Origin of the sequence: Psychrobacter sp. MES7-P7E (assembly GCF_002863645.1) — a bacterium.
GTDB lineage: Bacteria > Pseudomonadota > Gammaproteobacteria > Pseudomonadales > Moraxellaceae > Psychrobacter.
On sequence record NZ_PJBU01000111.1, the window covers coordinates 115,343 to 164,142 of the forward strand.

General features: G+C 43.0%; 33 protein-coding genes. 25 read left to right on the plus strand and 8 right to left on the minus strand.

Annotation, left to right across the window (positions count from 1 at the left end; genetic code table 11):
* Nucleotides 1-20: 20 nt before the first annotated feature.
* The 6 genes from cydB to CXF62_RS11225 form a co-directional block, all read right to left on the minus strand.
* On the minus strand, nt 21-1,037 hold the full coding sequence (cydB, locus tag CXF62_RS11200) for a cytochrome d ubiquinol oxidase subunit II (protein WP_057759155.1): 1,017 nt from the start codon (nt 1,035-1,037) through the stop codon (nt 21-23).
* Complete coding sequence (locus CXF62_RS11205) at nt 1,037-2,533, minus strand: cytochrome ubiquinol oxidase subunit I (RefSeq protein ID WP_101206159.1); 1,497 nt, start codon at nt 2,531-2,533, stop codon at nt 1,037-1,039. The genes cydB and CXF62_RS11205 overlap by 1 nt, the downstream gene beginning before the upstream one ends.
* Nucleotides 2,534-2,984: 451 nt before the next feature.
* Nucleotides 2,985-5,462 carry an esterase/lipase family protein gene (locus CXF62_RS11210; protein ID WP_228153225.1) on the minus strand — a complete coding sequence of 826 codons (2,478 nt, stop codon included), beginning with the start codon at nt 5,460-5,462 and terminating at the stop codon, nt 2,985-2,987.
* A 309-nt stretch (nt 5,463-5,771) separates the two neighbouring features.
* On the minus strand, nt 5,772-6,896 hold the full coding sequence (locus CXF62_RS11215; protein WP_102094418.1) for a tetratricopeptide repeat protein: 1,125 nt from the start codon (nt 6,894-6,896) through the stop codon (nt 5,772-5,774).
* A gap of 243 nt (nt 6,897-7,139) precedes the next feature.
* Nucleotides 7,140-7,784 carry a 2-polyprenyl-3-methyl-6-methoxy-1,4-benzoquinone monooxygenase gene (coq7, locus tag CXF62_RS11220; RefSeq protein WP_102094419.1) on the minus strand — a complete coding sequence of 215 codons (645 nt, stop codon included), beginning with the start codon at nt 7,782-7,784 and terminating at the stop codon, nt 7,140-7,142.
* Between the two features lie 228 nt (nt 7,785-8,012).
* On the minus strand, nt 8,013-9,344 hold the full coding sequence (locus CXF62_RS11225) for an MFS transporter (protein WP_102094420.1): 1,332 nt from the start codon (nt 9,342-9,344) through the stop codon (nt 8,013-8,015).
* A gap of 483 nt (nt 9,345-9,827) precedes the next feature.
* On the opposite strand from CXF62_RS11225, the gene CXF62_RS11230 reads away from it, so the two are divergent.
* Complete coding sequence (locus CXF62_RS11230) at nt 9,828-13,388, plus strand: BamA/TamA family outer membrane protein (RefSeq protein ID WP_102094421.1); 3,561 nt, start codon at nt 9,828-9,830, stop codon at nt 13,386-13,388.
* Nucleotides 13,389-13,490: 102 nt separating this feature from the next.
* Complete coding sequence (locus tag CXF62_RS11235; protein WP_102094422.1) at nt 13,491-18,485, plus strand: translocation/assembly module TamB domain-containing protein; 4,995 nt, start codon at nt 13,491-13,493, stop codon at nt 18,483-18,485.
* Between the two features lie 151 nt (nt 18,486-18,636).
* Here CXF62_RS11235 and hemP read toward each other — a convergent pair whose 3' ends face one another.
* A complete protein-coding gene (gene hemP / locus CXF62_RS11240) occupies nt 18,637-18,795 on the minus strand; it encodes a hemin uptake protein HemP (protein ID WP_227672156.1) in 159 nt (52 codons plus the stop codon).
* Between the two features lie 299 nt (nt 18,796-19,094).
* Between hemP and CXF62_RS11245 the strand changes: the two genes are divergently transcribed.
* The 19 genes from CXF62_RS11245 to CXF62_RS11335 all read left to right on the plus strand — a co-directional run bounded on the left by CXF62_RS11245 (nt 19,095) and on the right by CXF62_RS11335 (nt 41,940).
* Complete coding sequence (locus tag CXF62_RS11245) at nt 19,095-20,231, plus strand: NUDIX domain-containing protein (protein ID WP_102094423.1); 1,137 nt, start codon at nt 19,095-19,097, stop codon at nt 20,229-20,231.
* 449 nt (nt 20,232-20,680) lie between these two features.
* Nucleotides 20,681-21,913 (plus strand): lipocalin family protein, encoded by a 1,233-nt coding sequence (locus CXF62_RS11250; protein ID WP_102094424.1) that lies wholly within the window; start codon nt 20,681-20,683, stop codon nt 21,911-21,913.
* 357 nt (nt 21,914-22,270) lie between these two features.
* On the plus strand, nt 22,271-23,713 hold the full coding sequence (locus tag CXF62_RS11255; RefSeq protein WP_102094425.1) for a glyceraldehyde-3-phosphate dehydrogenase: 1,443 nt from the start codon (nt 22,271-22,273) through the stop codon (nt 23,711-23,713).
* Between the two features lie 290 nt (nt 23,714-24,003).
* Entirely contained in the window at nt 24,004-25,206 is a 1,203-nt protein-coding gene (gene cgtA, locus CXF62_RS11260) for an Obg family GTPase CgtA (protein ID WP_102094426.1), read from the plus strand.
* Nucleotides 25,207-25,284: 78 nt separating this feature from the next.
* A complete protein-coding gene (gene proB, locus CXF62_RS11265) occupies nt 25,285-26,457 on the plus strand; it encodes a glutamate 5-kinase (protein WP_102094427.1) in 1,173 nt (390 codons plus the stop codon).
* Between the two features lie 92 nt (nt 26,458-26,549).
* Entirely contained in the window at nt 26,550-27,686 is a 1,137-nt protein-coding gene (gene hemE / locus CXF62_RS11270) for a uroporphyrinogen decarboxylase (RefSeq protein WP_102094428.1), read from the plus strand.
* Between the two features lie 136 nt (nt 27,687-27,822).
* Nucleotides 27,823-28,890 carry an N-acetyl-gamma-glutamyl-phosphate reductase gene (argC, locus tag CXF62_RS11275; RefSeq protein WP_102094429.1) on the plus strand — a complete coding sequence of 356 codons (1,068 nt, stop codon included), beginning with the start codon at nt 27,823-27,825 and terminating at the stop codon, nt 28,888-28,890.
* A gap of 103 nt (nt 28,891-28,993) precedes the next feature.
* The gene (locus CXF62_RS11280; RefSeq protein ID WP_102094430.1) at nt 28,994-29,860 is read left to right on the plus strand and encodes a hypothetical protein; all 867 of its coding nucleotides are present in this window, start codon (nt 28,994-28,996) and stop codon (nt 29,858-29,860) included.
* A gap of 166 nt (nt 29,861-30,026) precedes the next feature.
* On the plus strand, nt 30,027-30,422 hold the full coding sequence (locus CXF62_RS11285; RefSeq protein ID WP_101206289.1) for an ATP-dependent Clp protease adaptor ClpS: 396 nt from the start codon (nt 30,027-30,029) through the stop codon (nt 30,420-30,422).
* A 636-nt stretch (nt 30,423-31,058) separates the two neighbouring features.
* Nucleotides 31,059-33,599, plus strand: coding sequence for an AAA family ATPase (locus tag CXF62_RS11290; RefSeq protein ID WP_102094431.1), 2,541 nt, complete (start codon nt 31,059-31,061; stop codon nt 33,597-33,599).
* Nucleotides 33,600-33,779: 180 nt separating this feature from the next.
* Nucleotides 33,780-34,517 carry a uracil-DNA glycosylase gene (locus CXF62_RS11295; protein ID WP_102094432.1) on the plus strand — a complete coding sequence of 246 codons (738 nt, stop codon included), beginning with the start codon at nt 33,780-33,782 and terminating at the stop codon, nt 34,515-34,517.
* Between the two features lie 27 nt (nt 34,518-34,544).
* On the plus strand, nt 34,545-35,069 hold the full coding sequence (tadA, locus tag CXF62_RS11300) for a tRNA adenosine(34) deaminase TadA (RefSeq protein ID WP_228153226.1): 525 nt from the start codon (nt 34,545-34,547) through the stop codon (nt 35,067-35,069).
* 189 nt (nt 35,070-35,258) lie between these two features.
* Nucleotides 35,259-36,026 (plus strand): (d)CMP kinase, encoded by a 768-nt coding sequence (gene cmk / locus CXF62_RS11305; RefSeq protein ID WP_102094434.1) that lies wholly within the window; start codon nt 35,259-35,261, stop codon nt 36,024-36,026.
* Between the two features lie 307 nt (nt 36,027-36,333).
* Nucleotides 36,334-38,022, plus strand: a complete 1,689-nt coding sequence (gene rpsA / locus CXF62_RS11310; RefSeq protein WP_057759193.1) for a 30S ribosomal protein S1 — start codon at nt 36,334-36,336, stop codon at nt 38,020-38,022.
* Between the two features lie 323 nt (nt 38,023-38,345).
* Nucleotides 38,346-38,651 carry an integration host factor subunit beta gene (locus CXF62_RS11315; protein WP_057759195.1) on the plus strand — a complete coding sequence of 102 codons (306 nt, stop codon included), beginning with the start codon at nt 38,346-38,348 and terminating at the stop codon, nt 38,649-38,651.
* Nucleotides 38,652-38,713: 62 nt separating this feature from the next.
* Nucleotides 38,714-39,121, plus strand: a complete 408-nt coding sequence (locus CXF62_RS11320) for a lipopolysaccharide assembly protein LapA domain-containing protein (RefSeq protein ID WP_102094435.1) — start codon at nt 38,714-38,716, stop codon at nt 39,119-39,121.
* 104 nt (nt 39,122-39,225) lie between these two features.
* Nucleotides 39,226-39,924 (plus strand): orotidine-5'-phosphate decarboxylase, encoded by a 699-nt coding sequence (pyrF, locus tag CXF62_RS11325; RefSeq protein WP_102094436.1) that lies wholly within the window; start codon nt 39,226-39,228, stop codon nt 39,922-39,924.
* A gap of 209 nt (nt 39,925-40,133) precedes the next feature.
* Nucleotides 40,134-40,946, plus strand: coding sequence for a metallophosphoesterase (locus CXF62_RS11330; protein ID WP_102094437.1), 813 nt, complete (start codon nt 40,134-40,136; stop codon nt 40,944-40,946).
* 157 nt (nt 40,947-41,103) lie between these two features.
* The gene (locus tag CXF62_RS11335; protein ID WP_057759202.1) at nt 41,104-41,940 is read left to right on the plus strand and encodes a histidine phosphatase family protein; all 837 of its coding nucleotides are present in this window, start codon (nt 41,104-41,106) and stop codon (nt 41,938-41,940) included.
* A gap of 155 nt (nt 41,941-42,095) precedes the next feature.
* On the opposite strand, the gene rpsT is transcribed toward CXF62_RS11335, so the two are convergent.
* Nucleotides 42,096-42,362 carry a 30S ribosomal protein S20 gene (gene rpsT / locus CXF62_RS11340; RefSeq protein WP_010200097.1) on the minus strand — a complete coding sequence of 89 codons (267 nt, stop codon included), beginning with the start codon at nt 42,360-42,362 and terminating at the stop codon, nt 42,096-42,098.
* Nucleotides 42,363-42,826: 464 nt separating this feature from the next.
* Between rpsT and CXF62_RS11345 the strand changes: the two genes are divergently transcribed.
* The 4 genes from CXF62_RS11345 to CXF62_RS11360 all read left to right on the plus strand — a co-directional run bounded on the left by CXF62_RS11345 (nt 42,827) and on the right by CXF62_RS11360 (nt 48,783).
* On the plus strand, nt 42,827-43,528 hold the full coding sequence (locus CXF62_RS11345; RefSeq protein WP_102094438.1) for an NAD-dependent epimerase/dehydratase family protein: 702 nt from the start codon (nt 42,827-42,829) through the stop codon (nt 43,526-43,528).
* A gap of 197 nt (nt 43,529-43,725) precedes the next feature.
* Nucleotides 43,726-44,262: a ribonuclease E activity regulator RraA gene (gene rraA / locus CXF62_RS11350; protein ID WP_102094439.1), complete on the plus strand. Its 537-nt coding sequence runs from the start codon at nt 43,726-43,728 to the stop codon at nt 44,260-44,262.
* Between the two features lie 217 nt (nt 44,263-44,479).
* On the plus strand, nt 44,480-48,202 hold the full coding sequence (gene mfd / locus CXF62_RS11355; protein WP_102094440.1) for a transcription-repair coupling factor: 3,723 nt from the start codon (nt 44,480-44,482) through the stop codon (nt 48,200-48,202).
* A gap of 149 nt (nt 48,203-48,351) precedes the next feature.
* Complete coding sequence (locus CXF62_RS11360) at nt 48,352-48,783, plus strand: HIT domain-containing protein (protein WP_057759208.1); 432 nt, start codon at nt 48,352-48,354, stop codon at nt 48,781-48,783.
* The last annotated feature ends 17 nt before the right edge of the window (nt 48,784-48,800 follow it).

The following is a 48,800-nucleotide window of genomic DNA, read 5'->3' on the forward strand; positions in this document are numbered from 1 at the left end:
TTGTCCGTCGCGATTAGCGACTAGTACATTGGATTGTGATCAGACTTACCTTTAAAGGTATAGTAAGCAAATGCTGTATAGCTCAAGATAATCGGTAACATGATACAGGCGCCAATCAGCATAAATGATAACGAGGTATCGGCAGCAGCAGCTTCATAAATCGTCATTTGATACGGTACGATATAAGGGAATAGGGCGAAACAAACCCCAATATAACCCATTAAAAATAAGGCAACCGTTAGTAAGAATGGACGATACTCACGCTCTGTTTTTAAGTCTTTACGCATGATAAAGAATAAGAGCATGACAATGATAGGCATAGGAGCGAGGTATAATAAATCTGGGAAACTAAACCATCCTTCTAATGCATCGATGTCTGAGAAGTACATAAACGCTGTGACCACAACCATCGCTACTAGTAACGCAGTAAGCATCCATCTAGAAACTTGGCGCGCCCATACTTGTAATGTGTGCTCTGTTTTTATAATAAGCCACGTTGAACCAAGTAAGGCATAGCCGATAATCATGGCAAATCCGCACACTATTGAGAAGGGTGTGAGCCAATCAAATGGGCCACCAGTATATAGACGGTTACTGGCTTCTAACCCTTGCACTAACGCCCCAAGCATAATGCCTTGAGAGAAAGTGGCAACGACTGAACCGACAAAGAAAAAGGTATCCCATACATGCCGGCGCGAAGAGGATTTAAAGCGAAACTCAAACGCTACGCCGCGCATGATAAGACCGAACAACATGGCAGTTACTGGCAAATATAGACCTGTCATGATGATGCCATAAGCAACAGGGAATGCTGCGAATAAACCACCACCACCTAGGACTAGCCACGTTTCGTTACCGTCCCAAAATGGGGCGATAGAGTTCATCATGCGGCTACGGTTTTTATCTGAGCCTGCAAAAGGGAACAAAATACCGCAGCCCAAATCAAAGCCATCAAGCAGTACATAGACAAAGACAGACAAAGCAATCAAACCGCCCCAAATAAGAGGTAAATCTAATACATCACCGAAGTTAAACATTAGCGTAATCCTCCATCATCGACATCATTTGCAGGCTCATCTAAGCCTTCTTCAGTACCTTTAGCAGGATTACTATCACCACTTAACGCGCGGCCTTGGCTCTCAGTTACTGAATGCTCGTAGAAGTTATCTTCTGCAGGATCTGTATAAGGTTTCGGCCCTTGAGCAATCAAGCGCAAGATATAAAAACTGCCTGCACCAAAGACAAATATGTACAGAACGATAAAGCCAATCAATGTTGTCGCTACTTGCTGTGCTGCAAGCGGTGACATACTTTCAGCAGTACGAATCACCCCATAAACCGTCCAGGGCTGACGTCCTGTTTCGGTTACGAACCAACCTGATAATAAGGCGATAAAACCAAGCGGAGTCATCATCATCCAAGCACGGTGGAACCATACACTGTCAGTATTGAACTGCTGTTTTTTGAAGTATTTGTATAGACTGAATAGGCCGACCAGTACCATAAGCATGCCAATACCAACCATGATACGAAACGCCCAAAACACGATAATGACGGGTGGTTGATCTTCAGGCGCCCAGTTTTTAAGCCCTTTAACTTCACCATCTAACGAATGGGTTAAGATTAAACCAGTCACATAAGGAATTTTTACTTCGTACTTATTGGTCTGATTTTCTTGGTCAGGAATCGCAAAGAGACGTAGTGCGGCACCGCGCTCATCTTCCCAGAGCCCTTCCATCGCAGCTACTTTAGCAGGTTGATGCTCAAGGGTATTTAGACCATGCTCATCACCAATCAATACCTGCGCAGGCGCAACGAAGATGGCCATAATCATCGCCATACCTAGCATCACACGACCATGCGCGCGGTGCTCGACGTGCTTTTTGGATTGAATATAATATGCGCCGATACCACCAATGACAAAGGCAGTGGTTAGAAAGGCTGCGGTCATCATATGAGCGTAGCGGTAAGGGAATGAGGGGTTGAAAATAATTTCAAGCCAGTCAGTTGGATAGAGCAGGCCATCTGCACCCATCATAAAACCTTGAGGGGTCTGCATAAAGCTGTTGGCGGCTAATATCCAGAAACCTGAAATCAAGGTGCCGATAGCAACGATGGCGGTTGAGGCAAAATGCATGCGTTTGCTCACGCGACCCCACCCAAATAGCATAATCCCCAAAAAGGACGCTTCTAAGAAGAACGCTGTCAGTACCTCATAGGCGAGTAATGGGCCTAGAACGTTACCGGCTTTATCAGAGAATACTGCCCAGTTAGTACCGAACTGGTAGGACATTACCACGCCTGATACCACGCCTAAACCAAAGACGACAGCAAATATTTTGACCCAATGCTTGTAGACTTCAGCATAGATAGGTTCACCAGTTCTTAACCAGCGGAATTCAAGCACCGCAAGCCAGCTGGCAAGACCGATAGAAAAGGCAGGAAAGACGATATGGAACGAGATAACAAAAGCGAATTGGATACGCGCGAGCATCAGCGCATCGAGCTGGTCAATCATAAATGTAGCGAACATAAACGGTTACTCTCATCTGTTAGCTGAATAGCGCTGACTTCCATACAACGCTCAAGTAACTGTCCGTAACTATCCATCGATCAAAGTGGCAAACATTACGGGCAATAGCTCAGTGACGTGGACTTAGCTCCATTAGACATAAATTGTGGCTAAGTTTGCGACTCACTGTTTAGCTGAATTGAATAATTTATGTCCTTATAAATTTACATATTACTGTCATGTGCTATAGATATATTATGCGCTCACCTAGATATACACGCAAGCAACCCAGTCTGTCTGTTGCAGACCTAAGAGTCATCAAAATAACATAATTCAAACATTGAAAAATAAAATTAATATTATTAAAAACAAAGCAGTATGCGCGAACATACTGCTTATCTGAAAGCTATGACTGATGTTTAAAGGTTACGATTTATACGTCAAAAACCTTGTGAAATAACAAAAATCTACATCATTCTTGTAGCTGCTTATGCAAAATTCTTCGCAACGTCAAAATGGTCTGCGGATTAGTCTGGATACTATGACCACCATTGATAATTGTCTCAGATGCGGCACCATCGAGATGGGCACTATTATAAGGAACGATACCATCTGATAAACGCTCAGTCAGTGCTTGACTGATATCATCATTGACCGTTACAGCAGCAACAAGCGGCTCAGGTGGTAGCTGTGATGTCTCAGTATTATCGCTCACATCAACGCTCGCCGTTTCATTTCCAGCATTGTCTTCTACCGCTTGCGACAAATCAATCTTGGCACCATTTGGTTGTGTTTGTGCCAACCCTTTAGTGATATCGGCATCGTTATTGGCAATGATTGAATGATAAGTGATACGCTCATTAATAGTGATGTCTTTGGTTAACTCTATAAAAGAAGACTTATCACTTAACTGGCTGGCACCATTCTGCAAATACAATGCTCCTAGTGGGTTTTGCGCCAAATCGCCTTGTGTGGCAATAGTCGCTAAGTTATCCGTGAATGTCTTGACCAGACCTACGGGTAAGTAAACGATGCGGCGTAGTGCACGGGTGAACCATCGATCTGCATAATCGGTACCACGGAAAGGTGCAGATAGAAAAACAGCGGTGTCTACTTGTGGCAATGCCTGTAGCTCAAATCGTTCCTTTAACTCATCTTCGCCAAAAGACGTTTTGAGCGCGTTACGGATTTGCTGCTTCTCATTGCTAGAGAGGATGTCTTTATCATTGAGCTTATCTAAATCATCGATTAAATTTTCATCAGATAGCATCATACGAGCGATAATGGCACCCATACTATGACTGATAATCACACTGTTTTGACTGGCACGATTTTGTCCATTGGGATCAGTTTGCTGGTAGGTGCTGTTGATTAACTGTTGAATCTGGTAGCGATTTTCTAAAATAGGCAGATTGGTTGGATAGAATATCTGCCAAACTTGGTAGTTATCACGCAGCTTGTCATCATTAAGAATATCGTTGGTCAGATTGACCCAAGTGGCCGGACTAGAGGCTAGCCCATGCAACATAATCAACACGCGTTTATCAGGATCATAAGGCTCGAGCATGAAGAGTTTGGGCAGCTGAGCATCTGGTTGGCGAGTAATCAAGTTTAAATAACCCACACCATCTAACTGGTTTTCTGATAACCATAAGCCATATCCCGCAGAAAAATTGGCTGCCAGTGGGTAGTCATCGTTGAGGATATTGACGGATTCAGTTTGGTACGGATTGTATAAATGAATATCAAGCTTACGACTGCCTAGCGCGTCTAATACGCTATCGCCATCTGGCTTAATCAGACCTGTTAATAACAGGTGTCCAGTGGGATAAATACGTGAACTTGGCTCGCTATCGTCCGTGTTTGTATCTTCATTTGTTAGCCGACCAGATAATGAGGCGACCAATAATTGACGGATTGTGGTGGTATAGCGATCATCCAACGAGGCAACCAAGCTGATGCCTAAGCCGGGGCGTTTGCTCACGGAATTGAGACCTGAGAGTCGCAGCTCATAAGTGGATGATAAGTCTGCCAAAGCGGAAGTTTGTTTATGAGCGTTTTGCAGATAGTTGTTTTCGTTTGGCAAATAAATATCAAGGTTGTAGTTATCTACTGTCACTTTCATGACTTTGACTTGGTCTGTTGCTTTGCCCTTTAGTGGTGGTCGATTGGCAATCGCTGCTTCATCGGTGTTATCACGCTTGGTAGAGGTTATTGGCAGGTATTCTACTTTCGTATCACCCATCAATTTATTGGCATTTTCAGTCGATTGATAGATTTGAGTAATAACGTCGTTACTGGCAGCGTTATAAATATCTTGGGTTTGGATGTCATTGTCATTCGGAATACGGTTTTGCGCACGATGGCTATTACTATTTTGCTCTGCACCTTCAAAGTCATGGGTCAAACTGTCATAAAATAGATAGGTGTAGCTGTATTTGACGGCATCAAACAATCTTGCTTGATAATCGGTTAAACACAGGTCAGTCTCTTCTTGCTGTGTTTTTGAATCCTCATTACTTAAAGGCGCATTGGCGTAATACGGATCAAGTGGCGGGCGTGCAAGCGCATTACGACAGTTTTTTGAATCAGATAGTTGACGCGCTTTTGCATAGTGCAGTTCTGCAAAAATAGCTAAGGCAGGCCGATAGTGCCTGTTAAGCATACTATCAGAGAGCTGAGTCAAGCATAAGTCAAATTGCTGCATACAGGCTTGCTCATTCAGTCCTGCTGATAGCAAAGCAGATGTTGTGTCGCTACTTAGCGCATTGTCAGTGACGATATTGCCGCGCTGCGCTGAGATGGTCTTGGCCGAGGCTTGTTTATCGACCGTCACCGTACTACACGCTGGTAGCAATACTGCTGCCGCCAAAAGCATAAGTGACGTAATGGGCAGGGTTTTTTTATTAATATGCATTACTGTCTGTTTGCTAAAGCCAGCGAAAGTCATAAGTCAGTCCAATAAACGGTAGTTATGTATGAGAGTATCAATAATGAAAGTAGCAATTGATAATGAGTGTAGCGCAACTTTTGGCATTAGACTATTCATTTGCAGTTCTACAAAAGCATGTTTTAAAACGAAAGTGTTTCTACTAGTCGAAAAAAAGCGCTTTTGTCTTATAGATATAAAACAAAAGCGCTTGGTATTTAAAGCTTGGATTTAGATTATTTATTAGAGATTTGACCTAGTGAAGGTTTTATTAAACAAATATCTTATGAATCAAACCCTCAATAGCTAATCTCAACAAGTATAAAATTTCTAAGCACCTGGTTTTACACTGATGTCAGGGGCAGGAATATCCCAAATGTAGAATTTGCCTTCTTCAACGAGTTTGATTTGTTGAGGAATAACAGTATTGTTAGGGTATTGCCCTTCAAGACGACGTAGGCGTTCTAACGCATTAGCACGGCGGTCACTAAGTAGATCTGACTGTGCCAAGCTTTGTTCTGCTTCGGTGTACCCTAGAGCGACAGCGCGATCTAGATACTTTTGACCTTCTTTGAATCCGCCACCCTCTGATAGCATCATACCGTATAGGAAGTTAGCCTCACCACTATCAGGTTGCAGCTTGATAGCGCGATCGACATACTGACCACCACGTACCGTGTAGTCTGAACCCAAGTCTAGGTTACGACCCATACCGTTTAGCTTAGCAGCACGAAGCAACACATCATAAGAAGCATTTGGCGACTTAGCATAAGGTTCGATCCAATCCGCTAATACTTTGATTTTTTCACGAGTGTAATGACGCTGTGTGCGGTTAGGGAAGTTTGGTGGATAGTGGCGCGCGTTAGGGGATACATCAGCGATGAAGTCATCTAATAAGCTAACATCAAGCTTATCAGTACCTAGCCCTTTTTGTTGTGGAATTAGTACAGTTTTAACAAAGCTCATGTCTGAGAGCTGTAATTGCGGTGTAGGAATATTCGGAAGTTGTCCGCTACGCAGATCGATACCAGTAGCTGTCATTGGACCAGGCTCATAAACACGAGTAGTGCCGTTCATGACAGGTGCAGCAGCAGGCGACATCATTTGTGGTGTTTGAGGTTGAGCAGTGCTAACAGATGCGTTGTTTTGCAGAGTGCCGCTTAGTTGCATGTTAGTTGTTTGCGCATTAGTCGGCTGGCTGTTGCTCGCAGGTGTTGCTGGCAAGCTTGTTTGAGCGGCATTGGCTTGAGCAGGACTGATAGCTGCATTAGGACGAGCAAGACGAATCACACGTTTGCTTGAATCCATTGCACTAGGTACAGCCGTTGCAGTGGCGTCAGTTTCTGCAGCGTTTACAGGTGCAGATAACAGCATGGCACAGGTTGCAGCCATGACGGTCAACGTTGCAAACTTCGGTGACTTAATAGAGTGGCTACTAGAGAGAATCGCTTTCATAAAAATCGTTACCTTGTTTAATTTATTTGGTTGTTATTCATTGATTGGACGGTAATATAAATAGCGCATTGCTGCAAAATCGTACAAATTTTTAATACCGTAGCAAATTAAGCTTTACGCTATCTGTGGTAGGATTGTTAATCGCTAGAATTAAGCAAACCTACGTAAATCTGTGCAGCTATTAATTAGTAAGAAAATCGACAACAGCAACTAACCACAGTACCTGTAGCCATAAGTGATAAGCTATAAGTGATAAGCGGTATCTTTCATGCGATTTGCCATCCATCGCATGGTCCGACGTACTGCCGGAGAAAGGGCAGCGCCGCCACTTGCAAGTGCTAGCTCGCGATGATGCAGCTCCTCTTTATCCATTTGTGCCAGTATTTCTTTTGAGCGCTGATCATGTTCAGGTAGCTGCTTGATATGATCCTGTAGATGCTCGCTGACCTGCGCTTCTGTCTCCGCTACAAACCCTAGACTAAACTCATTTGAGATCGCGCCTGCGACTGCACCAAGTCCAAAAGACATACCGTACCAAAGCGGCGTAAATACGCTGGCATGGCTACCAAGTTCGCTTAGACGAGTCTCGCACCAGACCAAATGATCGACTTCTTCTTCGGCGGATTGTTGCATGGCTTGTTTGACACCATTATCTTTCGCGGCAAACGCTTGGCCATGGTATAGACCTTGCGCACATACTTCACCGGTATGATTGATACGCATAAGACCTGAGACGTGCCGCGCTTCTGTGATGGTCAGCTCAGGAATCTCATCGCTACTGACGGGCAACGGACGCGTGCTTGGATTGGAATGGGGCACGACAGCTCGTAATGCCTTATCGACCCCAAGTAACAACTGGTCAATTTTAGATAAAGGACGCAGGGTCATAATTCACTCCTGATGGTGTTAAAAACTGTCAATAAAATAAAGTATGTTACCGTCTAAAAGCAACGGCATGATGCGTATTACTATAACAAACAATCCAAATTATCGGCTCGAATATTACTGTCTAGGTAGCCCATAAATAATCTATAGATAGTTCATAGGTTGCTATAGCGATAAGAGCAACGAAGTCATCAGCGCAACATTAGACTGTATCTATGGAACTGAACTTATTTACGGCGCTATACCATCGTTGGTTTGGATAACGGCATGCTTAATATGCTTATTGAGTTTAATATATAAGAACGCACCAAACACAATATTTAATAGCCCTGTTACCAAGAATAGCTGCGGTAGCGTAAACCCTAAAACATTTAAAATAACAATCGCAAAAATCGCTGATGTAACCATAAATATCGCATTAAAAATATTATTCGCACCGACAATACGTGCTCGATGGCTCTTAGGTGCGTAGGCTTGCATAGAAGCATATAGCGGTACGATATACAAACCACCGCTGAACCCTAATAAGAACAAATCTGCAAACACCCGCCAGCTACCACTTATATTAAACAAATCACCGATGCCAAGTAATGTGTCATTATTCACATTTATATCTAAACCTGAAAGTGAAAAATACAAATCAATAGCAAAGATACTTAATCCAGCAATACCAAAAGGCAATAAACGCAAGCTGACTTTATTTCTGGTCAATGTTTTGCACAGCACCGAACCGATCGACACGCCAACAGAAAACAATGTGAGTAAGAAAATAACAACTGACTCATCACCAAGCAAAATCACCTTGCTGAACTCTGGCACTTGGGTCAAAAACGTCGCCCCATAAAACCAAAACCAGCTGTTACCAAGAATGATAAAGAACAAAAAAGGCAAGGAGTATAAGTAACGTACAGTGGCTAAGCTGGTGGTAATGATATTCCAGTTAATCTTCAGGTCAGGCTGCATCGCTGCCATAGTAGGAATATATCGTGCAGCTAAATATCCTAAAACAGCGACAACCAACACCGTGGCACTAATCCAATACAGGGATTGTGATAGTTGAGTCAAAATACCAGCGACAATCATACCGACCAAAATAGCCAGCGACGTACCCATCTGAAAAAGGCCGTTGGCGCCGACCAGTTCATCTTCTTTCATCGCTTGCGGCAGATAAGCGTATTTAATCGGTCCAAAGAAGGTCGAATGTGTGCCCATCAAAAACAACGCGACAAATAGCAGTGCATACCATTCAAAGACAAAGCCGACTGCGGCAACTGCCATAATGATCAGCTCAAGGAGTTTGATAAACTGCGTGAGCTTTGATTTTTCATACTTATCAGCAATCTGGCCTGCCAAAGCAGAAAACAAAAAGTAGGGCAGGATGAATAGCATAGCGGCCAAGTTATTAAGAATGCTGACCTCTACGCCTAATTTACTGGCGGCAGTATAAGTCAGCACCAGTATGAGCGCCTGCTTAAAAATATTGTCATTGAATGCGCCCAAAAACTGGGTAAAAAACATAGCGCTAAAACGACGGCGCTTGAATAACTGAAACTGGTTGGACATGGACATTCCTACAGATAAATCGCGACTGATAGAGAAAATAGCGGCGCTGAACGACAATTTTTTTATGAGAATAATCGTAAATTTTATTAAAAACTATATCAAGATATAGCATAGGTTTTATCAATATTAAGCCGTATAATAGCAAGGCTTCGGTGAAAATACATGCAGTCAATGCTATGATTCGATATTTAACTAAGTTATGATTTATAAATTTTATGTGATTGCGTTTTAGGGTATAAATAGTAGTGAAAACAAAGGCTACTACCCATTAATGCTATCTATAAGCTAGTAGCCTTTTCTAAGCTAGTAGACCTATAAGGCAGTAGACACAGAGTGCTAAAGCCGACACTATAGATAACCAGTCATAAAATTAAAGTAGTAAACCATTAATTCCAGATAACTGCTATAAGTTTATTCACCGGTCAGACTTAACGATCGTTATCGTTGATAAGATTGTGCCGCGTGAGCTGATAGGACGTAAAGATGATAAAGCAGCCTTCAACTCGAGCATGCAAGGGTCTAATGATGCAGCGTGACACAGCCATAGTCCAAAACGATAGTAATAATCCAAGTACGTATCCAGCAGCACCGCGTAAAAATTTCAGACGTTCGGCATTGTGCACTGCGCTTGCGACCAGTTTGTTCGGTATGGCACCTGCGGCAATGGCAGACACTACCAATAGTGTAAATAATACCGCTATCACCAACTCATCTGCTGCTGACCAAACTGATAGTAATCGAACGCTTAGTAAGCAGAATAACAATAGTCAAGCTGCTAATGATCAAGCGGCTATCAAGCAGTCAGCTACATTGTCCGATGACGATACTCAGCTAGATATGGCTCTAGATGCGCTACGTCTAAAAAAAGCAGTAGAACAAGGCATCATTGATCAGTCAGTATTGGACGACTATAGCGAACAAAGCTTAGGAATTAAAAAACCTAACTCGACAAAGTCAGGATCTAAAAACTCGACGAAGCAAAATGCCAATGCTCAAAACTTATCTTCTCAAAACAATAACTCTCAAGATCTAGAGACTTTCACTGATAGTCCAAGTACTTCATACAATCCAAATAACGCTCAATCAATCGCTTCTAATGATGACCTGTTGCAACAAGCAACTGAGATTCAGCAGCAGGGTTATCAAATGATGACGCCTGAGCAGATCGATCGTGAGCTAGCGGCAATGGATACGCAGAACGCTCAAGATATTGACAGTATCAATATCAGCAATAACGACAGTGATTTTGATGCGCCAATCGCTACGTTAGATGACACAATATCGCCAATTGGTCTCGATGTAGAGCTAGATGCGACAAACTTGCCAGCTCCGAACAATCTTGATACGTTGGGTAGAAATGAAACAACGGAAGAACAGGCGAGCACAGCTGAAGGGATGTCACGTCCGATTGAGGTGAGTGGCGCTGTTAGCAATGAAGATGTCGTTAGTAATGAAGCTACTGTTAAGAATGAAAATGGCCTGACGACTGATGATAGTAGTGATGAGGTGATAGCTGGCACGAATGTGCCTGCAAATGTAAAAGGTACGACAACAGACATTATCAATCCGAATGACTATCTACCAGATTATCAGAATGATACTCAGGCCGTCGATCAAAGTATCGAACAAGCCAATAGACCACGGCCACGCGCGCGTAATAGAGGTAATATCGTGACGCGTCTCTACAATCGTTTTTTTAATGACGGTGGCGTGGTGGCTTTGCCAAATGTAGAAACCACTATTTATCTAGAGCAAGTATCCGCTGAAGATTCTCCTAACGGTAAGGCTCAGTTGATTGAGGCTGACAATGATATTCAGCCGATGAAAAACATCAAAGCAGCACTGGATGACACTTCCGTTCAGTCGGTTATTGACTTTACTGCGGCATTGCCACGTTTGCGCGAAACAGCACAGAATGCTGCTAAAGCCGTGGGTTACTACGAGGTTGAGATGCGTTTGACCCAGCCTGATCGCGATACAGTCAATGTGGTGATTGAAGAGCTAGGCGAGCCGGTACTGGTAGACAGCCGTATTATTGAGATTCGCGGTGAGGGCAGTGAGCAAGAAGAGTTTGCATCGCTTGAGGCAGATTTGCCGCCGCAAGAAGGCGATATTTTTAATCATCGTGTCTATAAGAGCAGTAAAGCGGCTTTAGAGTCCTTGAGCAATACCTACGGCTACTTTGACCAGTATTGGCTGAATAAATCTGTTGATATCATCTTGCCGGACAACAAGGCAGATGTCTCGTTGGTTTATAACACGGGTGATCGTTACGAGTTTGACGATGTGGTGTTTTTTACCTACGACAAAGAAACCAATACGCTGACCCAAGACCCTGACAAGCTACCAGTAGAGCTTTCATTATTACAACAGCTCTATGGCTTTACGCCGGGTGAGCCGTTTTATCGTCCAGCAGTCACGAAGTTCAGTAATGACTTATCGGCAACTCGTTACTTTAATACGATCAACGTCGAGTCGATACTACCACCAACTGATAGTAGTGAAGCTGGTACCTTAGCGTTTGACAATGCTGCTACCGAGGGTAACGACACATTAGATGACGATATTAATAATGTGGACAATGATGGCATTGCAGATCTGAGTAGCAATGATGGCGCAGCTGCCTTAAATGTAACTGCTAGCACAGAAGATACGGTCAATGATAATAGCGACATAGGTGCAGAGAGCGATAATGCTCTGAGTGCTAACAGCGGCGCGACGGTCAATGAAGCGGATATCGCTGCGATTGATTTTGAAGCTGATGAAGCCACCCTTGATAAGCTGCAAGCCATCAGACAAAAAGCAGAACGACTAAGCCGCTTGCCGAATGATCGCGTGCTCGATGAAAAAGATCAGGAAGCCGATAATCTATTGGGAAAAATCAGTGACTCAATCAGTAATGTCGCGCAAAAGATATTCCCTGACGAAAAGAGTCTGATTGCTGACGAAAACTTTGTACCACCAACGCTAGCAGGACGTAAAACGCCGCAAGACGTCGCAGAAAGCAAAAAAGTACCTTTATATGTGTTTGTATACGCGGATAAACCACGTGATGCTCAAGTTGGTCTGGGTTATGGTACAGATACTGGCGTTCGCGCCACTGCAAAAATAGACTACAACTTGCTCAATCGCCAAGGCTATCAAGCAGGTGCAGAAACGGAAGTTTCGAGAATCAGCAAAAACGTGGCTGTGTATGCCAGTCGACCATGGAAGCACCCGCTCAATGATAAGCTAGATGCACGTCTTACTTATGAAGAGGAAGTGATTGACCAAGGTGAAGGCAACTTTGATCTATCAACCACAACGCTAAAAGCGGCTTTGGCACGTAACATTCGTAGTGACACTGGCTGGAATCGCAGCTACTCTGTGCGTTATCGCTTGGATGAGCTTGAGACAGGGGTTGATGGGGCAGCACTAGATGATCTGCCTATCCGCTTTACCTCTTCAAGTCCGAAACAGCGCGCGTTATTATTTGGCTATGGTATGAATAAAACAGATACTGATAACGCTACCAATCCAACGAAGGGCATGCGCCAGTACTACTCAATCGAGGCTGGCACTGATAGCGCATTCAGTGATACTGATATGGCGATTATTCGCGCAGGCGTTAGTGGTATCTATAGCTTTGGCGAAGACAAAAAACATCAAGTATTAGGTAGTGCTAATGCCGGTTATATCTGGGCGGATGATTTTTACGATGTGCCTTATAAATTGCGTTTCTTTGCAGGTGGCGATCAGAGTATCCGCGGTTATGATTACGAGAGCTTGTCACCATTAGATAAAGGCTATCTAACGGGCGGGCAGGTACTAGCGGTCGGTAGTGCTGAGTATAACTATGAATTTAAACCAGGTTTCCGTGGTGCATTCTTTACTGATGTCGGTAATGCTTATGACAAAGATTTTGATACTGAGACAAAAGTCGGCGTTGGTGTCGGTATCCGCTGGGCATCGCCTGTAGGAATGGTGCGCGTCGATGTGGCTGCTGGCGTGACAGAGGAAAGCATTCCTGTACGACTGCACTTCTTTATTGGGTCACCGTTATAATCGCTTAATGTAGTAGTTCCAAATGTTTAGTAGCTCCAAATGTTCTAATCATCACTTATCGTACCGATTGCTGGTCTTCATTTTTTAACGTAGTTGAGTGTCATGCTGACAGAAAATACCCCGCCTAATAATGCTCCAGATGAAGATCCAGCACAGCGTGATGCCCGTGCCGTTAGGCGTTGGTATCCGTTGTCATTTCTGCTCAAACTGCTGGTATTGGTGCTTATCGTACTGGCGATTATGTTTGCCATATTTTTTTATGCGGCAGGGACTGACGCTGGTACGAAGTTTATATTAGAAAAAATCAGTGTTGAAACAGGTATTGATTTCAAATACGGACGCGGTAACTTGCGCGATGGCATTTGGGTCACTGATATCGATATTGAAGCGACTGAAGATCTTGAGATATTGGTAGATAAGGCCTATGTAAAAATAGGCTGGCGTGCAGTATTTGCAAAAGAAGTGCATTTAAGCGATGCAGACATCCAGACCATAGAGATTATCAATAAGAAACCGCCTACTGGTGAACCGTTCGATTATAAAACCTTAAAGTTGCCAGTAAATTTGCGTTTTGATCAAGCAAAAATTAAGAAAGTCACCTATAAGCAAGTAACCAAAGATCCTATCGTTATTCAAGATATTACGGCACGTGATCTAACGTGGGTGGGTAGTACGGTGACCGTTGGCCGTGGTGACTTGCAGTACGCTGATATCGTGAAAGTCAGTGCCTTACAAGGAGAGATCGACCTACAGGGCGACTATCCACTAGATTTGAGTGCGATTGCGGAAGTCAGCGCCCTTGAAAAAGCCTATATCGACCCATTGAATATCTCTGCAACGGGAACGCTTAAACGTACTGTCGGTAAAGTACGCAGTCGTTATAACGATAGCGATGTGAGAGGCGACTTTGTAGTACAGGGGTTGGATGCGGGTGCGCCGTTCGATGCAAAACTACAGTGGGATGATATTCTTATCCCTTACGCCGATAGCCAAAACATTCGCCTACAAAGCGGTACAGCCACAGCTTCTGGTGTCATCTCTGAGATACGATTGCGTATCAATACTGAATTGACAGCCAAAGACATTCCATCAGGTCATTATCAAGGCCGCGCCGTTATTGCCAATAGTCAGCTACGTATAGATCGCCTAGATGCTGACGTGCCAGCGGGACGTTTGGCATTACAAGGTATCTTAGATTGGAAAGACAGCTTTGAGGCCACAGTGCGTGCGACGGGTAGTAATTTTAATATTCGCCAAGCTATTCCGGCTGAGTATGCTGACTTTAAAGCTTATGCGCCGCAAACCCTTAACGGTAGACTGTCACTGCGTTATCAGCAGCAGAATGCCACTGGTAATACGCAGATCGATGCAGATTTACGTCAGCGTGATGGTGAGCATATCAATGCCAATATGGTCCGTGGTAAAACCTCTGCTAAATCTAAGCAGGTTGCGCCTTGGTATATTGATGCTAACTGGAAAAATCTAACCCGCCGTAACGTACCCAATATTGGCAATATCGACAGTCCTAGTGGACAGGCAGACGTCATCGTTCGTGGTTCAACCCTATCAGTCGATGCCAATGCCGTTATCAATGAGCTAAATGCTGCCCCCAAGGGCAACTATGATTTACGTATACGTAAGGCTGGTGATGTCATAGATATAAATCGTCTTAATTATAACGGCATAGTAGGAGACTTATCCGGCACAGGACAGATTCAGTTGGCGAGCAACCAGCGTCCACTGACATGGCAGATTGACGCCAGTACCAAAGGTTTACTTCCTAAGAAATATCGTAGCGATTTACCGCTTGAGCGCCTAACAGGTAGTATAAGTGCGCGTGGTCGACTGCTAAATATCACTAAAAACGGCGTCAGCGGACAGCGTCACGTGATTACTTTAAACAATACCGATATGCAAGCGCAGCTCGATGCGACGCAAGCAGATCGTGCTATCGGTATTACCGGTGCTGGTGATGCCAGTGTTGATATCGTAGGTGGTGAGCTGTCAGTCTTTGATGCGCGTTTTGATGGTCGGATTGATACAGCAGATGTACCACAAGGTCGTCTATCTATCGATGCTGCGGGTACGCCAAAGCTGATTAGTATTCGTAAGCTGAACTATAAAGGTGAAGCGGGCGCAGTTGATGCGAAAGGTGTTATCGACTTACGTAAAAATATCGGCTGGAATATAGATGGTCGTTTTGACCAGTTCAACTTGGGTTATTTTTTACCCAATAATCCAGCGATAATCACAGGCGATCTAAAGACCAGTGGCGAATGGCAAAATGCGCCAAAAAACAGCAAAAACACCGCAGGCACATTGCAGCGCTTTGCCGTAAATTTCAACGGCATATTAGATGCCGAGCAATTGCCAGCAGGTAAGCTAAATATAGAAGCCAGTGGTGACAGTCAGTTGATCCGTATCAACCGTTTCCGTCATGTGGGTGCGGCAGGTAGTATCGATGCCAGCGGTACCGTTGATGTGCGTCAAGGCGTTGCATGGGATATCAACGCGGTGATGGATCGTTTTAACATTGGCTACTTCCTAAAAGATACTCCAAGCCTTATCACTGGTACGATTGATACAGATGGCCGCTGGAGTGACACGCAGCAGATTGTCAATATTAAACAAGTTAATCTAAATGGCATGCTAAAAGGGCAGCAACTGAGTGCCAAAGGCAGCCTATCAGCGAAAATGCGTTTGCCTAAAGATTTAGCAAGTTACTTCAAGCAACTTCAGACCCAAGATGCCCAAGCACAGTATAAGCAAGTAAATGCTTTGATTGATAGCTTAAATGCTAATAATCTGGTGCTGCGTTGGGGTGATAATTACGTCACGGCTAACGGCAATGCCAAACAGCTACAAACCAAAATTAATATCACCAGTCTAGATCAGCTGTCTAACCAACTGGCTGGTAAAGTCACTGGCGGTGCCACGCTGTCTCAACCATCTGGTCAAGCACTGCCTACTATTTATATTGATCTGGTCGGTGAGCGACTTGCGCTACCTGGCTTTATATTGCGTCAAGGCCGTGTACGCGGCAAGCTGGTTAACTTAGCCAATAGCCCAAGCCAGTTAATCGTAACGGCTGAAGGTCTAGATGCTGCTGGTCAAAGTTTCGATAGTGTCAAAGCGTCTTTTAATGGTACCGAAAAGTCTCATGTGGTCGATCTAAATGTGGCCAATAAGCAACTCGATGTCGGCGCTAGGCTAAAAGGTGGTTTTGATCGAGATAGGCTAAGTTGGTCAGGTGTCATTGGAAAAGGCCGCATTAGATCTAAATATGCGACTTTGAATCAGTTGCAACCTGCACAGCTGATTGTGAATTTACCTTACAATCAAGGTGGTGAAAACCGTGATCTAAAAGTACAGCTTGCCGCTCATTGCTGGCAGGCCACGGATCAAACTGGCAAGCTCTGTCTACGTGAAAAACTAGTAGCATCGCCGGACCAAGGCGAAGTCAATGTAGCGTTACAGAATTTAGATACGTCGTTATTCTCAGTGTTCTTACCAGAAGATATTGACTGGAATGGTAAGATTAATGGTAAAGCAATCGTCGGATGGCAACGTGGTCGTCCGCCAACCATTAATACCACGTTATACTCAGACAATGGCAAGATTGGCCTCGCTCAAGATGGCGAAAGCACATCAATGACTTTGCCATACAAGCGTGTGTCTCTCATTGCTCTGTCTGTGCCTGAGGGTATCAAGCTGCGTACCGATATCAATACTGGACGCGGGGCACGTGGTTATGCTGAAGTGATCGTTGATCCTTATAAAGACCCTAAACCAATCTCTGGCGCATTGGTGCTGAACGAGCTTGATCTTGCGATATTTAAGCCTTTCTTCCCCGGTATGCGCGTCCTAAGAGGTAATGTCACAATGGCGGGTGGCCTAGGCGGCACCTTAACCAAACCACAGTTCTATGGCGATGTAAAACTCTCTGACGGCCGTATAGCGATGCTTGATTTGCCAGTGAATCTGTCTAAAGTAAATGTGGCAGCCAAAATCCGCGGTACACAAGCAACCATTGATGGCACATTTAATAGTGGTACAGGTGAAGGCGAACTATCAGGGACAGTCAACTGGCAACAAAAACTGCAAGCCAAGTTGAGTATCGTCGGTGAAGGCCTAGTCATTACTCAGCCGCCATTACTGGTTGCTGAAATCGATCCTGATATCGATATTATCGTGCGTCCAGGCGACCGTTATGTTGATATAAAAGGGGCGATCAGTGTGCCGTCTGCGACCATTCGTCCGCCTGAAGCCAGCGAAGATATCATTACTCAAACTGAAGATGCAGTCGTCCTAGATCGTCGTTTGATTGGTAATATCGATGAAGTACTGGCTATCTCAAAACCTTGGTCAATCAATGCGGATATCGGTGTTGATTTGGGCGATGATATCAATTTCCGTGGTTTTGGCGCCGTCATTCCATTGGCAGGGGCGATTAATGTTACTCAGAATGGCACAGGTATCATGCGTGCTAGAGGTGTTGTGCAGGTCTCACGCCGTACCAATATCAATGCCTTTGGCCAAAGCCTAGAGCTGAATTATGGTCAAGTGCGTTTCAATGGCGATGTGATGAAACCGAGTCTGAGTATTGAAGCGGCCAAAACAATTAATGGCAAAACAGTTGGTCTGCGTGTCAAAGGAACGACTGAAAGCCCCAATATTATCGTCTTCAACAATGCAGGACTGACCCAGCAACAAGCCATGAATGCATTGGTGACAGGCCGCATCGATAATAAGAGCGCGACGCAAATCAGTGAGCAAGGGTTCAAATCGCAAGTGACCAATAATCTGGCTGCCGCTGGATTGAGCTTTGGTCTGAGTGGCACTCGTAGCCTGACCAATCAAATCGGACAAGCGTTTGGTTTGCAGAGTCTGACAGTCGATGCTTCAGGTAGTAGCGAGGACACCAATGTCAACGTCACAGGTTACGTTACCCCTGATTTGTACATTCGCTATGGCGTGGGTGTTTTCAACGCGCAAAACAGCCTTTCTGTTCGTTATCAATTGACGCGCCGCATCTATGTAGAAGCGAGCTCAGCAGCGGAGAATGCAGTAGATGTGGTCTATAGTTGGCAGTTCTAAATTGTTTATTAATAAGACGACTGCTTTTTAATTGATGTCAGCTGAGAGCGCTTTTGAAATTGTTTTTAAGTTGTATAACCTATAAAAAAACGCCTCATAATGAAGGCGTTTTTTTATAGAGGTATTGAGAAAGGTGTCACTGAAATAGACGTTACTTGGTTAGAATCAAGCGATTGTTGCGAGTTAGGCGTAGTCGATACTCTTCGCCTTCATGCTCGATACGTACCTCTTTGGTTAGTGCAAATAGATGTTGTGATTGCAAAGTAGGTAGACGGTTTTCACGACAGTTTAAATAACGAGAGATGACCATGCTCATAGTAAATTCCTTTTGAAAAAAAGTGGCTTAAAAAATTGGCTAACCATAGCGTAATTGTTTTTAACGATAATAATTATCATTTAGATTTGATGAATTTGCAAGGCAATTGATAAAATAAAATGCAGTTATTATGTAAACTTATCTAAGTTTACTGTCATAAAATATCTCAGTTGAATATTTTATCTATATAAATTAATAAGTTAGGTAATAAATTTAAATAAATCATCTAGCCTATAAAAACTATTAAATTATCAAAAATAATCAGAGTAAATACCGAAATAAAGGATATAAGTATGTTGAACGGGTCAAATCAACAATCAGAGACGAAGCCGGAAAGTAAGACAAATAGTAAGACGAAAACTGACAAACCTAGCATTGTAAATGTTGCAGTGGCTGTCATTCATTATAAAGATCAGTATTTACTTGGGTTTCGAGATGCTACTCAGCATCAAGGAAATCGTTACGAGTTTGTCGGTGGAAAGATAGAAGCAGATGAGTCAGCAGCGCAGGCGTTGATAAGAGAGGTGGCTGAAGAGACGGGTATCCTGATTGATAATAATACTATCGTTAAGCTTGGGCGTTTGCATCATGATTATGGCGACAAGCAGGTCAGCTTACAGGTTTATAAGATTGAGCTGACAGCAGAGCAGTACGAGCAGCATAGACACTGTGAACAAGGTTTAGAAGGGCAGGCACTGACTTGGGTAAGCAAATCACAGCTTTTGGCAGGAGAGTATCATCTGCCCGCTGCTAATAAGACAATCCTTGAATGGTTGAAACTCCCATCGAAGATAGCGATTACTTATCCTCTAGCACATTTCGGCACACACACTGATGCAGCGGCAGCATGGCTACAGCATCATCAAGAAAAGTTAGCATCAGAGTCATGGGTGTATATCCGCTTGAAGGACGCAAAATCTGAGCATCTTGCTGAGCAACTGATGACGGTACGCCCAGATATTTTAGCGATTTTACCTAGTGATAATGAGCAGCCTTTAAATGGGCAAGGCTCACTAACCGCTAATGAGACAAAGATTGGCCAGCGAATAGTTGCCAAGCATCTGACACAAACGACACTGATGCAGTGCTTTGATAAGGATGGCAGTTCTACAGCTCTTATACAGTCGTTATCTAAAGACCATCCGCTTATCGTCAGCTGTCATGACATCGCGAGCATAACGGCAGCCAATCAACTTGCCAGCATGCGCATACAGAATGCATTGCCACCAGTGATTGGTACTTTCGTATCGCCTGTGCTCGCCACCCAAACGCATCCTGATGACACACCGCTTGGCTGGGAAGCATGGTCAGCGTTGGCAGAGTTAGCTGATATGCCTGTCATTGGGTTAGGTGGTTTGGAGCCTGCAATGCTCAATCAAGCATTACAGTATGGTGGTATCAGTGTGGCAGGTATCCGTCAGTTTATATAATCCGCATGACTCGAGAAAGCTATCTACAATCTATAGTTCCATTTGCCTGAATGTGACCCGTATTAAACTTGCGTATTAAGCTTAGTAAGTTCAAATAACTGATTTTTAACTTAGTTGTCCAGCAAGTAACTGTGTGGTTATGATGTGTTCAAACAACACTCAAACCTCATAGTTACTTACAAACCGTTGCGTTTTCCTACATTGCACTACTGTTTTAATAGTCCAGTTGTCCTTAATATATATTGCATATCTACGATACGTTGATCTTATTTCTATAGACGAGTGACTGACCAAAAGTGATGCTCAAAATACAATAATAAAAAAGCTTTTGTAGAGTCAAGTTTTGCACGAATAATTTATACCAAAGCAAATGGCTTTTAGAAAACGAGACCAAATAGATGCCGTACATAAAGCGTTTTTAACAATCACTATTTAAGAATGGTACTCCTATGAAAACCAATAAGTTACCTGAATCAGCATGGACTGATTCACAGGCAGCTGGTTCTCAACTTCAGCAGCCTAAGCAATCGCTCAATGACAATGAATATGGCGACGACACGCAACAGACAAAACAAGCGAGTAACGATGCTAGCTATAATCACGATAGCTCGAATGGCGAATATTCGCACCATCTGGCAAAAGACACGTCTTCGCAAGACAGCTATTTTGGATACAAAAGCGCCGACAAAAGCCTTAGGGCAAAAGAGTCAGCTATGAGTAACAATGAGATAAGCAAAGATCTAAAAAATAGCAATGAGGACAATCATGACGTGGCTAGTGGCTACAAATCATCTGGCTATAAGTCAGCGCAAAATAAGCAGCCACAAAAGCTAAATGAAGATGAGCCATTAATATCAGGACTGTTAGAGGATCAAATAGATAATCTAAACAGTAGTTCTGAACACGCCATCGACGCTGAGCCAATCGGTGATACATCAACAAATAATTCATCCTACAAAGAAATACCGGAGCGCATATTTATGAATGGACTGATCAAACATACAGGCATTGCCTTAGCAATTATTATACCGTTAGCAGCGTTCTCAGCCTATGCGGCCACGCCGCCAATGAACTCGGCAACTAACAACGTAGTAACCAATGGAATGTCTGATGATGCGATGAGTGAGAAGACTACAACCGATATGCTATCGGTTCAGCCAAGTGATATTATTCATAAATCTGCAAGCACACCAACTACTGTAGATAGCGTAGATCTGAACACTTATGCAGGTACTTGGTATGAGATTGGCCGTTTGCCGATGTATTTCCAGCGCAAGTGTGCTGGTGATGTCACCGCCAACTATGCACAAAAAGATGACGGCTCGGGAATCACGGTTACTAATAAGTGTGTGAGCGAGGATGGTTCAGGCATTGTGGCAGAAGGTTTGGCTAAGCCAGTCGATGAAAGCGGCAGCAAACTAAAAGTGACGTTTTTACCGAAGTGGATTCGCTGGATTCCAGTCGGCCGTGCTGATTATTGGGTGTTGGCACGTGATGCAGAGTATAAAACTGCGCTAGTAGGGACACCTGATAAAAAATACTTATGGCTACTAGCACGCTCGCCAAATATCAGTCGGGAAACGTATACCAAATATCGTCAAATTGCTCAGCAGCAAGGTTATGACTTAAAAGAGTTTACATTGACGTCGCAGAGTAACCAAACGGTGAATCTAGCACCATAGGTGTTATAACTAAATTTACTGCTGTGGTTAATTAAGCCCTATAGCAATTATTATTTCATTACGTCTCGAATAAGGCAGCATATATAGCTGCCTTTATTTTTATTATTAGCTGTATATGAGAAGTATATATAAGAGCTATATACGAGAATGAAACCTATTATGCACGCTAGCTAATCGGTTACTACTGGCAAAATGAGGCGTTTTAGGCTAAAATCTAGGCGATTCAAATACTCTAGCGTCAATAACCCATATTGATAGTGGTTGATTATCATATTAGAGTCGCCATTTAGAGCATACACGACCTATCTATTTTACACTTCTTCATATTTTATTGATCATATATTACTGACCATAAGGATGTTTCTCGTGAGCAACGCTGATACCTTACGCCAATTACATCAAGACCACTTGAACAACTACAACAATCAAGAGCAACAAGCGATTGAGCTTATGGGGCTACTAAACAAGCTCTATAACAAGCAAGACGTACAAGTGACTTTGTTTGGCGAAACGCTAGACTCTACCTCAGTTGGTCAAATACTTGCTTTACATCAAAAAGTAGCGCTACGCGACCATGGCGCCAAAGCTATCGATATCGCTGATACTCTAGCGATGGTAAAAGTTATCTCAGAAAACACTGATATCCAAGCCACTCGTATCGATGTTGGTCAATTGATTGCTAATGATACTGACTTACAAACCGCTCTACAGTCTATCAACAACTCTGGTGCTGTAAATGGCGCGACGGACGTTGTACTGTATGGTTTTGGCCGTATTGGTCGTATCTTGACTCGTCTGCTCTTGTCACAAGCGTCAAGCGCAAAAGGTCTACAACTAAAAGCAATCGTTGTACGTCCAGCCGCTGCTGGTGACTTGGCTAAGCGTATCTCATTGCTTGAGCGTGACTCAATCCATGGTAGATTCTTAGGCGGCATCAGCATCGATGATGATAATAACGGCATGATCGTTAATGGTCGTTTTGTACAAGTTATTTATGCCAAAGACCCAAGCGAAATCGACTATACTGCTTATGGTATCGATAACGCTCTTGTTATCGATAACACGGGTATTTGGAAAGACGAAGCAGGCCTTGGTAAGCACTTACAGTCTACTGGCGTGAAAAAAGTACTACTAACCGCACCTGCTGGCGGCGATATCAAAAATGTCGTTTATGGCGTGAACAATGACACCGTTGGTGACGATACGATTGTTAGTGCTGCTAGCTGTACGACCAATGCGATTACGCCAACGTTGAATGTACTGAACGATGAGTACGGTATTGTAAATGGTCATGTAGAGACTATTCACTCATTTACCAATGATCAGAACTTAGTTGATAACTACCATAAAGCAGACCGCCGTGGTCGTAGTGCTGTGATGAACATGGTTATCACTAGTACTGGCGCTGCAAAAGCTGTTGGTAAAGCATTGCCAGAATTAAATGGTAAGCTAACGGGTAACGCTATTCGTGTACCAACACCAAACGTCAGCTTAGCTATCTTGAACGTGAATCTAAAAACTGCTCCAGCAAGCGCTGATGCATTAAATGAGTTCTTGCGTAAAATGGCTAACAGCAGCACTTGGCAGTCGCAGATTGCTTATACAGATTCTACAGAAGCGGTATCAACGGATTTCGTTGGTACGACTCATGTTGGTATTATCGATGCTCAAGCCACTATTTTGACTGACAACCAAGCTATCGTATATGTTTGGTATGACAACGAAGTTGGTTATAGTACTCAGGTATTGCGTTTGGCGACGCAAATGGCCGGAATCAGCTACGCTCAGATTCCAGCATAGGTTACTAAATACAGTAGAGCAATAACGTCATACCAAGTATAGTAGCGCTATAGTGTCATAAGAATGGCGCTGTAGCAGATGCTACTTTAAATAGCTTGGTAGGACTTTAACTGTCATACTTAAACACCCGATAGTCCGATTGATTATCGGGTGTTATTGTCATAATGGGCACTAAGTAAAATTAGTATTTATACAGTGTTCATTTTGACGCAACAACATAGCAAAACCCCAAAATACAACCGTTGGTTGTAACCAGTTTATAGACTGGATTGTGAATTAAGGAACGTAAGATGCGATTTATTGATGAAGCCGTCGTAACGGTAAAAGCAGGTGACGGTGGTAACGGAATCGCCAGTTTTCGCCGAGAAAAGTATGTCCCACGTGGTGGACCTGATGGTGGTGATGGCGGCAAGGGCGGAGATGTGTATGTCATTGCAGAAGACAACACCAACACCCTAGTTGACTATCGTTATACGCGTCGTCATGACGCCATGCGTGCTGAGAACGGCCATAGTAGAAACTGTTCAGGTAAAGGGTCTGATGATCTTTATTTACCAGTACCAGTTGGTACGACGGTAGTTGATACCGAGACAGACGAAGTATTGGGCGATTTGATTGAGATCGGCCAGACACTACTGATTGCCAAAGGTGGCGATGGTGGTCTGGGTAATACCCATTTCAAAAGCTCGACCAACCAAGCGCCGCGTAAAGCGACGTCAGGTTTTGAAGGCGAGCTAAAAGTTCTTAAGTTTGAGCTAAAAGTAGTGGCTGATGTTGGTTTGATTGGTTTGCCTAATGCTGGTAAATCGACCTTTATCCGTCAAGTCTCTGCTGCTAGACCAAAAGTGGCTGATTATCCGTTTACCACCCTAGTACCAAACTTGGGTGTGGTCGATATTGGTCGTCATCGCTCATTTGTAATGGCAGATATTCCTGGTCTTATTGAAGGTGCATCAGAAGGCGCAGGACTTGGTATTCGCTTCTTAAAGCATGTTGCGCGTACGCGTCGTCTGCTACACTTAGTTGATGTCAAGCCTGTCGATGGTAGCGATCCGGTCGAAAACGCCCGCGTTATCCTAAATGAGCTTGAGCGTTTTTCGCCTGAATTGGCCAACTTGCCGCAGATTTTGGTATTAAACAAAATCGATCAGGTCAATGATGAAGACTTGAACGCGCTTTGTACACATATTGTCGCAGAGCTTGGTTGGACAGGTATGGTCTTCCGTACAGCAACGCTGACTGGTGAAGGTGTTGATGCGGTAAAATATCATTTAATGAATGATATTGAACTTGAGCGTGAGCGTGAAATAGAAGATCCTATATTCGCTGAAGCACAAAAAGAGCGTTTTGAGCGTTTAGAAGCCGAAGTGCGTCTTAACACTGAAGCACAGCGTGAAGCATATCGTGCAGCTCGTAAAGCAGCACGTGAAGGCTTGGATGCGTCTGATTTGGATGATGACGACGATGGCGTTGAGGTAATGTACGTTCCTTAAGCTAGTATGCTTGAGCAGTTATACTTGAATTGTGAATTTAATCCCTACAATCAATTGATATGAAAAAAAGGAGTTTATATGGCAGATGACATAGCAAACACGATGGAAGAAGCAAGATTTGTTAAGCAAACTCGCAACTTTGATATTCAGCGCGTTATTGTCAAAATTGGTTCATCACTATTAACCAATAACGGTCGAGGGCTGGATCGTACTGCCATATATGAGTGGGCAAAGCAGATTGCTAAGCTGCACAAAAAAGGCGTTGAGGTACTGCTAGTATCATCAGGTGCTGTTGCTGAAGGTGTGGTACGTATGAACCTTGAGGAACGCCCTAAAAAACTAGCAGCACTACAAGCCTGTGCTTCTATTGGTCAAATGGGGTTGATTGAAACATGGTGGTCAGCTTTGATTCAGCATGGTATTCAAAGCTCGCAGCTACTGCTAACTCATGATGACTTGTCTAATCGTAGCCGTTACCTTAATACGACGGGGGCGCTGACCCAGTTATTAGAATGGCGCGTACTACCTGTTATCAACGAAAACGATACCATCACGATTGATGAGATTAAATTCGGTGATAACGATACCTTGGGTGCGATGGCAGCCGCAATGGTTAATGCTGATTTGTACATCATCTTAACCGACCAAGAAGGTGTCTTCACTGATAACCCACGTGATAATCCTGATGCCAAGATGATTCGCCAAGAACGTGCAATGGCGGATTATTTATTTGATATTGCAGGAGACGGCGGTAAGCTTGGACGCGGTGGTATGTTGACCAAAATCCGTGCTGGACGCCTTGCTGCTATGGGTGGCTGTCCTACCGTTATCGTCAGCGGTGCTATCGATGACGTTATTACCCGTGTGGTATCAGGCGAAGCGGTAGGTACATTGCTGACGACTAATGACGAAGATAAAATCATCGCGCGTAAACAGTGGCTAGCTGCGCATCTACGTATGTCAGGTAGCTTGGTCGTTGATGCAGGTGCTGCAAGAGCATTGACTGAGCACAATAGAAGTTTATTGCCAGTGGGTGTTGTAGAAGTGCGGGGCGGGTTTGATGAAGGTGATGTGGTAGAAATCATTCATCAAGATACTGGCGAACGCATAGCCGTTGGGCAGGTAAACTTCTCATCGAATGATGCGCGCCGCGTAGCTCGTGAGCGTACCGAACAGTTCGATAAGATCTTTGGCAGTAGCGAAGAACGTGTCGTCATGGTACACCGCGACAACCTTGCATTGACTGTATAGCGCTTTCATATAACCTTTTTTATTCAACTTATTTTATCCAGCACAATATCCATTTATAAATATGGATATTGTGCGGTTTTGGAGATTTGTACATGAGTGCTTCAGACGGTAGTAACTCGGCTCAGCAACAGTTTGCACCTTTAAAAAATGATAGATTGCTACGTGCATTACGTTTTGAGCCCATCGATACCACACCGGTATGGATGATGCGCCAAGCTGGTCGTTATTTGCCAGAATATAAAGCCACTCGTGCTGAAGCGGGTGACTTTATGAGTCTGTGCAAAGATACAGCCCGCGCTACTGAAGTGACTCTACAGCCATTGCGCCGCTATGACTTAGATGCCGCTATTTTGTTTAGTGATATTTTAACTATCCCTGATGCGATGGGATTGGGCTTGTATTTCGAAACAGGTGAAGGTCCTAAATTTAAGCATCCTATCCGTGAGCAGGCTGATCTTGATAGATTGCCAGTGCTTGAGCCAAACGACTCTCTAGATTATGTCATGCGTGCTGTAACCAGTATTCGTAAAGCATTGAATGGACAAGTTCCACTATTTGGTTTTTCTGGTAGTCCGTGGACGTTGGCTACTTATATGATAGAAGGCGGTAGCTCGAAGGATTATCGTTATACCAAAGGCTTTTTGTATAGTAACCCTGATTTTTTACATCAGTTACTAGACAAGCTGGCGACGTCAGTTATTGACTATTTAGATGCCCAAATCGTCGCTGGTGCTCAAATTGTACAGATATTTGATAGTTGGGGCGGGGCGTTAGGCCATCGTCAATTTATCGAATTTTCACACATTTACAATAAGCGTATTGTCGCTGAACTAAAAGAACGTCATCCACAAGTACCTGTAGTGCTATTCACTAAAGGTGGTGGGTTATGGCTTGATATTCAGGCTGACAGCGAAGCGGACGTGTTAGGTTTAGATTGGACGATGCCGATTGATCGTGCGCGTCAAGTGTTGACTGAAAGTCAGCGTCAGTTGACCAAGAAGCATAAAAAATTGCAAAGCAGCAAAGCTATCCAAGGTAACTTAGATCCAGCGACGTTATATGGCTCGCCTGCAACTATCCGTTCTGAAGTGAACGCCATGCTTGACCGTGCTTACGCTGACGGTGAAAAGACTGGTTACATAGCAAACTTAGGTCATGGTATCACCCAGTGGGTTAACCCTGACAATGCCAAAGTGTTTGTGGATGCAGTACACGACTATAAAATTTAAGAGTCAGAATATTTAGAGAGTGATTCTGTATTTGTTCGCATTTGCGGAACTGTATAATTTATGGAACTGAATGAGTTATAAGCAAATATAGAATCTATCAGTGCATATTTAGTATTTACCAAGAAAAGGGTGTTTTATGATTTCAGCAGCGATCGTCGGTGGCACAGGCTATACGGGTATTGAGCTCATTCGCTTATTATCTGCTCATCCTGAGGTTTCTATTGATTTATTAACTTCTCGTAGCGAAGCTGGCACTCGTGCTGATGAAATCTTCCCAAGCTTACGCGGTGTGTCTGACATCGTTTTTAGCGACTTGGGTGATAATACGCTTGCTGCATTGCAAAAATGTGATGTTGTGTTTTTTGCGACGCCACATGGCGTAGCAATGAAGCAAGCTGAAGCGCTTACTCAAGCTGGCGTCAAGGTTATCGATTTGGCTGCTGATTTTCGTTTGCAGTCACTGACTGACTTTGAGCATTGGTACAAGCAGTCACATGCTTGCCCTGAATTGTTGAAAACAGCAGTCTACGGCTTACCAGAAATCAATCGTGACAAGCTTGCGAATGCGTTACTAGTAGGCAACCCAGGCTGTTATCCAACCACTGCGATTTTGGGTCTAAAACCAATTATCGAAGCTCAGAATAAGCAAGCAGAGCGTTTGATCGAGTCTCGTATTGTAATTGACGCAAAATCTGGTGTATCTGGCGCAGGTCGTCAAGCATCACTTGCACTCAATTATGCTGAGACAACAGATAGTTTTAAGGCTTATAGCGTCGAAGGTCATCGTCATTTACCAGAGATTGAGCAGGGTGTCGCACAGTTATTAGACAGTCAATTTACGCACCGTATTCGCTTTTTGCCGCATTTAGTACCGATGATTCGTGGCATGCTCAGCTCTATTCATATGGAACTGACCGATGCTGGTGCGGCTATCGATTGGCAGCAAGCGTTTGACAATAGCTATGCGTCAGAGTTGTTTGTTGATGTCATGCCAAAGGGGCTTTATCCCGATACGCGCAGTGTTCGCGCTAGTAACCGTTTACGTATTGCCGTACATCAGGACAATGAGCGCGCTGAGCTAACAGTTATCGTTGTTCAAGATAACTTAGTCAAAGGTGCTGCTGGGCAGGCTGTTCAAAACATGAACGTGATGTTTGGTTTTGACGAGTCAATGGGGCTAAACTTTGCACCGATTGTTCCTTAATATCAACGACTTCATATTCCAATCATTCACATTTGCGGTGCTAGGTATTGATTATAAATTCGGCTATAATGACTTGCCCTTACCCTTAAGAGATACTGTCTAAATGCGTTCTCAGCTCGTACTACGCTTTTGCTCACAGCCAGCACGTCTATCGTGCAAAGACTTGGTTATAGATAGCTTGGAGCGCAAACAGCATTCCTTTAGAAATAATAATGTCCCTATAAGTGGTATTGCTAGCTCACAACGCGGCGCTTCTACATTGGTATTGGCACTGTTTGTAGTGGCTGTATTAGTGACAGCGGTGGTTGGGCTGGTATTCGGTCATAAGCTTGGTTACCAACGTGGCCTTCATTCGATGGAAACAGAAGCCAAGCAAGCAATCATCGATAGCACTGAAGCGACACAAGCATTAGAAGACTTGCGCCTTAGCAATAAGATAGCCACTAACCAAGCGGCAACTGCCAAACAAGAACTGGCCATCAGTTTGGCTAATTTAAAAGAACTGCGTGAAAGCCAGCAAGAATTAACAGTAGAAAATAAGCAAGTATCACAGCTCAACGAGCTATATTCAGATGTCATCCGTGAGAAAGGTGGTATGCCTTTACAGGTATTAGGTGCCAAAATTTCGCCACTACCTGAAAATGCTTTTGAGTATGGTTTTGATATTGGGATGCTCGGTAGCGATGGTCAAGCCAAACGCTTGAGGCCTGTATTGACGCTACTTAACAATGACGATCTTGTAGAAGTACCTCTTGACCCTGCATACCATATGATCGAAGGTATCGTTCGGATACGTGGTCGCTTTGTAATGCCATCAGGCTTTAGACCATTGCAAGCCAAACTGACTTTGCAAGCTGGTGGTCAGAAAGTAGAGCAATTGTATGACTGGAAGCTCGGTGATAGTGTGGATAACATGCTACCATCGCTCCTAGATTTACCAGAAGTTGATGAAAGTCCTATCGTACCTTGATTACCTCATGTCTTAATGAAATACTCAGTGACGATGCTGTGGTTGAAATCAAAGCACAATAGCCCTAGTTAGTAGTTGTGCTTTATACCATGCCTTATCGCCTGCCTTAACAACCTCTTCTATCTTAAACTTACCTTATAATTATATTTTGATTATGATGAAAAAAATGATATCACAAGCCACGCCAACGGTTGCTGATTGGCACTTTCCCAATATGCCTGCTCATCGTGCACAAGACGGTGATACCGATGGTGAAACGTCACCGCAAGCAGATGTATTGGTCGCAGAGCCTGAAGTAGCCAAACCGCCTATGTATGCGGTTGTTATGTATAATGACAACTACACGCCGATGGAGTTTGTTGTATATATATTGCAGTCAGAATTTCGTCATAGTATGGATTCTGCAGTCGAGATTATGCTGACTATTCATAATAGCAGCAAAGGCATTGCTGGCATTTATCCTAAAGATATCGCCGAGACTAAGGCCAAAAAAGTAAATAGTTTGGCACATCGTGAAGGCTATCCCTTATTAACCCAAATCGAGCCGCATCAAGGCGAGTAGAGCAATTTATTAATTTCTTATACTGATATATGGCTCTATTATAGCTGTACCTACTGTTCTTTATTTCTAAGCAATCCATATCAAAGCTCACCTTTATAGTGAGCTTTTTCGACTTTTCAGTCATTCCCCTTATATACAAGTAGAATCTTTTAAAATAGATTTATTATCCATAGAGTCTTGATTTCTATAGCGAATAACCCTATCTATTAAACAGCCTACTCAATAGTCTTAGACTAAGTATCTCAGTTAAACTTGCTAAAACTCTGTCATTTCTAGCTTCTAAAATATCAATCTCTCTTTCTATCTAATCAGTTTTTCAACATTTAATATTCGTTATTAGAGTTGTCGCTACTAGCTTGTAGCACGCTTTGATACATTTTAGTCTGTGTTAATAGATTGACTCCGTTGAAGTATCGTGTTGATATAAAGAAAAGCGGCCATGGATAGTTATGATTACTGTTGGCTGATAGCGAGATTATAGTATTTAATCAATAGTCTACCGCTCACCTCATTTATTCATGACTTCTAATAATACGAATATAGCCCTTGAACAATTCATCTACCGCCCTGATTTACTTACTAACTCATTCATAAAACTATCAATTATAAAGATAGATATAACCGTAGGAAGTTGTTATGTTAAGTCGTCATCTTGAAGTTTCTCTACGTTTAGCAATGACGCTTGCGCGCCAAAAATCGCATGAGTATCTCACTGTTGAACACTTGCTTTTGGCCTTATTAGAAAACACTCATGCTGCCAATACGTTGACTGCTTGTAATGCTAATGTCTCGGCGTTGCGTACTGAGCTTGAGGTTTATATTAATAAACACACGCCAACTATCGATGCTGATACAGAACAGTCACCGCAGCCGACTCAAAGCTTTGATCGTATCTTGCAGCGTGCTATTTTTCACGTGCAATCGATCGGTGGTGGTCGTTTGGTAGAAGGCTCTGATATTTTGGTCTCTATGTTTTCAGAGCATGATACCTATGCTGTCTACCTGCTTAAAAAACAAGGCATCAGTCGCCTTGAGCTAACCCAGTATTTGTCACATGGTCAAGATAAAGAAGAGCCGTCTGAATCACGTGGTTCTGCAGGCACTGAGCGTCGTAGTGCCTCTGAAAAGACCAGTAAAGATCCCTTAGTTGAATTTGCAACCAATCTAAACCAGCGAGCTGCTGAAGGTAAAACGGATCCTTTGATTGGGCGTGCTTCTGAAATTGAACGTGCTGCCCAAGTACTATGCCGTCGTCGTAAAAATAACCCATTGCTAGTAGGTGAGCCTGGTGTAGGTAAAACCTCTATCGCTGAAGGTTTAGCATGGTTAATTATTAACGACAAAGCGCCGAAGCCACTTAACGGTTGCGTGATTTATAGCCTTGATATTGGCTCACTAATTGCGGGAACTAAGTATCGCGGTGACTTTGAAAAACGCATGAAGTCGTTGCTTGATGCACTAAAGAAAAAACCAAATGCTATTCTTTTTATTGATGAAATTCATATGATTATTGGTGCTGGTTCATCTATGAGTAGCAATATGGATGTATCGAACCTTATCAAGCCAGCGCTTGCTAACGGTGAGCTACGTTGTATAGGTTCAACAACCTTTACTGAATATCGCCAAGTATTTGAAAAAGATCATGCATTGTCGCGTCGTTTCCAAAAAATCGATGTCAAAGAACCCAGTGTGGATGACACCATCGATATCCTGCGTGGCCTAAAACCTCGTTATGAAGAATTCCATAATGTTGAGTATACGGATGAAGCGTTGGTCACAGCGGTACAGTTATCAGCCAAACATATTCATGAGCGTTTTTTACCTGACAAAGCCATTGACGTAATTGACGAAGCAGGTGCGTATAAGCGCTTAGGTGTGGTGCCTGATGTCGATGATATCGAAGCGGAAGAAAGTTTCATTGCTGATTTAGAGCAAGATTTTGATGCGCAGATTGATGCTGATATCGAAGGTATCGATAGTGATACAGATAATGAAATGCAGGATGAAGCAGCGACTGCGAAAGCAAGCGATAGTGCTAAGTCAGCAGATGGTGTGAAATTATCAAAAGGTCAAAAGCCACCGATGAAAATCGATGTTGCTGATATCGAAGCTATTATTGCCAAATTGGCACGTATTCCACCCAAATCTGTATCGAGTGATGACAAGAGCATCCTTGAGCATTTAGATCGAGATCTTAAGCACTTGGTGTTTGGTCAAGATGAGGCGATTGCTACGTTGGCTGATGCTATCAAGCTATCACGTGCAGGACTAAAAGCACCTGATAAGCCAATTGGTTCGTTTATGTTTGCAGGTCCAACTGGTGTGGGTAAAACAGAAGTATCGCGTCAGCTAGCGAACCTGTTAGGTGTAGAATTGGTACGCTTTGATATGTCAGAGTATATGGAAGCGCATACGGCATCACGCTTGATTGGTGCACCTCCAGGTTATGTTGGCTATGATCAAGGTGGCTTACTTACTGAAAAAATCAATCAGCATCCACATTGTGTGTTGTTGCTTGATGAGATTGAAAAGGCGCATCCGGATGTCTTTAACTTGTTACTACAAGTCATGGATCATGGGACGTTGACCGATAATAATGGTCGTGTGGCCATTTTTAAGCAAGTCATCGTTATTATGACAACAAACGTTGGTGCTGATAGTATCAGTCGCTCGTCAATGGGCTTTACTCAACAAGACCATAGCCGTGATAACACAGAGTCGCTGAAACGTGTCTTTACGCCAGAGTTCCGTAATCGCCTAGACGCCATTATTCAGTTCAATCCTCTAGATACGTCAGTTGTTGTATCAGTTGTCGATAAGTTCTTGGTTGAATTGCAAGTGCAGCTTGATGATAAGCAAGTGACATTAGAGATTGATGATGATGTACGTGACTACTTGGCGGATAAAGGCTATGACCGTCTAATGGGTGCACGTCCGATGCAGCGTCTGATTCAAGATGAAATCAAAAAACCATTGGCAAGTATGATTTTGTTTGGGGATTTGGTCAATGGCGGTGTCGTACACCTGACCTTAGAGCCTAAAGTCGATGATTCTCAAGAGAGTGATACGATGAAGCTTGATAAGGTATCAGACAAAGGCTCAGCTGATAGTCGTATTATTCTAACAGTCGTTGAAACTCATGAACCGCATCCTGATTCTGAGTCTCTAGCCAGCTAAGTTTTTTGATATTGACATCATAAAAACGGCTACCGTATTACTGCGGTAGCCGTTTTTTTATTGCTATAATTCATCAACAAAGCACACACCGTTTTTTGTTAGTATGATTATTTACAGTAAATCAGCTTTAACGAACCTATTGAATTTATAACAAGATAACAAGTATAAAAAGGACACACTATGGAACTGTTTGATGAACCGAAAACCAAGACTCCAGAACAAAAGCAAGCGATTTTAGACAATGTCCGTTTACCAGAAGATTGGAAAACGGCATTAGCAGATGAATTAACGTCTGAGAATATGGACAATCTACGCGCGTTTTTAAAAGAAGCCTACCAGTCCGATGATAGTATCTATCCGCCTGCACCATTGATGTTCAATGCGCTTAACCTCACGCCTTTGTCACAAGTCAAAGTGGTAATCTTGGGCCAAGATCCTTATCATCGTCCAGGTCAGGCTATGGGGTTATCATTTTCTGTTCCTAAAGCCATTCCAAAGCCACCATCATTGAATAATTTGCTTAAAGAAATGGCAGATGACATTGGCATTCGCCCTTCAGCGCATGGCGATTTGACATACTGGGCGCAGCAAGGCGTTCTACTGCTTAATAGCTCACTAACTGTGCGAGAAGGCGAGCCAAACAGTCATCAGAATAAAGGCTGGGAGCAGTTTACTGACGCTGTCATCGATGCAGTCAATGAACAGACAAAGCATACCGTGTTTATTTTGTGGGGTAGTAAAGCCCAGAAGAAAGGCAAGTATATCGATACCGATAAGCATTTGATCCTGACAGCGGTACATCCATCACCACTGGCGGCAAACCGTGGCGGCTTCTTTGGCACTAAACCTTTTTCTAAAACAAATGATTACTTGGTGCAGTATGGCCAAACTCCAATTGACTGGCAATTACCACAATAAATGCAAAATATACAGAATATAAGCTTAATGCCGTATCAACCTTTAAATATGCAGGCCAGCACTTTTTGGTTAGCTGAAGATATTAAATGGATGCAACAAGCAATCGAACTTGCTAGACAAGGTGCTGAGCGAGGAGAGGTGCCGGTAGGTGCGGTATTGGTACATGAGCAGCAAATTATTGGCCAAGGGTTTAATCAACCAATTAGTAGTCATGATGCTACTGCTCATGCAGAGATAGTTGCATTGAGAGATGCTTGTACGCGTTTAGAAAATTATCGACTGCCGCTACAGACTACTTTATATGTCACTCTGGAGCCGTGTACAATGTGTATTGGTGCATTAATTCATGCGCGTGTAAACAAGCTGGTGTACGCAGCGAGTGAACCGCGTGCTGGGATGGTTGGTAGTCAAATGGACTTATCATTACAACCTTTCTATAATCACAGTATTCAAGCCTATAGTGGATTATGCAGCGAGCATAGTAGTCAAATACTTAAGACATTTTTTCGTGAGCGTAGGCAAGCGGCGAAAAAGAATAAGGCCACTATGTAAACTCAAAATACTAATAAACAAGATATCAGTCTTGGTGCTAGTGGTCACGATGATTTTTTGCTATAATATTGCCCTATTTGATAGCACCCATTTCAATGGGCTATTAAAGACTTAACATACGAATAAATATTGTTTTATTAATGACATACGATAAGCGATATAAGTAACGCATATTATTGAGTAAGTATTATGACTAGTTCTACACCTGATAATGTTTTACTCAATACAGAGGATAGCCATACCTCATCAGTGCGCTACCCTGTTATTTGTATCGATGGTCCCAGTGGCGCTGGTAAAGGTACGGTCACATGGCGTCTAGCACAAGTGTTAGGCTATCAGTTGTTAGACTCTGGTGCGCTTTATAGAATTGTTGGGCTAAAAGCCTTTGAAGCGGGTTTAATCAGCGCAGATACTAGCCAACCAATTGATGAAAATGCTGTATTAGCATTGACTGAAAGCTTAGAGATAGCGTTTGTACCAAACAATGACTCAGGACGTGTAGATATCATTGTTAATGGACAAGCAGTAGGTGAGCAAGTACGCAATGAAACGGTCGGAGGCTATGCATCACAGATAGCTGTCTTTCCACAAGTTCGTCAAGCATTGCTCAAGCTACAACAAGATATGGCCACTCGTTCAGGTTTGGTTGCTGATGGTCGCGATATGGGTACGGTTGTTTTCCCAGATGCTGATGTTAAGGTGTTTTTGACGGCCAGTGCTGAAGCACGTGCAGAGCGCCGTGTGATTCAGTTATTGAATGCTGGTCAAACAGCAGATTTTGAGGCGATTTTAGCGACGATAAAAGAGCGTGATGATCGTGATGAAAATCGCAGTACAGCGCCATCGAAGCCTGCGGCAGATGCATTATTACTTGATAGCTCAGCGCTTAATGCTGATGCAGTATATGAGCAGGTTAAGAAGCATTGCCAAGATAAAGGTGTTTTTTTCACTAGCTAGTCATTTAATAGCTAGTAAAAACAACATATTAAGTACTAAAAAGTTTCCTATTAATCATTGTTTTAGTATAAAATAATACGGTTAAGTTAAATTTTATTGAAGCCATAAGAAAAACTTAGTTTATTCAAGATATTGCATTCGATATAAGACAGTTGTTGTTAGTCAGTTTTAATTATAATGAGCTCGCTATCAACAAACGTTTTTTTATATGATTGTATGGGATATAAAACCAGTATTTCGTTCTATACAATCATAAATTTGATCCGTACTGTGCTGGACAGGATACGGCTATACAAAGGTAGACATAATGGAATCATTTGCTGAACTATTTGAAGCGAGCATTGAAGAGCAGGGCCTAGATATCGAGCGTGGCTCGGTTATTACAGGTGCTGTTGTGGCCATCGATAGCGATTGGATCACAGTAGATACTGGTCTTAAATCTGAAGGTATCGTCGCTCGTGAAGAGTTTTTAAGCGAAGAAGGCGAACTTGAAGTTGAAGTTGGCGATAGCGTTGATGTCGTAGTTGAAGCGGTTGATAACGGCATGGGTCAAACCTTGCTGTCACGTGAGAAAGCTAAACGTGTTGAAACTTGGAACTTCCTTGAAAAAATCGCTGATAACGATGAAATCGTTAAAGGTATCATTTCAAGCAAAGTTAAAGGCGGTTTCACTGTAGATATCGGTTCAGTACGCGCGTTCTTACCAGGTTCATTGGTAGATGTACGTCCTATCCGTGATACAACGCATCTTGAAGGCAAAGAGCTAGAATTCAAAGTCATCAAACTTGACCAGAAACGCAACAACGTTGTTGTTAGCCGTCGTGCAGTTATGGAAGCTGAAAACTCAGCTGAGCGCGAAGAGCTATTGAACAAGCTTGAAGAAGGCATCGAGATCGAAGGTATCGTTAAGAACCTTACTGATTACGGCGCGTTCGTTGATCTAGGTGGTATCGATGGTCTATTGCACATCACTGACATGGCATGGCGCCGTATCAAGCACCCATCTGAAGTTGTTGAAGTTGGCCAAGACCTAAAAGTTAAAGTATTGAAGTTTGACCGTGAACGCAACCGCGTTAGCCTAGGTTTAAAACAACTTGGTACTGATCCTTGGGATAACGTTGGCGGCACTTACCCAGTAGGTAGTGTTGTAAAAGCTCGCGTAACTAACTTGACTGACTATGGTTGTTTCGCTGAGATTTCTGAAGGTATTGAAGGTCTAGTACACGTATCAGAAATGGATCATACCAACAAAAACATCCACCCATCTAAAGTTGTTCAAGTGGGCGATGAAGTTGAAGTAATGATTCTTGATATCGATGAAGAACGTCGTCGTATCAGCCTAGGTATCAAACAAACTCTAGCTAACCCATGGGATGAGTTTGATAAGAAACATGAGCGCGGTGATAAAATCACTGGTACTATCAAATCAATCACTGACTTCGGTATCTTTATCGGTCTAGACGGTGGTATTGATGGTCTTGTTCATCTATCTGATATCTCTTGGAACGAAACTGGCGAAGATGCTATCCGTAACTACAACAAAGGCGACACCGTTGAAGCAATGGTATTGTCTGTAGATGCAGAAGCTAACCGTATCAGCCTAGGCGTGAAGCAGTTAAGCTCTGATCCATTCAACGAATACCTAGTCAACAATGACCGTGGTGCTATCGTTAATGGTAAAGTAAAAGAAGTAGACGCTAAAGGCGCTACTATCGAACTTGCTGACGAAGTTGAAGCTTATCTACGTGCTTCTGAAATCCAACGTGACCGCGTTGAAGATGCAACTAAGCATCTGACTGTTGGCGATGACGTTGAAGCGAAAATCATCAGTGTTGATCGTAAAACACGCAATATCAACTTGTCTATCAAAGCGAAAGACGAAGCTGAAGAGCGTCAAGCGATTAAAGATCTTGGTAGCACGAACACTACTGCTGCTCCAGGTTCTGATGCACAGCCAAAAACGATTGGTGATTTGATCAAAGAGCAAATGCAGTAAGCTGCAAACTATTGATATAAAAGTAATATAAAAAAAGCGACTTCGGTCGCTTTTTTTTATGATTAGATTTTATTAACACAGTTAGTAATAGAGGTTTTTAGCCAAATGGGCAAACTCTTATTCCCATTTACGCTAATATCCGCTATCATTTGCACCATTGAGTAACGAGATGATAGTTATAAGCTTTTTATAGTCATAATGTGATTCTGAATGTTAATTTTCAAAGATTCAGTATATATAGTTTAATTATACAACGCAATTACGTACTATAGAGCGTTGACTTATCATCAGCTTATCCATCAATCAACAAGGCAAGCGTAATAATGCAGCAAGCGATTAACAAATCCGAATTTATTAGTAATTTGAGTGCAAACTGTGACAACATGGCAGACACCGTGGTTGATGACGCAGTGCGTGAAATCTTAAACTTGATGACCCATACTTTAGCCAATGATGGCCGAGTCGAAGTTCGCGGATTCGGTAGTTTTTGTCTACATCATCGCCGTGCCCGTATGGGACGTAATCCTAAGACAGGTGAAAGCGTACCTGTACCGGCTAAAGCGATTCCACATTTTAAGCCAGGTAAGGCTTTACGCGAAGCAGTAAACGATACGGTAGCAAACGGTTAATTAAACCAGCACTGGCTATCTAACCGTCAAAATTTATCATTCCAAACAGAGGTAACTGTCTCATGCGCTTTCTACTATTTGTATTGCTATTCTTGAGCTTTGCCTATTCACTTGGTTTGGTATTGGCAAATAATACTGAGGTCGGAGTCAACCTACTGTTTTCACAAGCACCTACGATGAATCTAGGGTTGCTACTTATTTTGTGTTTGATGCTAGGTATTGTTATTGGTATTTTACTGGCATTACTTATCTTTCGTGTGCTACAGAATAAGTGGGAAATCTCACGTCTGCAAAAAGCAAACGCAAACCTGCAAGAGCAATTGGCTCAAGCCAACACAGTTATCGATCGTCAAGCAAGCGCGCCAACAGTAGATGAAGCTGTTTATGGTGCTTCTGCTGCCAATGTGCAAAACAGTGACGCAACTAGCCTAACTGAAGGCTCTACTCTGTCCAAGCGTAGACGAGATTAAGTCGTTAAGTGATTTTTTATGTGATCTGCTAGGTGATAGCTTAACGATCGCAGTACTGACCTCAAATACAATACTTTGATAACTTCAAAATATATGGTAAAACCATGAATAATGTAATTAACTCTCCAGTTGTCGTCGCTCTAGACAATATGACGGTAGAGGCGTCTCTAGCGCTAGCTGACCAGTTAGATCCATCCCAATGTCGATTAAAAGTCGGTAAAGAGCTGTTTACCCGTTGTGGTCCTGATATCATCAAGGCACTGCATCAACGTGATTTTGAAGTGTTCTTAGACTTAAAATTCCATGACATTCCTAATACTACTGCCCAAGCAGTATTGGCTGCCGCTGAGCTTGGTGTCTGGATGGTGAATGTCCATGCTAGCGCAGGTCTAGAAGCCATGTCGTTGGCAAAACAGCGCTTGCTAGATAGAGATCTTGATACCTTACTTATCGCAGTCACCGTACTGACTTCTATGGATAATGAAGCGTTGATGCAAACAGGAATCACTGATAGCTTAGATACCCAAGTGAGACGACTAGCACAACTGACTAAGCAAGCTGGACTTGATGGGGTGGTGTGCTCGGCTCAAGAAGCAAAGGCACTCAAAGCATTATGTGGTCAGGATTTTAAACTGGTGACGCCTGGTATTCGCTTAGCTGAAGACAATGCAGATGATCAAAAACGTATCTGTACACCAAGTCAGGCGCTAATAGACGGTTCTGATTATTTAGTCATTGGCCGTTCGATCACTCAAGCTTTAGATCCTGCTGCTAAACTACAGACAATACTTCAAAGTATTTAAGTTTGAATAAATGTTAAGAAAAAAGACAGCCTAAATGGCTGTCTTTTTACTTTTTGATGGTATAGAAAAAGCTGCTACACTACTTAAATTTATTCTTACAACCGTTCTAAAATATAATAACTATATTAAAAACGCTCATTTAGCTAAATATCAGTAGTACTGCTATGAGCGTTTATCGCTAATTAGATTTTTAATAATAACGCCACTAAATGATGTTGAATAATATGAAATTACAGATATTGAGTGACTTACATATTGATAGTTATGCACGTCAATCGCACCCCGTTGGACATATTCCTAAAACTGATGCAGATTTAGTATTAGTAGCAGGAGATACTGCTAACAGCGACAAAGGTATGCCGTGGTTGCAAGAACAAGCGGCGCGCTTAGAAGTTCCTCTGATTACTATCGCTGGTAATCATGAATACTTTGATGAAGACGTATTGAGCTTTGACTATAAATTGGCAACTTGGGATAACTATGATACTGCGTCTAAAAAAGGGGTTCGCGTCTTACAATGTCAGCATATCGATATCGGTGATATACGCCTTTTAGGTTGTACCCTTTGGACAGACTATCAGTATCATGCTAACGAAGACACCATGGCCGCTGCTCGTCATTTTATGCGTGACTACAAGCAGATTTACGCAGGCAACGAACTGTTTTCACCTGAAGTATCTATGCAGATTCATGCTGAGCATCGTCAGTGGCTACAGCAAGCTTTGATCGAATCTCATAAACTTGGTAAAAAAACAGTAGTCATGAGTCATCACAGCGTCAGTGCGTTATCGGTGTCTGAAAAATATGCCAATCTACCAAGTAATGCGGCTTTTGTCAGTGACTTATCGGGATGGATGCATGAGGATTGGGCACCGATGCTATGGGTACATGGACATACTCATGAAGCATTTGATTATAAAATTGGTAATACGCGAGTGATTGTCAATCCACGAGCTTATCCAAACGAGGTTAGCAGTACGGCATTAGAGTTTGCATGGGACAAAGTCATTGATATTGGCTAGGACCGTGTGTAAATATTTGGCAAATCTCCATTTATTCTAGGTATAGACTCTTTTGAATAACGCATTTTTCGAAAGAGTACATAGTATTTATAAGATATATTGCAACTAGATTTGTCTGTGGTTCATTCCTGATAAGAAATCTGCTAGGCTTGCTATCATGAGTAAATATCTAAATAACACCCTGTCCAAAATATCTGCTGACAAGCTTGCGAGTCACACCCCAAGCGCGCCTGCACCTTCGCACCTACCAGATAGTATGATTTCCTCCGTTAGCCTATTGCCTGAAAATAAGCGGCTGATACTATTTACTAGGCACTCTTTACGCGAGCGTTCTGATGGTAATGGCTTTGCTAGCTATCAGCTACCGTTGACTCCTAAAGGCCGTATACTGGCAAAGTCTTGGGGTCGTTGGTTATCAGGTCATCTACCATATTCGCTCGACGTCGATAGTATTTCTAGCCCGATTGGGCGTTGTATCGATACCGCGCAGCTGATGCAAGAGGGGGCAGGACTACGGCGTGACATTACGCATCAATCATTGTTGGTTGAGCCTGGCAGTCTCGTCACTGAGCCTGAAATAGCCAATCCTGTGTTCAAAGAAATTGGCGTCCTGAACTTTATTAATCGTTTTTTGCAAGGCAATCTCGAAGGGACTAAAAACACCTATCAAGGCGGTTTGGATATTCTGTCGCTTTTTTATCAGAATCAGCCGCAGCATGGCCATCTGATGCTCGCTGTGAGTCATGACACGTTGCTATCTGCGTTCTTGGCCGTCATGTTCGATGTGGTAGAGATTGATTGGAATGATTGGCCAAAGATGATGGAAGGCGTGTTCTTATGGTTCGATGATAAGCCATTTGATCAAGCGAGCGCGCATTTTATTTGGCGGGGTCAGGTATATACTCGGCCGATTAGTTCATTATTAGACGGTTACCGTGCAGCTGGCTATCATCCTAGCAAGTTGCTATTGCCGCCAGAAGTACAGTGGAATTGATGCTTTGTTCAAACATTGAATGAGTTGATAGAGCAACTATTCGTTGAATACGTTTTGAACAGGCATAAAAAAAACCTTGCCACGGTATTAGAACCAGTGACAAGGTTTTAGTCATTACGCTATAAAAACGAAATGCGGTCTAACCAATACAAATCTTAAGCTTGTAGGCCTTTGATTGTTTTGTTTAGGCGGCTCTTACGACGAGCAGCTTTATTCTTATGAATAATACCTTTGTCAGCCATACGATCAAGAACTGGTACCGCTTTTTTGTAAGCTTCGGTAGCCGCGTCATAATCTTTAGCTGCGATAGCCGCATCAACACGTTTTAAGTAAGTACGAACCATAGAGCGTTGTGACGCAGAGTTCTGACGACGTTTGGTGTTTTGACGGGCGCGTTTACGAGCTTGTGCAGTATTAGCCACGCGTATCTCCTTGATAAAGATAGATAAAAATATGAATGTTGATTGCAATAATGGGTTTAACAATCATCGGTGACGAGCAGCCGTCTCGTCAAATATGATGTCGATGTCTGATATTAAAGTATCTAATATAAATAGAGCATCGTAAGCGTCAGAGCTGTTTGGAATAATTAAACAGCGTTGACGTGTAAAGCCGATTATCTTAGCAAATTATTGAACTAAGGACAATATATTTGATGATTAATGCTCAAAGAAGTTACGTAATATCATTGAATCTGGGTCATTCTAGTAACTAAATCCTTAGTAAGCGCTGACAGACATAGAGGGTTGATAAAATCTCTTACAATATATCCTATATAATAGCATCAGTTATTGAGGAATTTAGGTATGATATTCTAACGATAGACCTTGATATAGGTATTTTCTCATCAATATAGTTCATCTAATGTTATATAAGTGGATAGGGTATGCAGCGAAAAGCAATTGTGATTGGCGCAACGGGGTTAGTAGGGCAGCATTTGGTAAAGCAACTGAGTGAGCTTTATGACACATTGATTGTGATTGCTCGTCGTCCGCCACGCTACATTAATGCCAGCATGCGTTTTTATCAAATCAATGATTTTGATAATCTCTCTGAAGTGTTTGCAAGTGTCGGTGCCGATCGAACCACGGATGCTTTTAGTTGTTTGGGTACGACAAAAAAACAAGCTGGTAGTGATGAGGCTTTTCGCAAGGTAGATCGAGACTATAATGTAAATTTTGCCAAGTTATGTCGTGATAAAGGGGTAGAAAATTTCTTTTTACTCTCCTCGATGAATGCGGATATTGAAAGCCGCTTTCTGTACAATCGAGTTAAGGCTGAGACAGAGCAGGCTGTTATGGCATTAGATTTCGGACAATTGGTCGTCTTCCGTCCGTCGTTATTGCTTGGTAAGCATAAAGGTCGTCCGCTTGAGAGCATTGGTCAAAAAGCCTTTAAACTCATCTCGCCCCTCGTATCAGAATCACTGTCGTTACATCCTATCTCGGCTAAGCGCGTTGCTAGTGCTATGGCCATGAGTGCTCATGGTATATATCATCGTAGTAAGTACCGTACTGAACCTCAAATCAAGCGTACGGATATTATCGAAAATAAGCAGATGCTAGCGATGACCCGTGTTAAAAAATAAAAGGACAGTTTTTCTAGTGACAGATTCAGTCTTAAAACTGGAAAGTTACAGATATCGATTGTTAATTGCATTGGGACAAGATTGCATTAGAACAAAAATATAAGAGTAAAAAACACAATAACTATTAACTATTATCAAAGCATCAATAAGTATTGAAAAACCAGTCAGTTGAAACACTAAAACAAGGAGCAGGAGCAATGTCAGAATCGATACAAATGGATAGAGGGAATTTTGTCACTTGTGATCTATTGGATGCCAATCCTGAATCGCAAGTATGCTTGCCAAATATCGAAGGCAAGTCATTCCGTCAGTTTGGTGCGAAAGACAAATTCTGCGGTGAAATCGTGACGGTTAAGTGCTTTGAAGACAATAGCCGCGTTAAGTCACTGTTGAATAGCGATGGCAAAGATAAAGAAGGCAATGGCAAGGTGTTGGTCGTTGATGGTGGCGGCTCTATGCGCTGTGCATTACTAGGCGATATGATTGCACAATCAGCTATCGATAATGGTTGGGCTGGGGTTATTATATATGGCTGTGTCCGCGATGTTGATGACATGGCAGAGATGGATCTTGGTGTGATGGCGCTTGGTTGTATCCCGCGCAAATCAACCCGCCGTGATGAAGGTCAAACGGATATCGAAATCAGCTTTGGTGACTTAACGTTGAACTCGGGTATGTTTGCTTATGCTGATAACAATGGCATCATCGCTAGCGATAAACCACTTATCAGCTGAAGTTTTAGGCTTGGCTTGATTAGTAAAAACGAAAACCTCAGCTGATAAGTTGGGGTTTTTTGTTATGTAACGACAGTTAAAGCGCAATAATCGTTGTTAACCCTTAATCATTAATGAGTAAACTCTTAAGTGACAAACCGTTACGGCATAAGTTTTGGTAATTGCTCAAATATTCGTATAATAGCTTTCTGACTCCTTAACTTTGATTCTACTCTTTATGCCTATTACTGCTCTGACTGACGCGTTTGACCCTATTAACCAGCAGTTGTTTCCTATCCAAAATGCCGAGCGGCGTTGGGTAGCGCCTGTCCATGGGGCGGTCAGCAGTTTATGGTTGGCAAGCTTGGTGCAAACACCTATGTGGAATGTTGCCGAGCGCCTAAAAGTTGTGGTAGCACGTGACCAGAACCAACTCAATCAAATAGAGACTGAGCTGGCATTTTGCGGAGTCGATGCTTATGTGTTCCCTGACTGGGAGACACTGACTTATGATGAGCTATCTCCACATCAAGACATCGTCAGTGAACGTATCAATCTATTGACGGATATGCCGAAAACGGGCGTGCTACTTATTTCGATACAAGCCCTCATGCATCGCGTCGCACCGCCAAGCTGGTTGATTGGACAGCATTTTGATTTGAGTGTCGGCGATCGATTTGATATCAATACCCAGCGAGGGCTACTGGCAAAGGCTGGTTATCGAGCGGTTGAAAATGTCTTTGAACCAGGTGAGTTTGCAGTACGTGGTAGTATTATTGATATTTTTGCCATGGGTCAGCCTTTTCCGCTACGTTTAGACTTGTTCGATGACGAAATCGAAACGATTCGCTTTTTTCATCCTCAAACCCAGCGTACATTGACTGCTGATGATTTGAAGGCGATGTTAACGGGCAACGATACCAGTATGGCAAAAGAATCGCTGTCACTACTGCACAAAATGCCAGATATCTCTAAACCTATTGAACAATTTCAAATCTTGCCTGCAAAAGAGTTTCCACTTGACGAAGGGCGGGAGACGTTTCGCACGAACTTTGCTGCGATGTTCCCTAATACCAGTAGCCGTAAGTCTGAGCTGCACAAAGACGTAATGGCAGGAATTGCTAGTAGCGGATTAGAGTATTATCAACCACTATTTTTTGACTTAAAAGACTGGAAGGCGGAGAGTAGTTTATTTTCCTATTTACCAAGCGATGCGTTATTTATCACCGATGAATTAATCAATGAAAAACAAGCTGATTACTGGTCACAAATCCAGCGCCGCTACGAAGAGCGTCGCCATGATATTGATAAGCCTATCGTAGAGCCAGCAATGCTGTATCTATTATCTAACGCGCTTAACGAGCAGTTAAACCAGTATCCACGAGTAATATTAAGTGCTCGTGATGAACTGGCTATGATGAATGATGTGGCAGCGCTAGAAGGTAGTGACTCATCTCAGCCGCAACTGCCATTAACGCCTACTAAAACGCCTACTAAGCAGCAAGGCTTGGTGACATTAAGTGCCGAAGAACCGCCGCAACTGGCAGTAAACCATCAGAAATCTGAGCCATTAACTGAATTGCTCGACTTTTTAAACGTTCAAAAACAAACAGCAACGCCAGTACTAATTGTTGCAGAAACCGCAGGCCGTCGCGAGATTCTTATCGAGCTGTTTAAGGGTAAGATTGACATCAAGGCATACGATAGCTTTGAAGCATTTTTAGCAGCAGACAAGACGAGCGCTATGAATAATGCTCGACTACCACATGTCGGTCTGACTGTGGCACCGATTGAGCGCGGTGTTTATGTGCCTGAGCGTTTGGTGTTGATTAGTGAAACGCAGCTGTTTGGTCGTCAAGTCTTACAGACGCGTCGTCGTCGCCAAAGCGGTGTATCAGAGGAGTTCTTGGTTAAGAGCGTCACTGAGATAACAGATGGTAGTCCAGTTGTTCATATTGAGCATGGTATTGGTCGTTATAATGGTCTGATTACCTTAGATGTGGGTGATGGTGAGCAAGAGTTTATTCATTTAAAGTATGACGATGACGCTAGTATCTATGTGCCAGTGGCTAATTTACAAATGATTAGTCGTTATAGCGGCGGCGATCCAGCCTTAGCACCGCTCCATAAGATTGGTAGTGGCAAATGGGATAGGGCCAAACAAAAAGCGTTAGAGCAAATTCACGATGTTGCGGCAGAGCTACTTAACATGCAGGCGCGTCGTGAGGCCAAAGTTGGTATTCACTTTAAAATAGATCCGTCTCAATACGAGCTGTTTGCCAGTCAGTTTGCGTTCGAGGAGACTGCTGACCAAGCAAATGCTATCCATGCAGTTATGGAAGACATGAGACAAAATCAGCCAATGGATCGCCTCATCTGCGGTGATGTTGGCTTTGGTAAAACAGAAGTGGCGATGCGAGCGGCCTTTATTGCCGTTAGTGCTGGTTATCAGGTTGCTGTGTTGGTGCCTACTACCTTGCTCGCGGGACAACACGAAGACAACTTCCGCGATCGTTTTGCCGATTGGCCAGTTCGTATTGAGAGCCTGTCGCGCTTTGGCGGTAAAAAACATCAAGAAATGGTCTTAGCTGACTTGGCTGCTGGCAAAGTAGATATCGTGATTGGTACCCATAAACTCTTACAGCCTGATGTGAAGTTTGCCAACCTTGGGCTAATGATCGTCGATGAGGAGCACCGCTTTGGGGTGCGTCACAAAGAGCGTATCAAGGCTATTCAGACAGATGTAGACAGTATGTCTATGACCGCGACTCCCATTCCTAGAACGCTTAATATGGCACTCTCAGGCATGCGTGACATGTCTATTATTGCCACACCGCCAGCACGTCGACTTGCGATTAAAACTTTTGTCATGCAAAAGACAGATGCCTTGATGAAAGAAGCCATCTTGCGCGAGCTGTTGCGCGGCGGGCAAGTCTATCTCTTGCATAATGATGTGGCTAGTATTGAGCGTATGGCAGAGACTATTCGTGACCTCGTGCCAGAAGCGCGGGTAGGGGTTGCCCATGGACAAATGCAAGAGCGCCAACTTGAGCAGATTATGCAGCAGTTTTATCATAAAAAGTTCAATGTGTTGGTTTGCTCTACCATTATTGAGACGGGTATTGATGTGCCCAATGCTAATACGATTATCATTGAGCGTGCAGATAAGTTTGGTCTTGCGCAATTACATCAGCTGCGTGGCCGAGTAGGACGTAGTCATCATCAAGCGTATTGTTACTTACTAGTGCCATCTCTAAAAGGACTCAAAGGTGATGCCAAGCGCCGTTTACATGCGATTGAACGCGCCAATACTTTGGGTGCAGGTTTTATGCTGGCAAGTGAGGATTTAGAGATTCGCGGCGCAGGTGAGATATTGGGTAAGCAGCAAAGTGGCAATATGCAGGCGATTGGTTTTAGCTTATACATGGATATGCTTGAGCGTGCGACTAAAGCCATTAAAGCTGGCAAGGAGCCTGATTTAAATACACCATTGTCGCTAACCAGTGAAATAAACTTACATAGTTCTGCTCTTATTCCAGAAGAGTATCTACATGACGTGCATCAGCGCTTATTGTTCTATAAGCGTATTAGTAATACCGATGATAAAGAAGCATTGACAGATATTCGTACGGAGATGATAGACCGCTTTGGAGCACTGCCAGATCAAACCAAGCAGCTATTCGCTATTCATGGATTACGCTTACAAGCAGAGCCGCTTAAGATTAACAAAATTGATGCCAACAGTAGTAGTATGACGCTGGAATTTGCGCCAGATACTCCAGTTGATGCGTTAGCGATTATTAAATTGATCCAATCAAATGGTCAGCATTATCGTATGAATGGCGCATCTGGTATCCGTTACCAAAATAGCGATAAACTGGCCACACCGCAACAGCGCGTAACGGTCATACAAGAGCTGCTGCGCTATTTTAGCGAGCACATGGTGACAGAGCCTGCTTAGTACATGGCTAGATATCAGTAGGCTCAGTAGTCATATTAAACCAATAAATTATGGTGCTATTTTATCAACCCGATAACTGATAAAATAGCCCAACTAACTTTTTAACCCTCTGTATTTTATTTGCATTAAACAACAAGAGAACCGTCATTATGTTCCAACTTCATCATAAACTTGCTGCTGATAGTTTTTTAGTGGGGGATTTTCCATTATCCACTTGTCGTTTAATCAATGACTGCCAATTTCCTTGGCTGATATTAGTGCCACGTGTCTCCGGTATCAAAGAGTTATATGAGCTGTCTGAGGCAGATCAAACACAGTTTTTACGAGAGTCCAGCTGGTTGTCGAGTCAGTTAGCTAAAACCTTTCAAGCTGATAAAATGAATGTGGCCGCTCTTGGTAATCAAGTGCCACAACTTCACTTTCATCACATTGTCCGTTATCAAAATGATATGCAATGGCCAAATCCAGTATGGGGTGTGCCAGCTGTCCCATATACTAAAGAAGTATTGGCGCAAATGCAGCAAACATTGATGATGGCATTACGTGGTCATCACCAAATGCCGTTTGATTGGCAAATGTAATTATTATTCTATTTTGC

What these genes read in the sequence shown, in the direction of transcription:
- cydB (WP_057759155.1), bottom strand. Translation starts at nt 1,037, where the DNA reads ATGTTTAACTTCGGTGATGTATTAGATTTACCTCTTATTTGGGGCGGT.
- CXF62_RS11205 (WP_101206159.1), bottom strand. Translation starts at nt 2,533, where the DNA reads ATGTTCGCTACATTTATGATTGACCAGCTCGATGCGCTGATGCTCGCG.
- CXF62_RS11210 (WP_228153225.1), bottom strand. Translation starts at nt 5,462, where the DNA reads ATGACTTTCGCTGGCTTTAGCAAACAGACAGTAATGCATATTAATAAA.
- CXF62_RS11215 (WP_102094418.1), bottom strand. Translation starts at nt 6,896, where the DNA reads ATGAAAGCGATTCTCTCTAGTAGCCACTCTATTAAGTCACCGAAGTTT.
- coq7 (WP_102094419.1), bottom strand. Translation starts at nt 7,784, where the DNA reads ATGACCCTGCGTCCTTTATCTAAAATTGACCAGTTGTTACTTGGGGTC.
- CXF62_RS11225 (WP_102094420.1), bottom strand. Translation starts at nt 9,344, where the DNA reads ATGTCCAACCAGTTTCAGTTATTCAAGCGCCGTCGTTTTAGCGCTATG.
- CXF62_RS11230 (WP_102094421.1), top strand. Translation starts at nt 9,828, where the DNA reads ATGATAAAGCAGCCTTCAACTCGAGCATGCAAGGGTCTAATGATGCAG.
- CXF62_RS11235 (WP_102094422.1), top strand. Translation starts at nt 13,491, where the DNA reads ATGCTGACAGAAAATACCCCGCCTAATAATGCTCCAGATGAAGATCCA.
- hemP (WP_227672156.1), bottom strand. Translation starts at nt 18,795, where the DNA reads ATGGTCATCTCTCGTTATTTAAACTGTCGTGAAAACCGTCTACCTACT.
- CXF62_RS11245 (WP_102094423.1), top strand. Translation starts at nt 19,095, where the DNA reads ATGTTGAACGGGTCAAATCAACAATCAGAGACGAAGCCGGAAAGTAAG.
- CXF62_RS11250 (WP_102094424.1), top strand. Translation starts at nt 20,681, where the DNA reads ATGAAAACCAATAAGTTACCTGAATCAGCATGGACTGATTCACAGGCA.
- CXF62_RS11255 (WP_102094425.1), top strand. Translation starts at nt 22,271, where the DNA reads ATGTTTCTCGTGAGCAACGCTGATACCTTACGCCAATTACATCAAGAC.
- cgtA (WP_102094426.1), top strand. Translation starts at nt 24,004, where the DNA reads ATGCGATTTATTGATGAAGCCGTCGTAACGGTAAAAGCAGGTGACGGT.
- proB (WP_102094427.1), top strand. Translation starts at nt 25,285, where the DNA reads ATGGCAGATGACATAGCAAACACGATGGAAGAAGCAAGATTTGTTAAG.
- hemE (WP_102094428.1), top strand. Translation starts at nt 26,550, where the DNA reads ATGAGTGCTTCAGACGGTAGTAACTCGGCTCAGCAACAGTTTGCACCT.
- argC (WP_102094429.1), top strand. Translation starts at nt 27,823, where the DNA reads ATGATTTCAGCAGCGATCGTCGGTGGCACAGGCTATACGGGTATTGAG.
- CXF62_RS11280 (WP_102094430.1), top strand. Translation starts at nt 28,994, where the DNA reads ATGCGTTCTCAGCTCGTACTACGCTTTTGCTCACAGCCAGCACGTCTA.
- CXF62_RS11285 (WP_101206289.1), top strand. Translation starts at nt 30,027, where the DNA reads ATGATATCACAAGCCACGCCAACGGTTGCTGATTGGCACTTTCCCAAT.
- CXF62_RS11290 (WP_102094431.1), top strand. Translation starts at nt 31,059, where the DNA reads ATGTTAAGTCGTCATCTTGAAGTTTCTCTACGTTTAGCAATGACGCTT.
- CXF62_RS11295 (WP_102094432.1), top strand. Translation starts at nt 33,780, where the DNA reads ATGGAACTGTTTGATGAACCGAAAACCAAGACTCCAGAACAAAAGCAA.
- tadA (WP_228153226.1), top strand. Translation starts at nt 34,545, where the DNA reads ATGCCGTATCAACCTTTAAATATGCAGGCCAGCACTTTTTGGTTAGCT.
- cmk (WP_102094434.1), top strand. Translation starts at nt 35,259, where the DNA reads ATGACTAGTTCTACACCTGATAATGTTTTACTCAATACAGAGGATAGC.
- rpsA (WP_057759193.1), top strand. Translation starts at nt 36,334, where the DNA reads ATGGAATCATTTGCTGAACTATTTGAAGCGAGCATTGAAGAGCAGGGC.
- CXF62_RS11315 (WP_057759195.1), top strand. Translation starts at nt 38,346, where the DNA reads ATGCAGCAAGCGATTAACAAATCCGAATTTATTAGTAATTTGAGTGCA.
- CXF62_RS11320 (WP_102094435.1), top strand. Translation starts at nt 38,714, where the DNA reads ATGCGCTTTCTACTATTTGTATTGCTATTCTTGAGCTTTGCCTATTCA.
- pyrF (WP_102094436.1), top strand. Translation starts at nt 39,226, where the DNA reads ATGAATAATGTAATTAACTCTCCAGTTGTCGTCGCTCTAGACAATATG.
- CXF62_RS11330 (WP_102094437.1), top strand. Translation starts at nt 40,134, where the DNA reads ATGATGTTGAATAATATGAAATTACAGATATTGAGTGACTTACATATT.
- CXF62_RS11335 (WP_057759202.1), top strand. Translation starts at nt 41,104, where the DNA reads ATGAGTAAATATCTAAATAACACCCTGTCCAAAATATCTGCTGACAAG.
- CXF62_RS11345 (WP_102094438.1), top strand. Translation starts at nt 42,827, where the DNA reads ATGCAGCGAAAAGCAATTGTGATTGGCGCAACGGGGTTAGTAGGGCAG.
- rraA (WP_102094439.1), top strand. Translation starts at nt 43,726, where the DNA reads ATGTCAGAATCGATACAAATGGATAGAGGGAATTTTGTCACTTGTGAT.
- mfd (WP_102094440.1), top strand. Translation starts at nt 44,480, where the DNA reads ATGCCTATTACTGCTCTGACTGACGCGTTTGACCCTATTAACCAGCAG.
- CXF62_RS11360 (WP_057759208.1), top strand. Translation starts at nt 48,352, where the DNA reads ATGTTCCAACTTCATCATAAACTTGCTGCTGATAGTTTTTTAGTGGGG.